This window comes from Candidatus Zixiibacteriota bacterium, assembly GCA_019038695.1.
Taxonomy (GTDB): domain Bacteria; phylum Zixibacteria; class MSB-5A5; order GN15; family FEB-12; genus B120-G9.
On sequence record JAHOYZ010000012.1, the window covers coordinates 57672 to 115342 of the forward strand.

General features: G+C 51.7%; 50 protein-coding genes, 2 tRNA genes and 1 other RNA gene (2 of these 53 cut by a window edge). 23 read left to right on the top strand and 30 right to left on the bottom strand.

Annotation, left to right across the window (positions count from 1 at the left end):
• The 6 genes from KOO62_05520 to KOO62_05545 all read left to right on the top strand — a co-directional run.
• Positions 1-236: the 3' end of a penicillin acylase family protein gene (locus KOO62_05520; GenBank protein MBU8933448.1), read on the top strand. 2137 nt of this gene lie to the left of the window's left edge; only the last 236 of its 2373 coding nucleotides appear in the window; its start codon lies off the left edge, out of view; the stop codon is at positions 234-236.
• A gap of 109 nt (positions 237-345) precedes the next feature.
• A complete protein-coding gene (locus KOO62_05525; GenBank protein ID MBU8933449.1) occupies positions 346-2040 on the top strand; it encodes a protein kinase in 1695 nt (564 codons plus the stop codon).
• 77 nt (positions 2041-2117) lie between these two features.
• Positions 2118-3173 (top strand): hypothetical protein, encoded by a 1056-nt coding sequence (locus tag KOO62_05530; protein MBU8933450.1) that lies wholly within the window; start codon positions 2118-2120, stop codon positions 3171-3173.
• A gap of 40 nt (positions 3174-3213) precedes the next feature.
• Complete coding sequence (locus KOO62_05535; GenBank protein ID MBU8933451.1) at positions 3214-4515, top strand: tetratricopeptide repeat protein; 1302 nt, start codon at positions 3214-3216, stop codon at positions 4513-4515.
• On the top strand, positions 4505-5635 hold the full coding sequence (locus tag KOO62_05540; GenBank protein ID MBU8933452.1) for a hypothetical protein: 1131 nt from the start codon (positions 4505-4507) through the stop codon (positions 5633-5635). The genes KOO62_05535 and KOO62_05540 overlap by 11 nt, the downstream gene beginning before the upstream one ends.
• Before the next feature lie 12 nt (positions 5636-5647).
• Positions 5648-6505 carry a hypothetical protein gene (locus tag KOO62_05545; GenBank protein ID MBU8933453.1) on the top strand — a complete coding sequence of 286 codons (858 nt, stop codon included), beginning with the start codon at positions 5648-5650 and terminating at the stop codon, positions 6503-6505.
• A gap of 196 nt (positions 6506-6701) precedes the next feature.
• Here the strand turns inward: KOO62_05545 and KOO62_05550 are convergent, their stop codons facing one another.
• The 8 genes from KOO62_05550 to KOO62_05585 form a co-directional block, all read right to left on the bottom strand.
• Complete coding sequence (locus KOO62_05550; protein ID MBU8933454.1) at positions 6702-9272, bottom strand: hypothetical protein; 2571 nt, start codon at positions 9270-9272, stop codon at positions 6702-6704.
• Positions 9273-9299: 27 nt separating this feature from the next.
• Positions 9300-10163 carry a hypothetical protein gene (locus KOO62_05555; protein ID MBU8933455.1) on the bottom strand — a complete coding sequence of 288 codons (864 nt, stop codon included), beginning with the start codon at positions 10161-10163 and terminating at the stop codon, positions 9300-9302.
• A gap of 42 nt (positions 10164-10205) precedes the next feature.
• Positions 10206-10769, bottom strand: a complete 564-nt coding sequence (locus KOO62_05560; protein MBU8933456.1) for a DUF4402 domain-containing protein — start codon at positions 10767-10769, stop codon at positions 10206-10208.
• A gap of 92 nt (positions 10770-10861) precedes the next feature.
• Positions 10862-11428, bottom strand: a complete 567-nt coding sequence (locus KOO62_05565; GenBank protein MBU8933457.1) for a hypothetical protein — start codon at positions 11426-11428, stop codon at positions 10862-10864.
• Positions 11429-11717: 289 nt separating this feature from the next.
• Positions 11718-12302 carry a hypothetical protein gene (locus KOO62_05570; GenBank protein ID MBU8933458.1) on the bottom strand — a complete coding sequence of 195 codons (585 nt, stop codon included), beginning with the start codon at positions 12300-12302 and terminating at the stop codon, positions 11718-11720.
• Between the two features lie 175 nt (positions 12303-12477).
• Complete coding sequence (locus KOO62_05575; GenBank protein ID MBU8933459.1) at positions 12478-12918, bottom strand: hypothetical protein; 441 nt, start codon at positions 12916-12918, stop codon at positions 12478-12480.
• Positions 12919-13030: 112 nt separating this feature from the next.
• Positions 13031-13447, bottom strand: coding sequence for a hypothetical protein (locus KOO62_05580; GenBank protein ID MBU8933460.1), 417 nt, complete (start codon positions 13445-13447; stop codon positions 13031-13033).
• A gap of 292 nt (positions 13448-13739) precedes the next feature.
• Positions 13740-14264 carry a hypothetical protein gene (locus tag KOO62_05585; protein MBU8933461.1) on the bottom strand — a complete coding sequence of 175 codons (525 nt, stop codon included), beginning with the start codon at positions 14262-14264 and terminating at the stop codon, positions 13740-13742.
• Positions 14265-14647: 383 nt separating this feature from the next.
• On the opposite strand from KOO62_05585, the gene KOO62_05590 reads away from it, so the two are divergent.
• Complete coding sequence (locus KOO62_05590) at positions 14648-15247, top strand: CDP-alcohol phosphatidyltransferase family protein (protein MBU8933462.1); 600 nt, start codon at positions 14648-14650, stop codon at positions 15245-15247.
• 9 nt (positions 15248-15256) lie between these two features.
• Here KOO62_05590 and KOO62_05595 read toward each other — a convergent pair whose 3' ends face one another.
• Together KOO62_05595 and KOO62_05600 are read right to left on the bottom strand one after the other, a co-directional pair.
• Positions 15257-17620, bottom strand: coding sequence for a TolC family protein (locus KOO62_05595; protein ID MBU8933463.1), 2364 nt, complete (start codon positions 17618-17620; stop codon positions 15257-15259).
• A gap of 707 nt (positions 17621-18327) precedes the next feature.
• A complete protein-coding gene (locus tag KOO62_05600) occupies positions 18328-20673 on the bottom strand; it encodes a thrombospondin type 3 repeat-containing protein (protein ID MBU8933464.1) in 2346 nt (781 codons plus the stop codon).
• Positions 20674-20874: 201 nt separating this feature from the next.
• Between KOO62_05600 and KOO62_05605 the strand changes: the two genes are divergently transcribed.
• The 13 genes from KOO62_05605 (at position 20875) to KOO62_05665 (ending at position 33039) form a co-directional block, all read left to right on the top strand.
• Positions 20875-21600 (top strand): hypothetical protein, encoded by a 726-nt coding sequence (locus KOO62_05605; GenBank protein ID MBU8933465.1) that lies wholly within the window; start codon positions 20875-20877, stop codon positions 21598-21600.
• A gap of 142 nt (positions 21601-21742) precedes the next feature.
• Positions 21743-21816: transfer RNA gene (locus KOO62_05610), tRNA-Ile, on the top strand.
• Positions 21817-21842: 26 nt separating this feature from the next.
• Positions 21843-21916, top strand: a tRNA-Val gene (locus KOO62_05615).
• Positions 21917-22109: 193 nt separating this feature from the next.
• The gene (locus KOO62_05620) at positions 22110-22826 is read left to right on the top strand and encodes a hypothetical protein (protein ID MBU8933466.1); all 717 of its coding nucleotides are present in this window, start codon (positions 22110-22112) and stop codon (positions 22824-22826) included.
• Between the two features lie 44 nt (positions 22827-22870).
• Complete coding sequence (guaB, locus tag KOO62_05625) at positions 22871-24337, top strand: IMP dehydrogenase (protein ID MBU8933467.1); 1467 nt, start codon at positions 22871-22873, stop codon at positions 24335-24337.
• Positions 24338-24398: 61 nt separating this feature from the next.
• Positions 24399-24767: RNase P RNA component class A (gene rnpB, locus KOO62_05630), an RNA gene on the top strand.
• A 27-nt stretch (positions 24768-24794) separates the two neighbouring features.
• A complete protein-coding gene (gene recJ, locus KOO62_05635) occupies positions 24795-26534 on the top strand; it encodes a single-stranded-DNA-specific exonuclease RecJ (protein ID MBU8933468.1) in 1740 nt (579 codons plus the stop codon).
• A 14-nt stretch (positions 26535-26548) separates the two neighbouring features.
• A complete protein-coding gene (meaB, locus tag KOO62_05640) occupies positions 26549-27496 on the top strand; it encodes a methylmalonyl Co-A mutase-associated GTPase MeaB (protein ID MBU8933469.1) in 948 nt (315 codons plus the stop codon).
• A gap of 116 nt (positions 27497-27612) precedes the next feature.
• Positions 27613-29310: a methylmalonyl-CoA mutase family protein gene (locus KOO62_05645; protein MBU8933470.1), complete on the top strand. Its 1698-nt coding sequence runs from the start codon at positions 27613-27615 to the stop codon at positions 29308-29310.
• A gap of 48 nt (positions 29311-29358) precedes the next feature.
• Positions 29359-29781: a cobalamin B12-binding domain-containing protein gene (locus KOO62_05650; protein MBU8933471.1), complete on the top strand. Its 423-nt coding sequence runs from the start codon at positions 29359-29361 to the stop codon at positions 29779-29781.
• Positions 29782-30240: 459 nt separating this feature from the next.
• A complete protein-coding gene (gene hisC, locus KOO62_05655; GenBank protein MBU8933472.1) occupies positions 30241-31368 on the top strand; it encodes a histidinol-phosphate transaminase in 1128 nt (375 codons plus the stop codon).
• Between the two features lie 105 nt (positions 31369-31473).
• Positions 31474-32592, top strand: a complete 1119-nt coding sequence (locus KOO62_05660) for an acyl-CoA dehydrogenase family protein (protein ID MBU8933473.1) — start codon at positions 31474-31476, stop codon at positions 32590-32592.
• Positions 32593-32610: 18 nt separating this feature from the next.
• The gene (locus KOO62_05665; GenBank protein ID MBU8933474.1) at positions 32611-33039 is read left to right on the top strand and encodes a PaaI family thioesterase; all 429 of its coding nucleotides are present in this window, start codon (positions 32611-32613) and stop codon (positions 33037-33039) included.
• Positions 33040-33047: 8 nt separating this feature from the next.
• On the opposite strand, the gene KOO62_05670 is transcribed toward KOO62_05665, so the two are convergent.
• The 3 genes from KOO62_05670 to KOO62_05680 form a co-directional block, all read right to left on the bottom strand.
• The gene (locus KOO62_05670; protein MBU8933475.1) at positions 33048-33854 is read right to left on the bottom strand and encodes an EF2563 family selenium-dependent molybdenum hydroxylase system protein; all 807 of its coding nucleotides are present in this window, start codon (positions 33852-33854) and stop codon (positions 33048-33050) included.
• A gap of 8 nt (positions 33855-33862) precedes the next feature.
• The gene (locus KOO62_05675) at positions 33863-34633 is read right to left on the bottom strand and encodes an XdhC/CoxI family protein (GenBank protein ID MBU8933476.1); all 771 of its coding nucleotides are present in this window, start codon (positions 34631-34633) and stop codon (positions 33863-33865) included.
• Positions 34634-34701: 68 nt separating this feature from the next.
• Positions 34702-35385 carry a nucleotidyltransferase family protein gene (locus tag KOO62_05680; GenBank protein ID MBU8933477.1) on the bottom strand — a complete coding sequence of 228 codons (684 nt, stop codon included), beginning with the start codon at positions 35383-35385 and terminating at the stop codon, positions 34702-34704.
• 258 nt (positions 35386-35643) lie between these two features.
• Here KOO62_05680 and KOO62_05685 point away from each other — a divergent pair, with 258 nt between their 5' ends.
• From KOO62_05685 to KOO62_05695, 3 genes are read left to right on the top strand one after another with little or no spacing between them, the layout of a single operon-like run.
• The gene (locus KOO62_05685; GenBank protein ID MBU8933478.1) at positions 35644-36393 is read left to right on the top strand and encodes an SDR family oxidoreductase; all 750 of its coding nucleotides are present in this window, start codon (positions 35644-35646) and stop codon (positions 36391-36393) included.
• A gap of 11 nt (positions 36394-36404) precedes the next feature.
• A complete protein-coding gene (locus KOO62_05690; protein MBU8933479.1) occupies positions 36405-37559 on the top strand; it encodes a thiolase domain-containing protein in 1155 nt (384 codons plus the stop codon).
• Positions 37560-37563: 4 nt separating this feature from the next.
• A complete protein-coding gene (locus tag KOO62_05695; protein ID MBU8933480.1) occupies positions 37564-38004 on the top strand; it encodes a Zn-ribbon domain-containing OB-fold protein in 441 nt (146 codons plus the stop codon).
• Between the two features lie 113 nt (positions 38005-38117).
• Here the strand turns inward: KOO62_05695 and KOO62_05700 are convergent, their stop codons facing one another.
• The 17 genes from KOO62_05700 to bzdN form a co-directional block, all read right to left on the bottom strand.
• Positions 38118-38894, bottom strand: coding sequence for an enoyl-CoA hydratase/isomerase family protein (locus KOO62_05700; protein ID MBU8933481.1), 777 nt, complete (start codon positions 38892-38894; stop codon positions 38118-38120).
• A 5-nt stretch (positions 38895-38899) separates the two neighbouring features.
• Positions 38900-39985 (bottom strand): 6-oxocyclohex-1-ene-1-carbonyl-CoA hydratase, encoded by a 1086-nt coding sequence (oah, locus tag KOO62_05705; GenBank protein ID MBU8933482.1) that lies wholly within the window; start codon positions 39983-39985, stop codon positions 38900-38902.
• 71 nt (positions 39986-40056) lie between these two features.
• Positions 40057-41121: a 6-hydroxycyclohex-1-ene-1-carbonyl-CoA dehydrogenase gene (gene had, locus KOO62_05710; protein MBU8933483.1), complete on the bottom strand. Its 1065-nt coding sequence runs from the start codon at positions 41119-41121 to the stop codon at positions 40057-40059.
• A 56-nt stretch (positions 41122-41177) separates the two neighbouring features.
• Positions 41178-42131, bottom strand: coding sequence for a ketopantoate reductase family protein (locus KOO62_05715; GenBank protein ID MBU8933484.1), 954 nt, complete (start codon positions 42129-42131; stop codon positions 41178-41180).
• 36 nt (positions 42132-42167) lie between these two features.
• Positions 42168-43586, bottom strand: a complete 1419-nt coding sequence (locus KOO62_05720; protein ID MBU8933485.1) for a sodium:solute symporter family protein — start codon at positions 43584-43586, stop codon at positions 42168-42170.
• Between the two features lie 40 nt (positions 43587-43626).
• Complete coding sequence (locus KOO62_05725) at positions 43627-45717, bottom strand: acetate--CoA ligase family protein (protein MBU8933486.1); 2091 nt, start codon at positions 45715-45717, stop codon at positions 43627-43629.
• Positions 45710-46501 carry an ATPase gene (locus KOO62_05730; protein ID MBU8933487.1) on the bottom strand — a complete coding sequence of 264 codons (792 nt, stop codon included), beginning with the start codon at positions 46499-46501 and terminating at the stop codon, positions 45710-45712. The genes KOO62_05725 and KOO62_05730 overlap by 8 nt, the downstream gene beginning before the upstream one ends.
• Before the next feature lie 37 nt (positions 46502-46538).
• Positions 46539-47783 carry a 2-hydroxyacyl-CoA dehydratase family protein gene (locus KOO62_05735; GenBank protein ID MBU8933488.1) on the bottom strand — a complete coding sequence of 415 codons (1245 nt, stop codon included), beginning with the start codon at positions 47781-47783 and terminating at the stop codon, positions 46539-46541.
• Between the two features lie 58 nt (positions 47784-47841).
• Positions 47842-49929: a hypothetical protein gene (locus KOO62_05740; protein ID MBU8933489.1), complete on the bottom strand. Its 2088-nt coding sequence runs from the start codon at positions 49927-49929 to the stop codon at positions 47842-47844.
• A 2-nt stretch (positions 49930-49931) separates the two neighbouring features.
• The gene (locus KOO62_05745; protein MBU8933490.1) at positions 49932-51140 is read right to left on the bottom strand and encodes a hypothetical protein; all 1209 of its coding nucleotides are present in this window, start codon (positions 51138-51140) and stop codon (positions 49932-49934) included.
• Positions 51141-51467: 327 nt separating this feature from the next.
• Complete coding sequence (locus tag KOO62_05750) at positions 51468-51698, bottom strand: hypothetical protein (protein ID MBU8933491.1); 231 nt, start codon at positions 51696-51698, stop codon at positions 51468-51470.
• A gap of 66 nt (positions 51699-51764) precedes the next feature.
• Positions 51765-54305 carry an FAD-dependent oxidoreductase gene (locus tag KOO62_05755; GenBank protein MBU8933492.1) on the bottom strand — a complete coding sequence of 847 codons (2541 nt, stop codon included), beginning with the start codon at positions 54303-54305 and terminating at the stop codon, positions 51765-51767.
• A 2-nt stretch (positions 54306-54307) separates the two neighbouring features.
• Entirely contained in the window at positions 54308-54589 is a 282-nt protein-coding gene (locus tag KOO62_05760) for a 4Fe-4S dicluster domain-containing protein (protein ID MBU8933493.1), read from the bottom strand.
• On the bottom strand, positions 54586-55473 hold the full coding sequence (bzdQ, locus tag KOO62_05765; protein MBU8933494.1) for a benzoyl-CoA reductase, bzd-type, subunit Q: 888 nt from the start codon (positions 55471-55473) through the stop codon (positions 54586-54588). The genes KOO62_05760 and bzdQ overlap by 4 nt, the downstream gene beginning before the upstream one ends.
• Positions 55473-56246, bottom strand: a complete 774-nt coding sequence (locus KOO62_05770) for a CoA activase (protein ID MBU8933495.1) — start codon at positions 56244-56246, stop codon at positions 55473-55475. The genes bzdQ and KOO62_05770 overlap by 1 nt, the downstream gene beginning before the upstream one ends.
• Positions 56247-56309: 63 nt before the next feature.
• Positions 56310-57626 (bottom strand): benzoyl-CoA reductase, bzd-type, subunit O, encoded by a 1317-nt coding sequence (bzdO, locus tag KOO62_05775; protein MBU8933496.1) that lies wholly within the window; start codon positions 57624-57626, stop codon positions 56310-56312.
• Between the two features lie 23 nt (positions 57627-57649).
• Positions 57650-57671, bottom strand: the 3' end of a protein-coding gene (gene bzdN / locus KOO62_05780) for a benzoyl-CoA reductase, bzd-type, subunit N (GenBank protein ID MBU8933497.1). Its footprint extends 1115 nt past the window's final position; only the last 22 of its 1137 coding nucleotides appear in the window; its start codon lies off the right edge, out of view; it ends in the stop codon at positions 57650-57652.

A 57671-nucleotide genomic window follows, 5' to 3' on the forward strand; every position in this document is an offset into this window, starting at 1 on the left:
GTAACTACCGTTCGGTCGTGGCACCGAGTTGGCGCATGGTGATTGATTTCGCAAACACGGATTCCGTGACAATCGTTCTGCCGGCGGGGAATTCAGGTAATCCGGTCAGCTCCCATTTCTTCGACTTCAATGAGCTATGGCAGCGAGGCGATTACTGGGTGGTCCCGTTTAGCCGGGCGCAGGTTCAAGCGCAGGCGGCCAGTGTTATGGTTCTGCGGCCGCCTTCATCGGAATAGCCAAGTAGCGACTATCTTCAGTTTCGACAGGCATCTGTTTAGAACCTACCACCCATTCCTCGCTAATTGTTGTTGAACAACAGCCCAACACACCCTATTATTTGTACCTATGGTTGATGAACGGATAGGTAACTACAAGGTCCTTGAGCAGAAGGGTGCCGGAGGTATGGCTAAGGTTTACCTGGCCGTGCACAAGGATGTCCCCAATCTCAAGGTTATACTCAAGGTTCTCAGTGATCCGAATCTGGTGGAGCGGTTTCGTGGGGAAGCGGGGAATCTGGCTCTGCTTGACGGTCATCCCAATATCTGTCGCATCAAGGATTTTTTCACGCACGGTGAAGATACCATTATCGCGATGGAATACATCGAAGGGGCGGCACTGGATGAAATTCACCTGGCCGGTTCTCAGATGCGGGTGGCGGAAGCAATCCGGATAACAATCGAAGTGTTGGATATCCTTGGTTTTGCCCATCAAAAAGGTGTCTACCACCGCGACATCAAGCCCGGCAACATCATGCTGGAGAAATCGGGCCAGCCCAAAATTATCGACTTTGGCATTGCTAAGGGCGAGACCGACCCCAATCTCACTGCGGCTGGTACTGCCTGTGGTACGCCGACTTACATGTCCCCTGAGCAGTTCACGCCAACCGAGAATACTAACTATGCGCTGGTCGATATCTACGCCGTCGGTACGACTCTTTTCTGGTTGCTAACTGGGGATGTTCCGTTCAAAGGGGACAATGAGTTTGTAATCCGTGATGCCAAGATGTTTAACGATCCTCCGTCCCCGAGATCATTGAACTCCGAGATACCCAAATCGCTGGAAAAGATCATTCTCAGAGCACTGGCCAAAGATCCCAAAAAACGCTACGGTTCTACTGAGGCGATGCGGGACGCTCTTATTAATTGCGATGATGGGGAGATCACAGAGAAATCGACCCGTGAAGATGCTACTATGGCGATGTCTACTGGACCATCGATCAGTCGTCACGAGCGGAATTGGAAGCTGATAACAGGGGCTGTAGCTGCTTGCGTGGTGGTTGTGATAGTCGCTGTCTGGTTGTTTTTTCCCACAACATCGGAGGAACAACCAGTAGGATGGGCCGAAATTGATATTTCTCCTTCAGCTGATTCGGTGTTGTTCGATGACAGTCTATTGGCACTAAAAGCACCTTCGGTCACAATCGAAGCTGTCCCCGGACAGTATTCACTTCGTCTGATTAGATCCGGTGCGACTAACTCTCCCATTGAAGAAATGATCACTCTCTCTGCCAACCAAGTCACAGAGCTTAACTACGAGTTTACGCTTGCTGAGACATCCGCCTTGGCAATAGGCACGGTGCGTATCGATGTCTCACCGGCCGCGGATTCAATCTTCTTAGATGATAATCTGATAGCTCGTGGAAAAACTACGGTGTCAGTGGAAGGAACGGCTGGAGAGCATCGTCTCCGTCTTGTTAAGGCTAAGGCGACCAACTCGCCAATTGTGAGGACCGTGATCATTGCAGCCGATCAGACAGAACGTATTCAGTATCGTTTCAATATGCCGGTTGTAAGAGACGTATCGCCCCCCCCATCTCCACCACCCTCTTCTATCCTGGGAACGGTTATTGTTGCTTCGCGTCCCCGCGGCGCGAGTATAACCCTTGACGGAGCCAAACAGAACAAGGAGACTCCGTTTACGTTCAACATGAAGGCCGGATTGCACATAATCAAATTGGAATATGGTTCGCAAGTACGGGTAGATACTGTTGATGTTGTGGTGGCTGACACTCATCGAGTCGTCGTAGATTTTGACAATTAGGGCTTTCGTCAGCCTGTCGGTCATGTTATGTTTTTATTGAGTAAACTCTAGGACAGATTTTGGCATAAGGAGAAATCATGAAACAGGAACGGTCTCTAACCACGTTTTTGTGTGTGACATGCCTGGTGGTCTCGCTGATTGGAGCAGCGGCACCATCGATCACAGCACAAGAGTCTGAGCCGATTGCTACCCAGTTGGCTAAAGCTATGGACATGTACACTGTCGGCGAGATCAACAAAGGTCTCAAAATTACGCAGGACCTGCTCAGCCAGGACAATCTTACTTCCGTAGATAGCATTGCAGTCTTTGAAGTTATGAGTCTGCTGACCTATTCCAAAGGTGTAGACTATATGAATCTCGCTGCGGACTATCTTAAGAAGATTTCTGCTATCGGTCCCTGTTTGATTCGTCTTCCACGGGAAATATGGCCCTCGGAATTGCGTGATGTTTGGAACTCCCTACAATATGGCAGCGCCAGTTTTGTCTGCGCTCAGGACGGCGGGAGCGATGTGAAATCGATTGCCTTCATGGAATTCGACAACAATTCGGTCGGCAAGTATCAGGAGAATCTCGGTCCTCTGGCCAAGGGTTTGGCCGAGCTGTTTGCGCATTACTTCCGCAACATCAGCTCCTTCACCGTGATCGAGCGAGACAAGATCAATTTTGTGCTCAAGGAACTTGAGCTCCAGAAATCAGGCGCGGTGGATCGCTCCACGGCGGTCAAGGTGGGTAAGATTATCGGCGCTCAATACATGGTGTTCGGTAGCATCATGCAACTCGACGACAAAAACTCTATTACACTGGTGCGAGTAGTCAATGTCGAGACATCAGAGATCATTGAAAGCCTCGACAGAGAAGGTAAGCCTCAATTCGTAAAGGCTGTCCGGGAGATGGTCGAGGAGTTGTCGAATAAGCTCGACGTCCAGCTGAGCGATGAGATTAAGCAGTTGATCCAGGAAGGTGGTACCGACTCTGACAACGCCGCTACCCTGTATTCCAAGGGGCTTGAGTACATGGATAAGTATGAATACGAAAGTGCCTACGAGTATTTCAAACAGGCGTATGAGATGGACAACGGCTTTGCCGAAGCCAAGAGGAAAATGGACCTGTATCGGCCATTGATCAAAGGTTGATCTGGTTAGGTTGAATTTCTTACGGTAGGGAGTTGTATTGATGTATATCAAAACGTTGATCCTGTTACTACTGGTTGTACTCGCTGTTGGGTGCTCGCAGAGTTTCTATTCTCAGGGGAGAAAACACCTGGATAGTAATAGATATAGTCAGGCGATAGACGCGTTCTACAGTGAAATCGGTAAGCACCCGTCAAGCATGTACGCCTGGCGGGAATTGGGCGTCGCATTTTACAAGAAGGGTGAGTACACTCAGGCGGAGGAAGCTCTCAAACAAGCCGCTGCTATCGAGCCGGATAGTCGGACTCACCTGTTCCTGGGGTTGGTTTATGAGGCTCAGGAGTTGTGGGATCATGCTCTCGACGCTTACGCCGCCTCGCTCAGCTTGAAGCCAGACGGGAAGACCGCCGTGATGACCCGCGCCCATATCGACCTTCTTATGAGCAAGAGGATAGCCAGGGAAGTGGCTGCGGCTATTGAGAACGAGGCTTCGATTGATGTGGAGGATATTCCTACACACACAATTGCGGTCTCTGATTTCGATGGTTCTCTTCTGCCCACCGAGACGATGCCACTGGCACGCGGTCTGGCCGAGTTTGTCTCTATTGATCTGGCCAAAGTGCGATCCCTGGCCGTAGTCGAGCGCCAGAAGATCAGTGCTATTATGGACGAGCTGAAACTGAGCACGACTGGTTATGTCGATTCTGCCACAGTACCGCGTGTAGGTAAATTACTGGGAGCCCATAAACTGGTCACAGGCTCTGTCCTGAATATTGGTGATGAGGGCTTACGCCTTGACGGAACAGTAGTGAAGACGGCGACCGGTTCACAGTTAGCTGGCGCGGCCACCGAAGGAGAACTGCAGAAGCTCTTCCAGATGGAGAAGGATTTCGTATTCTCAATTATTGCTCAGCTTGGTATCACTCTTAGTCGTGCAGAACGGGACGACATTGAGGAGGTCCCGACCGAATCGTATCTTGCGTTCCTGGCGTATAGCCGGGGGCTCGAATACCAGTCTATGGGTATGCATGACGCCGCGCGTCAGGAGTTTGATAATGCCCTTGAATACGATGCCGGATTTGAGGAGGCTGGTATCCAGTCTGAAAGTGAGGCCGCTGCCGCTGATGTCGGCTCGTTTGGTAATACCTATGACTGGCTGGCCGGTACTTCACCGGATGGTGATGACATGGGAACTACCGATAGCGGTATCGACGATTATCTCGCCAGTCAACCGGACATGATGGGTGCTACTGAAGGGTCGGCTTATGAAATTGTTGCGGAATCCGAGCCTCTACCAGGTGGTACCGGGACAGTCATTGTGGAGGGGAATCTTGATGCGCAATAAACTATTAATACTGACGGCAAGCCTGATGATCGTATTGGGCGGCTTGACATCGGCCTATGGTCAAATACGATACGGGCAACCCGCATCAGGGCGGGTCGGATTTGTTTATAGCAACTGGAAGGTCGAATCCAAGGTCGATTCCAATGGAACGGAAACGACCGTCAATCAATTGTCTTTCCCGGTTGTTGGTTTCCTTCCTCTGCAGGACAATCTCGAAATGCGTTTGTTTGTGGCCGGTGCCTCGAACAGTATCGATGGCGACTATGGTGACGTCTCCTTCTTCGGGCTGGGAGATATGCGACTCCAGATTAACAAATCACTGTCGGATGACCAGTGGTTGATATCAGCCGGAGTGAATCTACCCACCGGCAAGAAGAGTCTTGATTCTGATGGCCGCCAGATTCTGTCGATGCTATCGAAGAACTACCTCAGTTTTCCGGTTCGACGGATGGGGACGGGATTTGGGTTTAACCTCTTGCTGGCTACCGCGCGTGCTTCGGGTACTCTCAAGTACGGAGCCGGGATTATGTACCAGTTTAATGGCACCTATGAGCCTTACGAGGGAACAGACAATTATGATCCCGGCGATAAGGTTAGCATTAATGCCGGTGTTGATCTGGTCTCAGGACCGACTGTGTTTTCGGCTGATGTCATTTATGCGCTGTACACTGCGGACAAGTTTGACGGCAACAAGAACTTCCGTCAGAGCCCGGTGCTGGATTTGCGACTTGGTTTGAACCGTCAAGCCGGTAGCACGATTCTGAAGTTCCGAACTCGATACGCCAAACGCGGCAACAATGAGATCTATAGCGGCGACGGACAGGACGTAGCCCAGTCATTGCGGCTCTTCGGTAATGAAATACTCGTGGCCGGCAATGTGTCATTCCTGGTGGGGGAGGGGTTGCGACTTATCCCACTCGCCGAACTGCGGCTCATTTCCGAGAATGAGGACGACTTCGGCAATGCATCGATCATTGGTTTCGGGAGTAATTTTGAATACCAAATGGCTCAAGACACTAAGATGACGCTAGGTGGCAAGATGTACACTGGCAGTGCCGATGGTGGTGACCTGGATTTGTCAGGAATGCAACTGTCGATCGGCCTGGCAGCGTCATTTTAAGGGGATGCAGCTATGAACAACAGCAAGGTCAAATTACTAATACTCTGTGTGTCGGTCCTGAGTATGCTCTGTGCGGCTGGGTTTTTGCTTAGTTGCTCCGATAACCCGGTTGATTCGATTACCAGGGACAACCAACTGGCTATGAACCTTTCCATCGCTTCCTCACCGGAACTGATGGAGATGGTCAACAACTTTGTTGTCCATGTCTCGGGCGACGGCTTTGAGACATTCTCGCAATCTCTGGACATCGAAGACGGCTACGTGCGAGGCACGATTAACTCTGTTCCGGCCGGAGACGCCATTACGTTCACGGTCCAGGCGCTGGACGGTTCGCTACTAATCTATGAGGGTACGGATACCATTCCGGTTCAACCCGACACGGTTAATAATGTAAATGTTGTCCTGATTCCAGTCGTTTCAATGGTCAAGCTCTCGCCGCGTTATCTGGAGGTCGGAACTAACCAGGAAAGTTCGTTTGAATTGAAAGTGTATGGAATTCGTAATCTGTCGCAGCTTTCATTCCGGCTCCACTGGGATTTCCCGGCGCTGATTCGTTTCTCAACTGAGGTGTCCGGGATCCTGTCCAATCGGGTGCTGGTTTTCGACACTCTTGGGGGAGCGGTTGCGCCGCCGTACTACTATGCCTGCGCTTTTCTGAACACCGAACAGGCCAATCGCATTGTTGATGCCAACGGCAATGCCACCTTGGGAACGGTCAGTTTCACCAGCCCTACGCCTGAAATATTGCCGGTCACGATGGTGATCACGATGGACTCGTTGGCGATGTATGACACGGCCGGTGATCCGATTGTCGTCGACACAATCTACGGCGACCAGGCGACGGTGGTGGTGGATTCAGCTATGCCGTGATCCCAGATTTATGCAGTGACTGACATTGTTGGTATGGTAATGGCCCCGCAGGTCAAGCTGACCATCGGCTTGACATTGAGAGAATATGTCATCGCGAATCCGCTGTAGCGGATGTGGCGATCTCAATTCGGCGAACATTCATTGCTGGGATTGCCACGTCGTTCTAGACGGACTCCTCGCAATGACCCGCTGCAACCTATTTCGCAGAAATCACGAAATTGAGATTACTCACGATAGCACCGTTCTCAACTGCCTCCATCTCAAAATTGATTCCTTCCGGTTCGCATTTGTACCCCAGGCGGTCAAGCTGTTCGGAATCAATGTAGGCGCGGTAATTGCCGGGGATGAGACCCAGATAGAAAAACTCCCCGTTGCTGAATGTCATTACCTCGGTCACGATTTCCAGATCAAGATTATAGAATACGACTGTCAATCCACCCTGGGGAGTCAGGCCATCAACTATCTTTCGATGAACAAATCCTGAAGCTTCTCCGGCCATCACAATCGGTACGTCGATAGCTGTCACCACGTTGGGGTTGAACGCGACACGGTAATTCTCATAAAGTGGTTTGAGCATCGGGTCATCCAGGCTGAGCGGATCGATACTGACCAGATGCTCGGCGTACGGGTTCAGGCCATCGTAGTAGTACATCCTGTTGCTTCCGCGTGGTCTTTCTCTACCGCCGCGAATACGGGCTCGAAGTCCCTCTACAATGCGCTCATTCTTGTCAAGCATGCCGTTGTGGTTGTCGTCCATAAAGGGACGTACGACCATAGCTGAGCGTCCGACACCGTAGTAACGATCCAGCATGAACCGTCCTCCGGTCTGATCGTAGCGCACGGATCCTTGCTGAACCTGGGTGATATTGGTAGCGCGGCTGGTCGTAGCCACACGGGTTGTAAACGATGCGAAGTTGGTGAAAATATTAAGCGACACGCGGAACATATCGCTATTGGAATGCATCTCGCGTTCATAGGAGAACGAAATCTGTCCGGTGCGGAATAGCCGTCGGCTATAAAAAATAGCCACTGAAGCCACACGGCGTTTACTGTGGTCGTAGACGACTCTAAACTGCGGACGCAGCCAGCGAGAGAAAGAAACCGAAGCGAACAATTCGCTTAGAAAGCTGGTTCCGGAGAAATTGATGTAACGGCTGATGTTGTACTTGCCGAGGTAGTAAAGGTTGACCTTACGGAGTGAAGCTGTGCCGCCGAAATTGATCGTAATCAAATCACGTAAAGGATACCGGTCCCAGGTGGCGTAGGAACGAAGGCTAATCGGTCGGCCTGCTACTCGCATGGGGGCTGTCACAGAGAGAGCGTAGCTGTCGTGTTTGCCAGGACCGGTGCGATATTGACTCCGGCGATAACTGGTAAGACTGCCGTCAATACTAACCAGCGACGGTTGACTGAAATTCATAGCCACTTGCGAGGCATAGCCCGGTGCATGACCGGCGTTAGCTGTCAGGTTACCGGCCAGTTGTACCGTAGCCTCACCTGCCACAGAGACTGGTTCGGCGTCAGCGCGATCAAGTGGAATATCAGTTAGTAGCCCCACCGTCACCCGGTTGGAGACACCATAATATGTCGCCACCTGCGTGTATTTGGAATTCAATAACTGGTTCTGAGCGGCACCCACCGCGATAGCATACTCTATAGAGTTGCGTGGAACGAGATTGTACGGAATGTGGATGTACTGCTCCTCGGTGCGTATCTCACCCGACGGGCCATACAGCTTGAGGGTGACGATAGAAGAACCATAGTTGGCATCTACAAAAAACTCGTATTCCCCGGACGGGCCGGTGTGCGTAAAATCTACCAGCGTGCGATCAATGTACAGCTCAACTTCCCAACCTTCACCCGGTCGACCGGCGATGCGAGTGGTCCTGAAAAACTTCCTCTGTACCTGCGGCCGGTTGGTGATCATCCCCCCCCGTATGGTTCGCGACAGGATGCCCCCCGTGTAAACATCGCCGATTTCCCCCTGGATGAGATACGGGCTGTAGTCGAAGAAATAATGCCAGTGCAGTTTGAGTTGATCCTCGCTCATCCCGGTACGTGTATTCCCGGCTCCCGACACGCTCAGATCTCCGCCCAGCAGCATGCTCCCCAGGTTGAATCCAAAGTGGTTAACCTTGCTACCGACCGGATTGGCGGCCAGGCTCCAGTCGAGAATACATCCCCCAAGAAGCTGACGGCGATATGGTACCCATTTTACCCTCCCCAGCTCTTTCTCTTTTTGCTGAAGACGCTTCTGCGCCATCGCACGTTTCAATTTCTGGTAAGCAGGGTAATCTTCATCAAGGGGCAGGACAACGCGCAAGTCGGCGAAAATAAATGTCACCGGCAGTCCCAACAACGGTCCGAAGAGACTTTCTCGGAGAAATAGATCGGTGGTAGTCAGAAGGAAATCAGACGGGTGCAGGGGAGTGTCGCGTCCATGCAATCGCACTGTCAGCTTATCAAGATCAATGCGAAACTTGTTCTTGTTGGAGATGACATAACCACTGAAACGGCGCTTGTCCATTTCCGGTTTGATGTTGAGGTCCAGAAGGTCAAAAATGCCCATCACTGGCAGGAATACATCCTTGCCGTCATACTGGGCAAAAATATCAGCATTGATCAAACGGCGAACCTGGAAATTAATTGGAATTTCCTCAAACACCTGTGCAGTGTCAGCGGCCTTTGAAATACTCGTTCCTAGCGGACTCATAGCCAGGATTGCAGCCGTGACCAGACCGATCAATGTCAATCTCATGATATTCATAGCGCGTTATCGGAAATTCCCCAGGTGCTATTCGACAGCCACTAGTTGGGAAATTTTGTTACCTTTGATCATGTCCTCGGGGGGGACGTCGTTGCGCCCGTCGGGTGTAATCTCCAGATCAACCCGGAGGGGCTTCTTGAACTCCTGATCGGGAGCGATCCCGAGTTCAATCCGGCGTCGAAGCCGATCGTAAACCGCTAGATTGGTGCTATTAATGCTCATCTCCTGGCCGTCAGCATCAATCAAACGGGTCTTGATTACGCCCATGTATGATGTGTTACCCAGGCTGGACATGTCGACAAGTACGTGAACCTTGTTGTCCGCTTGTACCGCCCGAGCACTTAGCAGATCCAGGCTCGAGACAAGGTCGCCGGTGCGATACTTGACCATGATAGCCATCTGCATGATCATGTTCAGAGAGGTACTGATCTGTCCTTCGACGTCCGTGGCTGGTAGTACAGTTTCACCCTCTTTCGACGACACCACAATTCGCGCCCAGTATTCACCGTCAACCAATCCCTGTGGTGGTCGGGCTACCAGTCGCACTGTCTGGGAACCCTGGGCAGGTACCATCACTTTTCGTGGAAACGCCCTGATCCAGTCCATAGCTGACTTGGAATCACTTACCGACGAATCGGCCAGTGAGATGGCTATGTTGCCCAGACTGTCGGACATGGGCAGACCATAGGAAATGCGAATCGTTACCTCTGTAGGAGCATCAGAGGGATTCTTGACGATTATTCGATCCGTTCTTTTCTGGTCGGACATGAATACTACCGTCGGAGCCACCATTACTCCTGCGGCTGCCTTTACAGCCAGAAGGAAAAAGCAACCAAGCACCAGGGCTAGCCGGAAGCCCGTTGTTGTCCAGGGGAAACGTTTGTTCATCATAATATCTCCATAAAGTCATCTACTAATCATGTCAACTCAAGTTCAGCTGCCGTCGTAACTGACACTGATCACAATATCCGCCGAATAACTTCCCGCCCCTTGTTGAACACTTGGGATCACCTTGCCTCCAAGATACACTTTCGTATTGCCGTTGGTCGCCCCGATATTGGCAGTTGGCAGAGAGTACGGATTGACCCCAACCCAGGCGCCACCGCCCGGTGTATCGGGTGTGCCGGCCAGAGAGTCGATAGTGCAATCCGAACTGCTGAAAATAATCGGCATGTGAGCACCGGTCGCAGTGTACAGATATTCGGGCAGGATGAACTGAACCGATATACCTGCTCCATCCTCGCCGCTGATAGTGAATACAGCCGCCGAAGTGTCCGAACCGGTAGCGGTACGGTTGACTTTGACGGGTACGCCTTGCATTACATTGCCGAACTTCAACTGCGTATCCGCTGAGATCGAAATTGGTGTCACCATCGTGGCCGAAGCTGAGGAGGTTCCAACGGCTTGTGCCAGAAGGGACGGTCCTACAAGGAGACTCGTAACCAGCACTGTGGCAAGTAGTCCTATTTCCGATTTTTGCCATGAACAGCAATCCATGCTGATCTTTCTCCGGTGTGATTCCATTTTCCTCGCAAGCCTCACCTAAGCCTAAGGCCGTGTCTCCCGGCCGGGCAACAAACATTTTATCTTTACGTTCCATTGTATGTGACGGTCAGAATGATATCGCCGCTGTAGCTTCCCGATCTCTGGTAAATCGATGGGATGACCTGTCCACCCAGATAGATGCTGGTACCGGCTGTGCCTACCGTAGCCGCCGCAGGCAGACTGCGAGGGTCAGTATTCTGCCAGCCTTTTGTGCCTGCCATTCCGGCCGGATTATCGGCGCCGGTGGTGTCAACCGAGCAGTCGGTAGCGGAGAAAGTCATTATCATCCGATCGCTTCCGTCCGAAAGTACCAGATACTCCGGCAACTGAAAATACATCGTGATCGGCGAGTCCTTCTGACCGGTGACCTTGAAAATGCCCGCATCTGTAGAGCTATTAGCCACCGTCTTGGGGACTCCCTGAAAGACATCACCGAAAACGAGCGAAGCGCTGGATGCTACGGTCAGGGCTGATAGAACGGTGGCAGTAGCGGTTCCAATAGCCACTTCCTGTGTATAGACGGACGTCGTAGCTACAAGAAGCACCGCAACCACAACCAAGGCCAGGGCAGCGAATCCTATTCGGCGTTGTTCAAACCTGATCTTATCCATAATCAGTCCATTGTTCAAAAAAGGAACACGCGGATCCTTCACATATATTGATCGTCAGCCTGTGCAGAAATTTAACAGCAAAAGATGATAAAAATTGCGGTATTCGTTGCGTTCTGAAACAGTGTCAGGATCAGGTTGCGGGTTTGATCAAGAGGATTGTTTCATCATGAAAGGGGTTGAGTTAGTTTAAGTAGAGGCAGCGATGTCGAATAATGAAGGTAATTTGCCCTCCACAAAAAAAAGGGAGAGCCTTGAAGGCTCTCCCTTTAAATTCGTCGGACTACAAATATCAGTTGCCGTTGTACGACACGCTCAGGACGATGTCGCCGCTGTAGGTGCCGGAGGGCTGATACATTGATGGGATTACTTTACCACCCAGGAAGACGGACGTAATAACTGTCGGGCCCTCAGTTCCACCGATGACCAGGGCAGCTGGGAATGAGCGTGGATCCTCATCAACCCAACCGTCGCCTACAACCACCGTCAGCGGGGTTTTTGAGTTGGTTGTGTCGATGGCCATATCGGTGCTGCTGAATGTGATATTCATCTGTGCACCAGCGGAGCTGGACAAGTACTCCGGTAGCATAAACTGGGCTGTAACGCCCGCGCCCGCTTCACCGGTGATAGTGAAGATAGCGGCTGTGGTGTCGCCACCGGTAGCGGTTCTTGCTACCGTTTTGGGGACACCGGGGAATATATCGCCGAATTCCAAGTTTGTGCCAGCCGCTAAAACGATAGCACTCAAGACCGTTCCGTCAGCGGTGCCGGTAACGGCTTGCTGTGCCGAGCCGGTGCTCGCACTCACAAGTACCATTAGACCGATCGCGATGGCCAGAACTCCGGGATGCAGGAAGCGAAATCTACTGAGGTTCATGTCATCCTCCAGGATTGTTTATACATTCAATAACTTTTTTTTACGACTCTGATTGTCTTGTTGTATCCTTTAGTCGCCACAAGTGAGCAATCCGATTACCCCTAATGGGCAACAAATCACCACCAATGAGTAAGTTGATTGAATTTTGAACAACCCTAACCACCAGGGCAAACAGCTAAAACCCGGTGTATTGCACAGTCAGAACGATGTCAGCTGTGTAGGAGCCAGCAGGTTGCCTCAAACCAGGGACAGCTTTGCCTCCCAGCCAGACGGTAAGACCCGCTGACCCTAAGTCGTATGTAAGTGTCTGCCACGGATTTAGATCGTCAAAGCTGGGGCTGGCCTGATTGGGGGAGGGGAAGGAATCAATGGCACAGCCGTCGGAGAAGAAGATTAGCTGGATCGTGTTGGCACCGGATGAAAGGTAGGTCGGCAGGCTGAAATCAAGCGTTACTTCAGACCCGGCATCGCCGCCAACGGTGAATTCGGCGGCATCGGTGGAACTTTTGTCGATTGTCTTGGGGATACCGGGGAACATAGTGCCGAAGGTCAGGTCACTGCTGCCCGAAACAGACTCATCAGCCGCAAAGACAAAGGTAGGTAAAATCAGGGTCAACAAAGCGATAAGTAATGTGCATCTTGATAGCGACAAAACGTTACCAGAATTAGGGTTACTTACTATGGTAGAAAACTATCATGGTCACCGATCGTCAACAACAATCCCGCCGTCAGTCGTGGGGGAAAACTACCGTCAGAGTGCAGGTTTCTGTCGCGCCAGAAAGATTAATGATCATGGAATCGAGAGGCATGAGCAAAGCAGAGCCGGTCACATATCCCCGGGTGGGATGGATACGATAGGGACTAATGGATTGTTCAAATATACCGCCGTCGGTCTTGAACACCACCTGTGCTGCTGCAGATCTGGGCATACGCAACATCAGGAGCGGCTTTGTATTGGTTGATATTTCGGTCGTCGAGGGGTTGGTCATCCAAAGTGTTCCGGCCGGACTGTTCACGGTGGCACGGGCGGAAATACGAGCAGTGGCCGATTTGTTATCAGCCGCCAATACTATGTCTGAATGGAAAACAACAGGTTTTGTCAGGACATAGATTACACAATAACAGAAAACGACAAAAGTTCTCATGGCGGTCCCAGATGCAGTCAGGTTGGTACTGCATCAAGATACCGCCCAAGGCGATTTTGTCAAGAGCCCTTAGGGGCTTGCTGATAAAGTCATTGTGAGGAGTGAAAACCTTCAAGTCTGAAAGACATGGCAATCTCATATCGCGAATGTTTGCAGGGATAAGATCCCCACGACTGGTAAGGCCGGCTTCGTGATGACAAATGGAACGGTTTTTCTTACAGGCCCTTAAGCCGGGATCAGTCTCGGGTGTTACGTTGATTGCTCGACGTATCTGTAGTTCTGTCCGGTTCGATCAGTTCCCCGTCAGAGTTACTATAATCTCAACATCTGCCGAGTAGTTGCCTCCGCTCTGTCCGACCGAAGGGATTGTTTGGCCACCAATCCAGACGGTCATACTGCCGTCAATGGCCGACAGGTCAACCAGGTTGGTATTGAGTGGGTTCAGGTTACCAGCCGGGGCCGCCTGTCCACCACCAGTGCCGTCCTCGTAGGAACCGTCAGTACCCAAGAATGTTATGGGCATAGCCGCCGTTGCAGAGTGCAATGAATCCGGAAGCGTAAAGGTAATCTGTACTTCCGCGGCCGATGGTCCGGTAATACTCCATTCGCCGGCAGTACCAACATCGGTCTTAGCCACTGTTTCCGGCGTTCCAGGAGTAACATTGCCGAAATCGAGATCGTTGGTGCCGGTTACGGTCAGAGCAGAAATCACAGTAGCCAGGGCTTGAACTGTGGCACTTTCCTGAGCCTGTAGTCCTGGCGCTGCAACTCCTAATACCAGCGCCAAGCAGACTGTAATGATCCTTATCCTAAACATTATATTCACTCCCTGTAAAACATTAGTTTCTCTTGAAACACTGTTTAAGCAACGCCAATGCCATCCTGCGAAACGTACCCTATCATGTTGTGATGTCATATGTTACGATACTTGCGGTAATGTTGCTAAAGGCGTCGACAGGATGGCAATGTGTGGGGATAATCCCATAGGAGGATTGGTGAATACCTCTTTTGATGCCAACTGCTTATGCTGTGTCCGGAACCTGAGAGGTAGTCATTGCTGCTCAATGACCTTGCCTGGGTGGGCAGACTTATGTAGGTTATGATGATAACTGGAACGAAATCAGACAATCGCCTTGTCGTCAGGTAACTATGTTCCGTTCGGCTATTTTGCAACCGGCTAATTTGTTGAGTCTTTCAAGGGTGTTACTGACACCTCTGGTGGGTTACTTCCTTTGGAAAGGGGATTCCCAGTCCACCCATATCTGTGCTCTGCTTCTGATTGTGGCCGGAATAACTGATGGTCTTGATGGTTATGTAGCAAGGAAGCTTGGGCAGGTCAGTGACTTTGGCAAAACCCTTGATCCACTGGCGGACAAACTGATGGCCATCGTCCTGATCGGATTATTGATTATGTTTCGAGATTTCCCATGGTGGCTGGCTGGGGTTGTGGTAGGACGTGACTTATTGATACTTCTGGCAGGTCTGACTCTCATGCGGGGCGAGAAGATCGTGGTGCCGTCGAACTGGGCTGGTAAGTATGCCTTTGTTGCCATTATCTTCCTGATAGGTAGCTATATCTATCGCTTCCCGACAGGGATCACCGTCCTGACCTGGATGACCATTGTTCTGGTTGCAATTTCGAGTTTGCTCTATGCCCGCCTGTTCCTGCGGCTCAGAGGTGGACAGAAGTTGCAAATACAACCTGATCGACCAATGTGGAAGGGGTTACGTACAACTTTCAACATCTCTTTCCTGATAGTCTACTTCTACGGTTTCTTCAGATTTATGGGCTGGGTGTAGATAGTTTCGCTACTCCCTAAGCACTTGCTCCAATTCGTGGCGGAACAGGGTGTGGAAAGTATGACCTTCTTCCTGAGCGGACCACCCCACGGCGTGGATTAATTCGGCCATGATCTGGAGGTACTGTCCCCGAGTCGTGATTGAGTTGATTTCAGTGTCAAGGGCGTGACGATATGCCTCCAGCATCCCGGCGATCTCGATGCGCCCCGACTCATAATCATCTGAAGTAAGGCCAAGATTCTGTACGGCCAGTTCGCGAGATCGATGGCTACGGGGAAGAGCTCTTGCGGTTGAGATCAACTGTCCGACCAGCGAATGTATCTTACCTGTCAATTCCAGCATAGCGCCATCGGCCTGAAACTCCATCTCGCTCAATTCTGCTTTAAGTCTCGACCGTCTGTGAATCCGGCCAGTTCCTTCAAACAAAGGCAGCGTCAAGGTGCCGAAAACCGACCAGGTGCCGTGGTGTTCCGAAGATAAATCGGGAGTATCTTCCAATTGATCAGTGAGACTCAAGGTTGCTCTCAGTTCCAGATTGGGAAGGTATCGGCTTCGGTTCAGGGCCAATCGTGATTCCTGGATACTCATTTGCGCCAGATAGGTCTGCAGAACCGGATGATGGCTTCGTGCAGTATTGACCAGGGATTGCTGAAACTGCGATAGCTTGCCCGGTATGTTCAGTAGCCCTTCAAAGAGATCACGGTCGCGGTAAATCTTCTCGTCTGCCACGACAGCCGTATCGAGCCGCAGGGACTGATCGAGAGGTAGATTAAATAGTACGCTTAACATGATACCGGCTGTCTTCTTCTGTGTCTCCGCAGCCAGAGTACGGACGATTGCCTTTTGTCGCTCATCCTTCCAGCGGATGAAATCTCCTAGTTTTGTCTCATCCTCCCGGTGGAATCTGATAGCGGTGAGCTCAAGGTTGTGCTCGACTACCTGGCGATAGCGAAGCTGAATCCGGTAAAGGTCCTCGGCCTGCAAAAGTGCTACATATGCCTCGACGACTGCTTGTTCGAGATCGAGACGAAGTCGACGACGATCAATCTCGGAGAGGTCCTTTTCCTGTGAGGCGAGTTTGATCGCTTTGATTCGTTCCCAGGAGAAAATGGTCTGGCTGAGACTGAGATCAGCGCCATACTGCGTACGACTCAGAGGTTCGACGGTGTTGGCGACAGTATTGCGATCCAGCCGACCTGCCTTAGCTGTCAAGTCGATCTGCGGTAGATAGGCGGCCAACGTTTCACGAGACGCGTGAGCAGCACCGGTTACGCCATCTGAGGTTGCGAGGTAATTTGGGTTGCCACTCAGAACGCGGCTGATAGCTGTCATTAGATCGTAAAACTCAGCCTCCTCCGGTGTGGGTGCGGGAAGGATGTCAGCTTCTTCGCGAACCATACTCGGGATATTAATCCCGCAGAGATGAGCGGTTTCTTCGTTTATTGCCAGCGCAGTGCCGCTACGAAATACTACCGGCAGGTCGGCCGGCGTTTCTCCTCTGGCAATTCTGATTGCTTTGAGGGCATTGAAACGTGCTTCAGAGACAACACCGTAGGCGGAGGCAGTCGCAAAAGCGCCATGATCTATCAACAGTTTGCCCTCCCAGGTAAAGGCCGGAGTCCCGGCATTGGAGAGCCGACCAAGGAAGGCAGGTATTTTTGTATTATCCATACCCCATAAGGGACCGAGGTAAACAGCATCGACATCGTCGGGAAGCCCGTTGAGAGCTTTGAAGTAGGCATAGGTGCCATTGTTGTCGTAACCCTCGGTCGTAACCATCTCAAAACCCATCTGTTGTCCGAGCCTTTCGACCCGGTTGGTAACCGCAACCTGTTCGGCACTGTCGGTCGGGAAGAAGAGCAGGCCGAGTTTTTTCAGGGGCACCAACCGAGCCAGCATGACAATGTCACTCTCGATCTTGTCGGGTTGGAAATGAACTGTCAGGTTATCAACCACAGGACGCCCATCGGCACCAACGAAACCGGCTGCTCTCGGGTCGAGTTGTCTCATGGCCAGGATGGGGCCGGCGTAACCGGCCGTCAGCAAATCCTCGACTACCCAGGGGCCGATCGTCACCATCAGGTCGATTCCCTTTGTGGCCGACAGATTTCTCGCCAGTGTTTGACAGCTGTCCCTTTTCCAGTCGCCATTACCATATCCGTGAGGCACAAACAGTATCTCTATGTGTTCGGGAGACAGTATCCGTAGTTGACGCTCGAATTCCTGACGTAACAATTCGTGAACCGGATGCAACCCGGTCTCAAAGTACCCGACTCGAAAACGAACCGGCGTCTCCGTCTCGGCAGACAGGGTTGATCCCAGTAGAATTGTACAGGCCAGACCAATCAACAGAAAACTGCAAAGTCGCACCATGCGGTTTGTCTCCTACACATCCAAGAGGTTCTTTGGGAGGATGATACACAAAACGAGAGCACGGTTGAAGTTCTTTTTTTGTGTGGAGTATTCCCCACCCGGACGTCACCCTTCGACTTCGCTCAGGATGACATCCTACGAATGCAAGTTCTTATGTAGGGAGAAACCCCTCTTAGCGGTTCCGCCATCTCGAATTGTTAGGACCGCAAGGGGTCCTGACCTACAAATGCGGAATCTTTGTTATTCCCGTGAAAACGGGAATCCAGTCTTCTCTTCTCAAAATGGCTTTGTTTGGTAATACGCACTTTGCGTTTTTATCATAATCCCATGTCATCAATAGCGTAAGGCGAATTCTCTTATAGTTTCAAGCGGTGAAATTGTAGAGATTTTGGAGCACTTTTTGTATTCCTTTTGGATATGAATTGGGGTTCGTTGGTTTTGTGACTGTCTCATAATAAAGGGATGGGGAAGAAATAACAGCGGTGATGTTGTTGGGAAAGTGGTGGGGGCATTCCCGTGGGCGGCAGACGCCTACGGGAAAGACTGGATACCGGATCAAGTCCGGCATGACGATGGTTGCGGCAGACGCCTTCGGGAAAGACTGGATGCCGGATCAAGTCCGGTATGACGATGGTTGCTGCAGACGCCCTAAACAGGTGATACCTGTCGTCTGCCCCATTAGGTGTCCCACGAAATCATCCCAATCCCTACGGGCACGCTACCGGGGCGGGTCCTCCCGTGAACAAGTACGAAACCAGATAGGTCAGGTCGCCAATATTGATCTCGCCATTGCCGTCTATATCAGTCTCTTTTTCGCATTCTGACGGTGGACCACCAGTGAATAAGTACGCTACAAGGTAAGTCAGATCAGCGATGTTGATTTCATCGGGCAATACGTAGTCGACATTGCCACGCAGGCCGATGCAGCAGCATACATCTCCAATTCCATCGCCATTTGTATCGATCTGATCCGGATTGGGATCGTCCGGACAGTTGTCACATGCATCGCCGAACGTGTCGCCATCTACGTCAGACTGATTAGTATTGACTGAATCGGGGCAGTTATCACAGGCATCGCCAACCCCATCCAAGTCGATATCTTCCTGACCAATGTTCGCTTGCAACGGGCAATTGTCACACAGGTCGCCAACCGTGTCGCTGTCTGTGTCGATTTGGTCCGGGTTAGTTGTTGACGGGCAGTTATCAACCGAACAGATATTGCCAGGATAGCCAGGGTCGCCGTAGCCATCACCGTCAGAGTCCACACACTGCAAGGCAGTAAAGATCCTAATGAGGGAGTAATCTGACGAGTCACTTGTTGATAATTTGAACGCCTTGACGCGCCAGTAATACGTCTCGTCAGCTATAAGCGGGCTTCCAGATTGTAACAAGCTGCTGGAATCTGCTTCACCAACAAAGACAAGTGCAGTAAAAAGTGAATCCTCGGCTACTTCTACTCGGTAGTGATCGTCGTCAAGTTTCCATGCTGTAGACCAGTTGAATCGTGGGAACTCAGAGGGAACTGAGTCACCGTTTAGTGGACTGATCAACCGCGGCTGAAGAAGTGGTAATATCCAGTTCGCGCCGTAGATACTTGGCCTGCCTATTCTGGTATCGGTCCAGACGGCATTGATATGATCCTTGAATATGGTACAGCCGATATAATCCGACAGCCCACCGCCACCGGCGGGGGAAGTCGCAATATCAGATTCGTTCCCCGAGTGTTCGATTCCGAAAGCGAAGTCCTCTTTTGTTACAAATAGACTGGGATCAACAGAAGTGTCGGAAATGCGATGATTGGTGCTGAATGTTTGTCCTCCGTCGAACGAATAGGCGGCGAAGAGATCAAACTTCGTATGATTGGCGGTATCAGTCCGTTGGTCATAGAATATAATTGCAAGGTTACCTTCTTCATTACAAACCAGCCAGGGGTGAAACTGATCGTACATCGCCCCCGGACCTGTCAAGTCGTCATTGACGAAAACCTTCTCTGACCATGTTTGCCCATTGTCCGTGGAACGAACGAACTCAATGTTGTAATCGTAATATGTGCTGTTGGTGACGTCCTTGGAAGCAAAAGCAACATAAATATAACCATCATAAGGACCACCACTGATATCGGCCGTCGCAGTGGGTCCGGTAAACACTCCTACATTACCGTCGATGATGCCAAATTCGCCGTCGGACAGGGCGATTGCTTCGGGGCTGTTAAACGTTTGTCCTCCATCTGTTGACTTGGCAACCATCTCCGCTTCGTGGAACGGTTCGTAGATATATCCATTACCGAAAATATAGACTGAACCGTCGCTGCCGACTATCGGTTGCGCAAAGCCTATGTAGGTGTCCAGGGAGACCGTATCAAAGCTGGCGCCACCGTCGACCGAACGAGCGAAAATGGTCCGTGAACCTCCACCCTGCAGGTCAGACCGAAACCAGGCGAGGTATATGTTCCCGTGATTTGAACCGCCGGTCCTGTCGACAGTCATCAATGGCTTGTCTTCGAAGTAGTTCCCGATTGTATCAACAACGGTCACCGGACCGGTCCAGCTGTAGCCCTGGTCTATAGATTTGATCAAAGTGATGTGGGAGGAATCACGCCGACCTGCCTGGGCTGAGGTAGAATCGGCGTCAAGGTAGCTGATATAGAAGTTGCCCTCAGCATCTACAGCCATGGCCGGGTTGGACTGCCATTCAAAAACCTGGAAATCAGTCCTTATCAGCGAATCAGTCCATGTGTTGCCGCCATCGGTTGAGCGACCTATGCCAATCTGTCGGTATCCCAGCCGGAAGTCGCGCCAAACAGCTATGACAATGTTGCTATCGGTGGGGCAGACCTCTATTTGCTGTTCATTCTGATATACCGTTGAGGGTGTGGACACCGGGTAGTTTGCCGGTGTTATCGGCTCCATATCTCCACTCACCGCGGCATTAATACTCTGCTGAATCGTGGGCTGTTCTGACGGGACGTGAATCGTGACCGCATTGGCCACCAGAGATGAAACAACCAGGAATATCATTGCGAGCAGAACTGATATTATACGGGTGTTGCGCATGGCGAACACCTCCAGCGTGTTTGGTTTGTTCAAATGACTACTTGATTAATATATCCCCGTTTTGTCGTTTTGTCAATGCGTTGATTGGCAACGCGGTCCTTGCTCGTCGTCTCGAATTGGCAGAACCACTAAGGGAGGTATCCTACGAAGACTGACAATATAGGCAATTGCGTCAGGATCGTAAGGGATCCTGATCTGCAAATGTTACTACTCAATCGGCTGGACATTGACAGCGTGGCTCGTTTGTGTTATCTCTACCAAATGCGTATCCACATCGTTCAGAAAGATACCAGCAAGCTGGATCACACGGCGTATATCCAGAACGCAGAGAAGTCCGGGGCTGACCTCGTCTGTTTCGCCGAACTTAGCACCAGCGGAATTCTGTACCAGCAAGAGCCCGTCAAGCCGCTTGAGACTGTACTGAAGAGTCTCAAGGACCATCAAACGAGTATCATGCTCGGTTTACCGTATCAGGTGGATGAGACGCTGTACAATTGCTATATGTATTACGATCGGGGTCAGCACCAGATGTATCGTAAGATCAACCTCTTTTGCCCTATGAATGAAGACAAAATATATCAAGCAGGGGACATGCCAGGCCTGTTCAAAACGCGCCATGGTCTCTTGGGGGTGGCGATCTGCTTCGATCTCCGCTTTCCTGATCTTTTTAAGCAACTAGTGTCGATTGGAGCTGAGATTATCTTTGTGCCAGCCGCTTTCCCACAGGTGCGGATTGAGGATTGGAAACGCCTTCTGGTCCAGATGGCAGTTGAAAACAAAGTCCCTGTGGTCGGTGTAAACTCAGTGGGCCGTGACAGTTGCAACGAATTCGGGGGTGCTTCGATGGCGGTTGATGCTACCGGTAATGTGCTGGTCTCGGCAAATGAGACCGAAGAAACTGTGCTTGAAGTTGAGATTGATCTGTAAAAAGATAGCTTTGTGTGTATATAAAGACGAAGATTTGCAGATAATCGAAGGCCGGAGAACTTCTGGGCGAATTAAAATGTTACAATAATAAGACTTGACGAAATGTCGAATAGAAGATAAGTTGTCAGGCTCAAGTACAATTGGGCCCTTAGCTCAGTTGGTTAGAGCAGCTGACTCATAATCAGCGGGTCGCAGGTTCGAGTCCTGCAGGGCCCAGTGATGATGACGGTGAGGACCAGTGAGGGCAATTAGCTCAGTTGGTTAGAGCGTTCGGTTCACATCCGAGAGGTCACTGGTTCGAATCCAGTATTGCCCATTTTGTGTAGGCGTTTATGGTCTTTGGAAAGATTCGAAAAACACTCTGGCTCTCCGTTAGCCTTTGCCCAGAAGAGGCTATGCGGAGTGCAATAAAAGTAACGAGAAACGCATTCTCCCGGTACTAACGGGGAATGCGTTTTCTGCTTTAGGTGATGATGATGAAGGTTGTTGCAGCAAAGGAGGAGACCCGGATGCAGAGCGATATCGAGCTGTTGCTGAAACTACAGGTAATTGATTATGACCTCGGCGAACTGGAGCGCTCCAAGGAGTATCTGCCCGACATGATGGGCAATCTCGACCACGAAGTTAAGGACGTTCAGATGAAGCTTGAGGAGACATCGGCGACACTCGAAGAATCAAAGCTAGCTCAGAAGAATCTGGAGTTAGAGGCTAAGACCAAAGAGGCCGAGCTCCAGAAATACCAGCAGCAAATGATGACGATCAAGACGAACAAGGAATACGATGCGCTGGTGTCTCAGATAGATTCCGTCAAAGCGACGATCTCAACAGCTGAACATGAATTGCTCGAAACGATGGAACGAGTTGAAAGACTCACCGCTGAGCTTCCTGAAATCAAAGAGAAACATGAGCAGATCGGGGAGAACAACGCCCGTCAGCTGAAAATCCTTCAGGAAAAGATAGATTCCATCGGCGACACAGTGGCCTCGAAAGAGCAGGAGCGATCAGTTATCCTCAAGCAAATTCCCCGCCCGATCATGTCGATATACCAGCGTGTGAGTAAGGGCAAAGGTGGTACAGTAGTGGTTTCCGTAAGACGGCGTTCCTGTAGCTCTTGCAACAAAGCCCTGACACCCAAGAAAGTCCAGGAAATCCGTCGCGGCGACCGTATCAACACTTGTGATAGTTGTGGACGAATGCTTTATTGGGATGATGATATTTCGAATTGAGGGTTTCGAGTGAATCGAATCCCGGAAGTCTGTGGATGTAGTCAATGACTCGTATATTGGATGACATTGCCCTGACCTTTGACGATGTGCTGCTGGTGCCGGCTCATTCGAGCGTGTTACCGCGCGAGACCGACATCACTACCAGCATCGCTCCCAACCTCAATCTTAAAATTCCTCTGGTGGCGTCGGCTATGGACACCGTCTGCGAATCAAGGCTGGCTATTGCGCTGGCCCGGCAGGGAGGGATAGGCGTTATTCACAAGAACATGTCGCCCAAAGTTCAGGCCGATGAAGTCGACAAGGTCAAACGTTCCGAGTCGGGTATGATCGTCGATCCCATAACATTATCTCCTACTGACACCGTTGGAGAGGCCCTAAAGGTTATGAGCCGTTTCTCTATTTCAGGTATTCCCATTACAATGCAGGGAAAGCTCGCAGGCATTCTGACTAACAGGGATCTTCGCTTTCACAAGGATACAGCGGTTCCAATATCGGAAGTCATGACTTCAGAGAACCTGGTCACGGTCAAAGAAGGCACAGATATGGATACCGCCCAGGGAATACTGCATAAGCACCGTATTGAGAAGCTATTGATTGTCGATGATGACTACATGCTCAAGGGCATGATCACCGTCAAGGATATCATGAAGAAGATTCAGTATCCGAACGCAGCCAAGGACGATCAGGGTCGGTTGAGGGTGGCTGGCGCTATTGGTGTCGGCGAAGACCTTGAGGAGCGGGCCGGTGCGTTGGTATGGGCCGGGGTGGATATGCTAGTGATTGACAGTTCCCACGGACACAGCCAGGGTGTGCTCGACGGAGTTACAGCCATAAAAAAGAAATATCCTTCACTACCCCTGATGGCCGGAAATGTAGCCACCGCCGACGGTACACGGGCGCTCATTGATGCCGGGTGCGACTGTGTCAAAGTAGGAATTGGTCCCGGATCAATATGTACTACACGCATTGTCACCGGGGCCGGAGTACCGCAGATTGCAGCCATAATATGCGCGGTTGAGGCCGCCCTTAAAAGCGGTACGCCGGTAGTGGCGGACGGTGGCATTCGCTTCAGTGGCGATATTGTCAAGTCGCTGGCGTGTGGAGCCAGTGCTGTAATGGTCGGATCGCTGTTTGCCGGAGTCGAAGAATCTCCGGGCGAAACGGTCCTGTTTGAAGGCCGTTCGTTCAAGGTATACCGGGGTATGGGTTCCTTAGGGGCAATGAAGCAGGGCAGTCACGACCGCTATTTTCAGCGAAAACAGGAAGAAGCGGCCAAGTTTGTCCCGGAGGGAATAGAAGGACGCGTACCATACAAAGGAATGCTGGAGGACACCGTCTATCAACTGGTCGGTGGTCTGCGCTCCGGGATGGGAATCTGTGGGGCAGCGACCTTGGCGGAGCTTAGCGAGAAATCTGAAATGGTGCGCATTACTGCCGCCGGAATGGTGGAGTCGCATCCGCACTCGGTCCCAATTACTAAAGAAGCACCCAACTACCGCAGGATGTACTGAGGTCGTCGGTGCTGAAATTAACTAGAATGTTGTTGTGTTGTTATTATAATCAAGGACTTGGGAAGTAGGAGAAACAGTCGCGCCCTGAATGAAAATTTAAGGTGAGGAAAGTCCGAGCTCCAAAGAATCGAGGCGCCCGGTAATACCGGGGCGGAGTGATCCGACGGAAAGTGCCGCAGAAACTATACCGCCCGCCATTGGTGGGTAAGGGTGAAAACGTGGTGTAAGAGACCACGGCGGCACTCAGTAATGAGTGCCGTGGGTAAACCCCGCCTGGAGCAAGGCCAAATAGGGGAAGAGGGGTTGATTCGCCCCGTTATCATTCCCGGGTGGGCCGCACAGAGCGACCGGGCAACCGGACCGCCAAGATAAATGACTGTTGGCTCGCCATCGGCGAGTTACAGAACTCGGCTTATTTCCTGCTTGTCAAGTCCTCCTCAGAATAGAGGAGACCAAAATGGTTCTGATCCGCAGATCTATGCCACTCAAATGGGTGGTTGCTGAAGATCGAGATCCCCAGCTTGTTCAAGATCTGGTGTCGGCGACAGAATTACCCGCCAACGTGGTCAAGATACTTATCAGTCGAGAAATGAATGATCCTGTGGCGATCAAGCGCTTCCTTGATCCTGACCTGACTGATCTTGTAGATCCCTTCTCGCTGGTAGGTATGAAGGACGGAATCGAACGCGTCACCGAGGCCCTATTCAATAATGAGAAGATTACAATCTACGGGGACTACGATGTCGATGGCATTACCGCTACATCACTGCTGTATATGGTCATCAACAAGCTTGGTGGTCAGGTCGATTTCCATTTGCCCAATCGTCTGACTGAAGGATATGGCTTGTCCAAAGAAGGTATCGATAAAGCCAAAGAGCGGGGAGTCTCGCTCATCATTACGGTCGATACCGGTATTACGGCAGTGGTGGAAATTGGTTATGCCAAATCGGTCGGAATTGATGTCATCGTCACCGACCACCACGAACCGGGTGCCGATACGCCAGAAGCGTACACCATAATCAATCCCAAGCAAGCTGATTGTAATTACAAGACCGAACTGTCCGGGGTGGGTGTGGCGTTCAAGTTTGCTCAGGCTCTTTACAGTTCGCTCAATCAGGACGAGCGTGATCTCTGGGAACATCTCGATCTGGTAGCTCTTGGAACTGCGGCTGATATTGTTCCTCTGGTAAATGAAAACCGCACTCTAACCAAGTTCGGTATCAGGCAGATTGCCCGAACCACAAAGCCGGGTCTTAAATCGCTAACTTTTATCTCCGGTCTGATGGGTAAAGACATAAGTACGGGCCAGGTAGTTTTCGTTCTGGCTCCGCGAATCAATGCTCTTGGTCGCCTGGGTGATGCAAGTGAGGCAATTCGTTTGTTATCCACTCGTGACGAACGGGTAGCTGCGGAGATTGCTCGTAAGCTCGACAGCGAGAATCGCCGACGAAAGGACATCGACGAGAAGACACTCAATGAGGCTCTCGCTCAAATGGAAGAATTGGTCGAAATCGGTACCGATCGAGCAATTGTACTGGCCGGTGATGACTGGCACCAGGGAGTTATTGGAATCGTGGCAAGTCGTCTTGTAGAACGTTACTACCTGCCAACGGTAATGATCTCAGTGGTGAACGGTGAAGGCAAAGGTTCGGCCCGATCCATTCCTGGTTTCCATCTCTGTGAGGCTCTCAAGGAATGCGAGCACCTTCTCATCCGATATGGCGGACACAAATACGCAGCCGGGTTATCGATTGCTCCTGAGAATGTTGAGGAGTTCCGCATCAAATTTGTAGAGGTTTCTAACCGCATTCTCTCCGAGGAAGATATTGTTCCTAAGTTTCACATTGACCTCGAGATCGAACTTACTGATATCGACGATGATTTCATGACCAACATTGAGTCCTTTGCACCTTTTGGTCCTCAGAACATGCGACCGGTATTTCTGACCCGTAATTGTGAGGTCTCCGCCCAGCCTTATGTAGTCGGTAACAATCATCTCAAGATGCGGATACGCAAGGGGGATGCGGAGTTTGACGTTATCGGTTTTGGATTCGGTGATACTGTCCGTTTGATTTCTTCGAGAGGCTGTCTGGTTGATGTTGTGTATGTGGTCGAGTACAACACCTACCGCAATGTCACCCGGAAGCAGATTCGGCTCAAAGATATTCGTCTCACAGCCGGTACTGCCACTGTCTGATGTGAGGGCTGACTATGGCCGTGATCGACAAATTTCAGGCCGGTGATATTCGAGCCTTGTCCCGGATTGTCTCGTTTGTCGAAGACCGTTGTACTGGATATCGTGATCTACTGACCCGACTGTACAAATCGGTCGGACACTCTCTGCGCATAGGTATAACCGGCCCTCCCGGAGCCGGCAAATCAACTCTCGTCAATTGTTTGATCCACGAATTCCTCAAGGATAATGAGAGAGTAGGAGTTATCGCCGTAGATCCGAGCTCACCGTTCACAGGTGGAGCGCTTTTGGGTGATCGGGTCCGGATGAACGATTTCCCGCCTGACGGCCACGTGTATTTCCGTTCCATGGCTACCCGTGGTGTCTCCGGCGGACTAACGGCCGCTACGCACAATGTGACGGTTGTCTATGATGCTTTCGGTTTCGACATTACTCTTATCGAGACGGTTGGTGTGGGACAGGTGGAGCTTGATATTGTTGATACCTGCGATGTGGTGGTAGTCGTCGTGGTGCCGGAATCGGGCGACGCGGTTCAGACTATGAAAGCCGGCCTGACGGAAATCGCCGACATCTTTTGTGTCAACAAGGCCGACCGACCGGGAGCCGAACGGATTACCTCCGAGTTGCGCCAGGCCATGCAGCTCCGCAAGACAGAGGATGGCGCCTGGAGAGTACCGGTTATTCCAACCGAGGCCGTTACTCGGAAAAATGTCGACAAACTGGTCGTCAAGATTCACGATTTTATTGAGGATGCCCGGTCCAAAGGCCGCTTTGAATCGCACCGCCGTGAGCAGATAAAAAAACAAATTGTAAGCGTGCTGCAAAACCGTTTCCAACGAGATTTTGTCGATCTTTTGGCGCACGAAGTACAATTTGATCAGATCGTGGATGAAATTGCGCGTGGCCAGACCGACCCATACGCGGTTGGCGAGCGGCTTTATCGCCGATTCTCATCCAGGACGTGAGTTCTATCCTCTCACCGCTCCGATTTCATTTTTCTACCCATTTTCCAACCTTACTTGCGCTCGGATAATAGCTTAGTTATCTTATGCTACTAATTGTGAGATGGAGTACATAACATATGTTTGGCAAGACATTTCTGAGTAAGCTCAAAAAGCATCGCATCAGCTGGAATGAGGTGGCCGAGAAGTTCCGCAATAGGAAATCACGCCCGCGTTTTTTCACAGTGTCATCGGTTGAAATAGATGAACTATACGGCCCCGACTCGATCAAAGGAGCCGACCGCGACGAACATTTCTGGGACAGCATTGGCTTTCCGGGCGAGTTTCCATACACGCGCGGAGTACACCACACGATGTACCGAAGCCGCTTGTGGACTATGCGCCAGTTTGCCGGCATGGGTACTCCCCGGCAGACAAACGAGCGGTTCCACTATATTCTCAAACAGGGGGGCACCGGCCTCTCAACCGCCTTTGATCTGCCAACCCTGATGGGTTACGATTCCGACCACTCCCGTTCACTTGGCGAAGTCGGTAAGTGCGGCGTAGCCGTCGATACGCTGGCCGACATGGAGATCATTTTCGACGGCATTGACCTGGCGAAAGTGTCTACCTCGATGACGATCAACTCGCCTGCTTCGATGCTGCTGGCTATGTATCTGGCTGTTGCCGAAAAACAGGGCGTTCCGTTTGACAAGGTGCGAGGCACACTTCAAAACGACATTCTCAAGGAATACATCGCCCAGAAAGAGTTCATCTACCCGCCGCGACCATCTCTTAGGCTTATTACTGATATGATGGACTATTGCACGAAACATGTCCCGCAGTGGAATACGATCTCGGTCTCCGGCTACCACATTCGCGAAGCAGGTGCTACCGCCGTACAGGAACTGGCGTTTACTCTTGCTGACGGTTTCCAGTATATCGAGTCGGCTATTGAAGACGGACAGAACGTCGATGATTTTGCACCGCGCTTGTCGTTCTTTTTCAATGCTCATAGTGATTTCTTTGAAGAGATTTGTAAATACCGCGCCGCTCGTCGTATTTTTGCCAAGAGGATGCGTGACAAATATGGTGCCAAAAACCCCCGTTCGTGGTTGCTCCGTTTCCACACCCAGACAGCTGGTTGTTCATTGACTGCTCAACAGCCGGAGAACAATATCGTTCGCGTTGCTGTGCAAGCCCTCAGTGGTGTGTTGGGTGGTACGCAGTCGCTACACACTAACTCTATGGATGAAACCCTGGCGCTGCCTTCGGAAAAAGCGGTTACGATAGCATTGCGCACACAACAAATTATCGCTCACGAAACCGGCGCCGCCAATACGGTTGATCCGTTAGCCGGGTCGTATTTTGTGGAGAGCCTGACTGACCAGATGGAAGCCGAAGCTGAAAAATATTTTGACGAGATCGAGCAGCGCGGGGGAGTGTTACAGTGTATTGAAGACGGGTTTTTCCAGCAGGAAATTGCCCGTGCGGCCTATCGTCACCAGCAGGAACTGGAAAAGAAGGACCGCATTATTGTCGGTGTCAATGATTACGAAATGGAAGACGAAGAGATCGACATCCCCGTGCTCAGGATTGACAAACAGGTTGAACCGGACCAGTGTGCATTCTTGAAAAAGGTTCGGGCCGAGCGCGACGATGCCAAGTTGCAGGCAGCAATGTCGAACCTGCGCGAAGTTGCTCGTGGCGATGGTAACACGTTTGAGGCTTTGCTGGAATGCAGCCGGGCGTATGCGTCGGTGGGCGAAATGTGTGATGTTTTGCGCGAGGAATGGGGCGAATATTCGGAGACGGCGGCCGCTATGCGACCGTGTTAGGGGAGAGGGATGGTCACGATAAGAAATCCGAGGAGATAGAGACCAACAATGTCCGAACAAAAAATCAGAATACTGTTAGCAAAACCCGGCCTTGACGGTCACGACCGGGGTATCAAAGTTATCGCCGCCGCGTTTCGTGACGCCGGCATGGAAGTTATCTACACCGGCCTGCGACAAACGCCGGAGATGATTGTGGATGCCGCCGTACAGGAAGACGTCGACGCCATTGGTGTGTCGGTTTTGTCGGGAGCGCATATGACGTTGTTCCCAGCCATTCTTGAAGTTATGAAAACGAAAGACGCCGGTGATATTATTCTTTTTGGGGGTGGCATTATCCCCGACGAGGACAAGGAAGAACTCGAAAAGATGGGTATTGCCAAAGTGTTTACGCCCGGTGCGTCGACTTCGGCGGCGATCGAGTTTATTCGCAAGGCTGTAAGTGAAAAAACAACAGACGATAATATAATGTAGCTGCGGTACGGCAATGCCCTTGACGCAGATATGACTCCTCCAGGAGGGGGCGTCCGGATTCCCAGCTATTTCGGTGATAATGCCATTTTGACGCTCGCGCTGTTTGCGCTCGATCTTCATTGAGATTCGCGGGGGTGGAGCCGAATCCATCCCCACCTAACAACCGGACTGAAGTTCTTCCGGCCTCATCATGAAAGGGACTACCAGAAATTGGTTGCCAACCAGACGAGTTACCCTTAGTTTCAAGAGTTCAGTAGGTTACTTTGTTCGACCACATGCGAGCTGTGGATGTCTTGTGCACGTTTATGAACAATGGTAGTACGTGGCTTACCGATTTCAACCTCCACCACAGCAGGGGTATAGTCGATCGGAGCGCAAAGAACGAACTGTGTGCATGGTGCGGTTCAGTTCGGAAGAAGTTGACGATTCAGGTTCGCTGTTTATAGGTCCGAGGATGTTATGATTAAGATACCAGAACATGTAAGAAAGCTTCAGGCATATCAGACCGCCAAATCGATTAGGGAACTAACCCACGAGAAAAAACTAAACCGCATCGTCAGGCTGGCTTCCAATGAGAATCCGCACGGCCCTTCGCCCAAGGCGGTGGCCGCTCTGAGACAATTAGGTGCCGACCTGCACAGATACGTGGATCCCCGCTCGACCGAACTGGTGAAGGCCATCGCAGAGAGGTATGGCAGGAGTCCTTCACAGGTTATGTGCGCCCACGGATCCGATGCCCTCCTGGCGTATGTCATCAACGCCTTTACACTCGAAGGCGACGAGATTCTAACCGTCGATGCAACCTTTACCGGGATCTTCGTCAATACCAACAAACAAGGCCGGAAGGTGCGTCTCGTTCCATTAACCGACTATGTCATTGACCTAGAGGTGCTGGCCGCATCGGTATCGACCGATACCAAGATCGTCTATTTGGCTAATCCTAACAATCCGACCGGTACGATGTTTTCGCAGAGCCGGTTTGAGGCCTTCATGGACCAGGTCCCTAAGGAAGTGTTAGTCATTCTGGACGAAGCGTATTGTGCATATGCGTCCAAACATGACGGCTATCCGGATGGTTTGCAATACTCCCACGAGAACCTCATTATCGCTCGCTCGTTGTCCAAGGTCTATGGACTGGCCGGGCTGCGGATCGGATTTGCCGTGGGGCCAGAGTATCTTATTGATGCCCTCTATAAGGTAAAGCTTCCGTTCGAGCCCAATCAGCCGGCTCAGGTAGCCGCCATGGCGGCCTTGGCTGATGACGAATTCCTGCAACGAACTATTGAGGTCAATGAGCAATCACTGGCTCGATTTACGACCTGCTTTGACCGACTTGAGATTCCATATGTTAAAACGGTCGCCTGTTTTGTGTTGGTGTTGCTGCCGACAGAGGAAGTTGCGCGGCTGTTCTTTGAGCGATGTCTGGACTACGGACTTATTGTCAGACATGCCGGGTCCTTTGGCGTGGCCAATGGCATTCGCATCAGTTCCGGGAACAAAGAGGACACGGAGTTCGCGGTAGACGTGATCGAGAAAGTGTGGCAAGAGATCACTGCATCATCCTGTGTAACAGGATGCAACAAGTAAACGTGAGGGCCCGATAAGAATGATCATCATCGACCAAGGGCCAACCCATGATTCCAGTCCTGAGGGACAAAGAGATTAGAAGCAAGGAAGTTATAGGAGAAAACGGTGGTATCACTCAAACTGACTGATGAACAGCTTGAATTCGCGGCCATGGCGCGAGAATTCTGTCAGAAGCGCGTCTTCCCAGTTACCCGGAAACTCGATGAGGAAGGGATTCCCGACGACCTGCTTCAGGAGATGGCGGATCTTGGATATCTCGGATGTGCGATTCCTGAAGAATTCGGCGGAATGGGAGTCGATCAATTCTCTTTGGCCGGTATTATTGAAGAATTCGCACGTGCCAACGGCGGCCTCGCAACGCTGATTGCCGCGCACCTCAGTCTCGGCTACAAGAGCCTTGAGCTATATGGTAATGACGAACAGAAGAAGAAATACTCACCCCTGATGGCCAGTGGCGGCATTGCCTCGTTTTGTCTCACAGAGCCGAATGCCGGGACCGATGTGTCGGCCGTAAGTACCAAAGCCGAGTCCGGCCCCGACGGCTTTGTTCTTAACGGGGAAAAGATGTTCATCACATCAGCCGATATTGCTAAGTTTTTCGTCGTGATTTGCAAGACGGAGAATCGACATACGGCATTCCTGGTAGAACGTGATGCTGAAGGTCTTTCGGTCGGCCTTCCGGAGAAGAAGCTGGGGATAAGGTCATCCAAGACCTGTAGTGTTCATTTTCAAGACGTCAAAGTGTCCCCCGATGCAATGCTCGGAGAACTCGGCAAGGGACTGAGAGTTGCTTTGACCGTTCTTGATTACGGTCGACTGGGAGTTACCGCTGGAGCCCTCGGAATGGCTGAGCAAGCCTTCACCGAAGCCGTAGAATACGCTCAGAATCGTATCCAATTTGGCAAGTCGATTGCCAGCTTCCAAGCATCCCAGTTCACCTTTGCCGACGTCCGGTTGGATATCGATTGCTCTCGGCTGCTTCTGTACGACGCCCTGGCGAAGTGCCATGCAGGTGAGCGCTTCTCTACCGAAGCGGCCAAGGCCAAACTCAAAGCGTCCGAAACGTCCTGCATAGCGGCCGATGCTAATGTTCAGATGCATGGTGGTTACGGTTACACACAGGACTATAATGCAGAACGCTTGTATCGAGACGCCCGGATAACCAGGATATACGAAGGCACTTCCGAGGCTATGCGAATGATTATCGGCAGTGCGTATCGGTAAGGGCAAACGACAATCATTGTGAAGGAGATCCCTTTATACTCTGGCTGCTTTGTCTGCGGCCAGGAAAACGAGACGGGTCTCAAGGCCAGGTTTTTCTGGGACGAAGATAAGGCCGTCTGCGACATCACCGCGAATGAGGCCTTCTCCGGTTACAAGAATGTGTTTCATGGCGGCATTGTTGCCACTCTGCTCGACGAAGTTATGATAAAGTCACTTCTGGCTCAGGGGATTCTTGCCGTCACGGCCGAACTCACAGTTCAATTCCTGAAGCCAGCTAACTGTGGCGACAAACTCCACCTTGAAGGCTGGAAATCCGGCGGCAAAGGGAGTGTCTACCTGACCGAGGGGCAGGCCGTCAACCAAGATGGTGACACAGTGGCCAGGGCAACGGCCAAATACGTGAAGCCCAAAAGCGGTCTGGGCGACAGACTTCGTGAGTCACTGTAGTTGAGTCTCTATAGGCATCTAAGTTCTCGCAGGGCCTCAAGTACACCTTCGCCGATGGCGTTGGCCTTGTCAGACATTACATAGCAGTGTTCCTTCACACTACGGGGATCGATATCGCCGATCTTCTGACCTATATCTACTTCCAGGCCATCATGGATCAACCCCCGCACGACCCCGTCAATGGCGCCAACGACTGCGATCGACTTAACATAGCCGAGAACCTGACCGGACCGAACAGTGTCCGAGATTCTGCACCGAGCCACAAACGTGCCCTGGGCGGGAGAGCGCAGGACTCTCCGCCGACTATACCCGTGGACAGAAGCAGGGACACCGGAATAGACCTCGGGAGAACCGGAGTAAAGTACTCGTCCCAGGTTTGTCCCTCGGTTCGTTTCTATGGCAGCATGGCAATTATCAGAAGCAGTGAAACCCGGACCGAGACCGATCACTACGGGCGCCATTCCGAGATTAGTCTCGCTTCGCTGTTTGAGCATACGAGCGTCGATAACTACCATCGGTGCTAAAGTGGACAGTTGTTTGGCTTCCGGATCGATCAATAGAGGAACAATCCGATCATCGGTGGTTGCCTCGGCCTCTTCCACGTTACTAACGAGGACGGCAGTAACCCCCTCAATCGTTAATCTCTCCTTGAAAAACGCTTCGGCGTAACACACGTGACGCCTTACACACGAAGGAGCCGGCTTCTCCAGGGCGACCACGCTATGGCCGTCCAGTACCAGGTATTTTATGACCCCTGAGGCCATCTCTCCCGCCCCTCGGACGATTACCCTATTCTTGACGGAATGCGAAGTCACCCTGGATTTCAGTCTGTCTTGTTCTTTACGGAGATCAACTCGGCCAGTATGGAGACGGCGATTTCATAGGGGCCTTCACCCTTGATGTTCAAACCGATGGGGGCGTGCACCTGCTCCAGCCGCGCCGGATCTACACCCGATTTCTCCAGGGATGCAAACATCTTGCGAACCTTCGCCTTTGATCCAATCATGCCGATGTACGCACACTTTTCCTCAATGACCTGCGCCAGGACCGGTTCGTCGTGCTTATGGGAGCGGGTGACGATGACCACATAACAATCGCGATCAAGAGCGGGGAGATTTTCCTGGTAGTTAGAATCTGTCGTCAGGGTCGTCACAGGTTCATTGTATTTGCTCAGAATATCCGGGCGATCATCAATAACGCAAACCGAGAACTCGGAACCGGCGGCAAGTCTTACGAGTTCGTTGCAGATATGCCCCCCGCCAAAAATCAACAATCTCTTCGGTCTGGAGCTGACTTCCATGAAAACTTCCCCTTCACCTCCACATGACATTCCGGTTGCATCCTTACCCATCTGCGAAAATGCATATCGTTTCAACTCGTGGTTCACGCCCGTGTTCAACAGTCGAAGACAATCGTCAATAACCAACTTTTCAAATGTGCCGCCACCTATTGTGCCTGAGATTGTCCCATCAGGGAACACCAGCATTTTGGCTCCGGCCAATCGCGGCGACGGTCCGGCCGTCCGCACGATGGTGGCCAGCACAAAGGGCAGACCAGCCTTCTTACTATTGTGCATTTCTTCAAAGATACTCATGAACCGTAACCTGTTTTGTTTGTGTTTTGGCCGGTGCTATGATCCCGTCTGCATAGGTTGTCTTACCTCTATCTGTCAGCTCCATATTGCAGCGCCATAAGATAGTCGGATTCATCGTCAATGTCAATCTGTTGTGTCTGGTCCATCAGCTTAGCAACGTCAGCTTCGTACCGGCTGACAAGTTCATTGCCTACTCGATCACCTTCCAGCGAGAGCAGGTCATTGAACAGAGCGCTCGAGAACACGATCGGGTGACCACGGCCAGTCGGTGTATCCACGTAGAGGATGGCCGGCAGAATTTGCTTGTATTGATCAATAGCCCGGTTTATCAAGTCGGAGGTGACACCCGGTTTGTCCGCCACCATGAACAGAGCAGCGCCGGCTTCGTCCGCAATGTGGCAGATAGCTATCTTGATTGACTCTGCTCGGCCCTGAAGATAGTTAGGATTGTATATCAACCTCACTCTATCGTTCACTCTGCCAGACAACAGTTTTTCGATCTGAGTGCTCTCATATCCTGTGACAATGAGAATATTGTCGACCCTGGAATTCGACATTTGCACCAGGGTCTCTTCAATAATCGTGTGCTCCCGGTATTTCAACAAAAGCTTATTAGCCGAACCCATCCGCGAGGAAGTCCCGGCGGCGAGAATCACTCCGGTGATATTCACCTTCTTACCCCTGATGCGCGGACCATCCTGATAACCTTGTGGGGGTATGCGGTTGTGCAGTTTATGGCTTTTTGGTATCAATATATGTACTCCGGTGGAAAGGTAACAAAAGGAGGATCTATGTCAAGTTCGTCGGATCCGGCGTTATCGGAGAGTGATCTGTCTTCGGTTCCAGGGATGCGACTGTAGCCGCGCACCGATTGCCGGAGAAAACAGTTGATTCTCACGCTGTGCACCCTATCTTGCCGGCTATGTTTGTTTGAATGGGTCCCTTGTCCAAAGGTTTACTTGTGCCTGAAGAACTAGTGTTTCTTCGATATATTTAAGGAGGATAAAAGGATGGATCTTGGTCTGAAAGGTCAACGTGCAATAGTTACCGGAGGTAGTGTAGGTATTGGAACATCTATCGCATTGGAACTGGCTCGCGAGGGATGCGATGTTGCCATCAACTACCGCAAGCATGACACGGAGGCAAAAAAGGTCGCTGAGCAGATTGTCGCTATGGGTAGGAAGGGATTGGCGATTCAGGCGGACGTGTCGAATTATGATGATGCGCAAAATATGGTGAAAACCGTCACGGAGGAATTTGGCGGACTTGACATCATGATTTGCAACGCTGGCATCAACTGGGACGGTGTGATCTGGAAGATGTCCGAGAAGCAATGGGATCAGGTTATTAATGTTAACCTCAAGGGGTATTTCAATTACAACAAAGCCGCCGCACTCATCTTCAAGGATCAGAAGAGCGGAAGAATCATTAATATCTCATCCATAAACGGCCTTCGCGGTAAGTTCGCCCAGACAAACTACGCGGCTTCCAAGGGTGGCGAAATCGCCATGAGCAAATCATTAGCCAAGGAACTGGGCAAGTTCAACGTCACCGTGAACGTTGTTGCCCCCGGCATGGTGATGACCGACATGGCCAAGAACATACCCGCTGAGTTTCTCAATATGGCCATCGATGAGACTGTTCTGGGGCGAATCGCTGCTCCGGATGACGTGGCCTATTTGGTTACATTTCTGTGTTCGGACAAGGCTCGCCACATAACCGGAGAAATCTTCAAGATCGACGGCGGTCAATACATTTAGGAGGCACCAATATGGCCCGAGTGGGAATAATAGGTATAGGACACGGAGAGTTTGGACGCAGAAGTGATGCCACCGTTCAGGAGTTGGCCTTCGAGGCATACCGCGAGGCAATCCATGATGCCCAGGTGGATCCAGCTGACATCGACGGTACGGTAATCGGCTCAGTCCCCGAGTACCACAAACAACGCTCATTGCCCGGAGTTGTACAAGAATACCTGGGATTGAACCCAAAACCAACCTGGTTAACGGAAGTGGCCTGTGCCTCCGGCAGTGCCGCTATACGCACCGCCTGGATGGGTATCGGGTCCGGAGCGCACAAGATGATGGCGGTCATTGGCTGTCAGAAGATGACGGAGCTGGCCACCCCTGAGATTCTGGCCCTAATGGGGCGGGTCGGTGAGGTGCAATGGGAGTCGGTGTTCGGCACCACCTTCCCCGCCTACTACGCGTTATTTGCCCAGAGCCACATGCACGAGTTCGGCACCAAGCGCGAACAACTGCTTCAGGTAGCGGTCAAGAATCACTACTACGGCGCACGGAATCCCAACGCACTCTTTCAGAAAGAAATCACGATTGAAAAGGCTCTGGCATCGGACCCGGTATCTGATCCTTTCCAGGTCTACGATTGCTGCGCCAATGCCGATGGGGCGGCCTGTGTGATCCTTGCCTCGGAAGAAATCGCCAAGAAAGCCAAAGGGCCGGTCGTTTGGCTGGACGGTATGGCCTGTTCGACGGCCAGCATGTCAGTACTCAGGCGACCCAATCTGACAGGACTTCCTAGCGCCGAGGAAGCGTCACGGATCGCTTATGAAATGGCCGGTGTCGGCCCCAAGGACATTAAGGTTGCTGAGGTTCATGATTGTTTTACCATAGCTGAGATCATGGCGTATGAGGACCTGGGCTTCTGCGAACGAGGGGCCGGAGGTAAGTTCATCGAAGAAAAACAGTCGTACATTGGCGGATCGACCCCGGTCAACGTCGACGGTGGGCTGAAATCCAAAGGCCATCCGATCGGAGCCACCGGAGTCTCGATGACGGTGGAGATCGCCAAGCAGCTAAGAGGAGAAGCGGGAGAACGCCAGGTGCCGGACGCCGATGTCGGACTCACGCACAATGTTGGTGGCATCGGACAATATTGCTTTGTCCAAGTCCTCAGGAGGGACTGAGCTTATGTTTAAATGGTTTGGAAAAGTAAATTTCTCGCCGTACACCAAAGTTACAGATTTCGCCGACCACCTCAAGGACGGTCACCTGATGGCATCCAAGTGCAAACAGTGTGGTCAAGAGTCATTCCCGCCTAAGGCTGATTGCAGCAAGTGTCTCTCTGGTGAATTCGAGTTCACGGAATACGACGGACAAGCGACACTTCTTAGTTTCACGAAGATTCATGCCGCCCCGACCGGATTCGAGGATACCGTTCCCTACACAGTCGGAGTTGTTGATCTCAAAGATGGCGGACGTTTGCTGGCCTGGTTTGGCGAATCGATTGCCGAGAGCGACATTAAAATTGGCATGGACCTTCAAGTGGTACCTCAGATTTTCGAGGAAATAAAAGACATCAAAGTTTACTACTCGTTGGAAAAACCGGGGACAACCTGGTCCAAAGTGTAGCGACGATCTCGCCTGCACAGGCTGGCTTTGAATTCAAGAAGAGTCCTGACACTAAATAGTGCTAGGACTCTTTTCATTTCAATCAATTACAATTAAGGCTTCAAACGTTAAGACTACCGGTTCTTCCAATCCGGCTTACGCCGTTCAAGAAATGACGCGATGCCTTCATTGGCGTCGTGCGTGGCCATCAACTCATCGACATAGAGCCGTTCCTGCTCGGGAAGCTTCTCTTTTATTACCCGGTTGAACTCAAGGCGCGCGGCTCTCACGGCATATCGTAGGGAAGAGGCGCTCTTGGCGAGAATATGCTCCTCAATCCAAACCTCAATCCCGGCCAGCAGTGATTCGTGATCATCAAATACTTCTGTCAGCAATCCGGATTCATCCGCCTCCAGGGCTGAAATCATTCTGCCGGACAGCAGGATATCGTCCGCTCTTGCCTGGCCTAGTTTCATGGGCAGGAGCAATGACGCCGGGGGTGCAAAAACACCGAGTTGGATTTCCGGTTGTCCCAACTTGGCGGTTTGATCGGCAAACATGAAATTGCACATAAGGGCCAGTTCCATTCCGCCGCCCAGACATTGGCCCGAGATTATCGCGGCGGTTGGAATAGCAAGATCAGCCAAGGTATAGAACAGCTCGTGGAACTGTTTCAACATCGCCGGGGCATTCTCGCAGGTGTGTTCCGGTACGCTGGCGCCAAAGCTGAAATGTTTGCCTGCGCCCGTGAACTGCAACAACTTCACACCAGGTTGCTGACGCAAATCATCCAGCGCCTGCTGCAAATCGGTCATCATCTCTGCATCCAGGATATTCGCCTTGGGTGCGTTTAGCGTCAGTCTCATGACTTGGCCGTCATGCAGCGATTGAGTTTGTATTTTGTCACTCATAATGCTTACTTCGGCAGAATCGCATTAAGGAGTTCATCGTCCCACGCGTGTCCCTCAGACAACATTTTGCGCAGCTTAATGAAGTCCACTTCTCTGTTGCCGCGGGGTCCTTCGTTAAAGGCCCTGAAGCCGGCCTTGCCTTCGGTCATCATGTTCAGTCCGAGCCAGTCACGGTTACTCTGTTGGTTTTTGTCCCAGTGTTCCAGTTTCTTTTTTCTCAGACTATTGAGGGTCTTATTGACACAATCCGGCATCAGGTAAAGCAGCTTGGTACAGAGGTCGTTCACGCAATCATCCAGAGGCGTAAGATCAATCGCACCTTCTTTGAGTTTTCCTTTGCCCGCTTTGAGGTCATCGCCCGATTTGGTTCTGCCATAGACAATAGCCCCGGAATCATTGAGCCAGCGATCGGTGATCACCATTGGATTGCGTACGAAGTTTTCGCCCAGCTTCAGCACGGGTACTGCGTCCGTTATTAGTCCGAGGTTCTTAGCCTCGTAGGCGCTCCACATTTCACAGAGCGTACAGCTTTGCATGGCCCGTTCGATACCCACGAACAGGTGAAGAAAATCAGTACTGCCGCCGTCGGGAGCACTACCGTGCCTGGGACCGGCCTGGCCGAAGATAGCCAGATCGCTGGCGACGGTAAAGTCGCAAGCCATTCCAATTTCCTGCCCACCTGCAATACGCATTCCGTTCACGCGGCAGATGACCGGCTTGTCGCACATGAGAATGGAGGTAATCATGTCGTTGAACAACCGCATGTACTGCTTGTACTCAAGCGGCCTTCCGGAATAATACTCGGCGTATTCCTTAGTATTGCCGCCCGTGCAGAAAGCTTTGTCGCCCACCGCCGTAAACACAACATTTGCGACCGAACGATCATTGGATGCTTTCCTGAAAGCCAGGATCACTTCCTTAACCGCCGCCGTCGTATATGAATTATATTGCTGTGGATTGTTGAGACAAATCCAGGCATTGTAGAGACCGTCGACTTCTTTGCCGTCCTGGCCGAGACATGGTTTCAGATCATAGATAATTTCCGTGAAGTCTACTTCTACCAGATCATGACTGACAATATCTCTTCCCATTTCCTACTCTCCTGTTCTGTTATACTGGTCACTCGTGACCTCAAACTGTCTTTGTCATCCTTCCCTAATGATCAGGCACCTTCGGAATCCGGGATGAGAACTGATCTCTTCAACATCTTCCCTTCCAAGGTGCGCGCGAATATGTCGTTGATTTGCGATAGCGGAAATGTTTCGGTGAATGGCTTGAGTTTGAGTTTACCTTCGGCCGTCAGACTGACAACATCGGTATAGAGTTCGGGTTTGCAACCCCACGTACCGATGACCTGGCCATCAAAAGCCATAAGATTACTCAGGCGTACTTCAAGCTTGTCGAGTGTGAAACCTACAATCGACAGAGTACCGGCGATACCCATAAGAGCGTAGGCGAGTTCTTGGCCGGCTTTCGTTCCCGACATCTCATAGATCTTCCAGCCAAACGGCGAAGCACCCATCTCCTTGCAGCCGGCCTTCACGGCTTTTTTCGTTTCCCGGATGTCGAGGCCTTTGATATTCAAAGTGTTTGAGATACCCACTTCGGAAAGCTGATCCAGTTTGTCCTGCGCAATATCAAGGGCCAGAACTTTGGCCCCGAGTATCCTGGCCAGTTGAGCCGCATAGATTCCAACTCCGCCCACCCCGATGACGACGGCAAAGTCATCCTTCTTCAAATCGCTCTTGACAATAACCTGGTAAGGCGTCGATACGGCATCGGCAATAACCGAAAGTTCGGCCAGTGAAGCCTGGGCCAAAGCAGCCTCTGGTACGACTGTCAGGAATCGAGCCGGAACGACCACGTGGCTGGCGAACCCGCCATCGAAATCATTGCCGGGCATCTTCTGATTCTGACAGATGTTGCTTCTTCCATTTTTACACAGTTCGCATTCGCCGCAGGGTAGCACCGCCGGAATCAAGACCGGCTTGCCGATAAGTTCGGACGGCCCTTCCAGGACTGTCCCGCTTATTTCATGGCCTAACACAAGCGGCAACGCGTGCTTGGTGGGTACCCCATAATGCCAGAAACTCAGATCCGTGTGGCACACTCCACAACCCGCAACTTCGACCAGAGCCTCGCCCTCGCCTGCTTTCGGCAACGGCGACTCGACCCGCTCGAACGGGGCATCCTTGGCAGTCATTTGATAGGCATACATCTGTTTCATATTCTCCTCCTAAGATTGCAAGATAGTCACATCCAATTACAATGTCAAGATCAGGCTCATTGGGACGACCGTTCCAGCATGTGAACCAGAGCCGTGATGGTTTGGTTATTGGGCGTAGCAAGACCGTACTTGCGACCATACTGAGCGATTCTCCCGTTCATGTAGTCGATTTCGGTCGCCAGTCCGCCTTCCAAATCTAATGCCATCGAAGGACGATGGTCCCCACCACCCTTCAAGTAGTTCAGACAGAACTCGCCAAAACCTTTGTCGTATTTGATACCATCCGCATTGGCTACCAAAACGGACTCGTCAATGATAGCTTTCACCATCTCCACCGCCTCGGGTGTATCCATAACCTGTTTCATGGTCAGTCTCGTGATTGCACAAACAGGGGCAAGGGCGGCGTTGAGGATTGCTTTCTCCCAGGTGTAAACCCGAATGTTGTCGGGGATTTCTGTTTTCAATTCGACCGAGCTAAGCATCTCTGCGATTGTGCTCGACATAGCACTGCCCTGGGGCGTCAAGGCGGCAATGTAATTTGGAGAATTGAAGAAAATCATGTTCACCGTGTTGGGAGAACTCATCCCGCCAGCCCAGTTGACCACCATACGCAAAGTTCTGTCTTGACCGACAACATTCGCAACTTCGAGTTCATTATCCAACCCATTCTGAGCACATAAGATAAAAGCTGTTTCCGGAATAACCTTCGATAACGTCGAGACTATTTTCCCCAGGATGGGTGTCTTCACCGAGACCACGACCAAGTCGAGATCATACTCTCCTAGTTCGTCAACGGCATAACACGCTACGGCTACATCGGCGGTTTTCTGGATCTTGTTCTCGACTTGAATCCCGGATTCCTTGATCAAATCTATCTTCTTGCGATCGATGTCACACGGAACAACAAACGCTCCGGCCTCTATCAGGTGAACGGCCAGAGTGGAACCGATTGGTCCCAGGCCGACCACGCCGATGCGCAGCTGGGTATTGTTAGTTTTTCCTGCCATCATGGCCTCCCAAATCCTGTATTCTTTTCAACCGGTATATCATGAATAACCGATTGCCTGTATTCTTCTTTTATCAAACAGTAGTACGAAAGCAAATGTCAGCAGACATACTATCCAGCAGAAAAAGATCGGATGCGGCAAACCCCAGCCCGCAAAGAGGGCAGAGATTTGCGGAACAGTCAGCCAAACGACTAACGCTATCATAGCCATCACTAGCGTCCAAGTGGCATGACCGCGTCGGCAAAGACCAGGAAAGAATATTGTCATCAGAGTTACTAATGTATAGGCGGTTGTTAACGTCAAGCCTATCAGTAGGGTCTTGAGGATACCGGACACAGTCACCGCCAGAAGGTAAGTTAGAACACTCAGTACCAATATCGTGAGCCGTGAGATCATCTTCTCCCTCCGTTCGGTCATGTCAGGAGTGACAAATCGTTTGATCAAATCTCCCACTACCAGGGTAGCACTGCCGACCAATAGAGCCGACGCGGTAGAAATATCGGCGGCCCAAAGACCTGCGAGAATAATCCCGGCCACGACCGGACTCAGACTCAGGACCATACGGGGCAGCGCTTCGGTTGGGACTATTCCCGGATGAAGCACCGCCGCAGCTACACCTATTATGGCACTGATAAAGCCGACCGGCAGGATAATCAATCCGCCCAGAATGAAACCCTTTCTGGCAGCCCCTGAGTCTTTGGCGGCAAAACTTATCTGCGCAATCGATTGAACCGAGAACACCGTTGTACACATGACTACTAACCACGCGATCACAAGTCCCCAGCCAAGTCCACTGAGATCAAAGCCGGGGTGTTGCGCTGGAAGTCGCGCGACAAGTTCGCCCAGACCTCCCACTTTTTCGACCGCCATGAAGGCCCCGAGACAGACTCCTACATAGATGAGGATGACATTGATGATGTTGGTCAAACCTGCCGCCCAGAAACCGCCGATCAAAGTAATTCCCACAAAGGCGATCGCCGTGACTAACATGCCCGCCTGGAAACTGAAGACATCGGGCAACAACGACGAAAGGATCGCAGCGCCAGCAACATATTGCAGGGACGTAATGACTAGTTGCAGCACCAACTGGCCAATAACTCCGATAACTCGACCCGACACACTGTAGTGTCTCTCGAATAGCTCCGGAAGAGTACTAACCTCCAGGCGACGATAACGGCGGGCCGCAACCAAACCGACCAGAAGCGCTCCGGCGGCCCAGGCCGCGTTATACCAACCGGCAGATATGCCGGAAGTGTAAGCGCGTTCCGCTACTCCAATAGTGGAAGCACCGCCGATCGCCAGACCGGTCAGAAGCGGGGCGATCACCCAAAATGGGAGACTCCGTCCTGCCAGAAGGTAAGCGACCATTCCTCCCGCGCTCAAACGCCGTGTCCACCACGTAATCAGATACAGGAGGACTATATAAACACATACGATGCTCAGCGGAATCCAGTTCATGATCTGCTCCTGTCGTCCAGCTCAGTCCGTGGCCGTCAGCTCAGTTGCTTCCTTTCATCTTCAGTCGCGCATCCACGACCATTACGCCCGAACCTTTCTCAAGCGCGAACACAGGATTGAGATCCATCTCATCAATCTCCGGGAAGTCTTTGCACAGTTGAGACAGTCGCACCAGAACATCCGTTAACTTGTCGATGTCTACCGGTTTCTCTCCACGTGTTCCTTCGAGAATCGGATAGCCCTTGATCGATCGAATCATCTCCTGGGCATCCACGTGCGATAGCGGAGCCAGACGGAACTGAACGTCCTTCAGAATCTCTACAAAAACCCCGCCCAAACCAAACATCAACGTGGGCGGCAAGCCAACGTTTCCCTTGGCGCCCATGATGACCTCTTTGCCGGTCGTCAAAAACTCCTGCACAATAAAAGCTGGTTTCTGATTCTTGAACTTGTCCGACAACTCCCCATAGGCAGCGACAAGCGAGGCCTCATCCTGAAGGTCGAGGATCACGCCGCCTGCGTCGGTCTTGTGAACGACCTCATCAGAATCGACTTTCAAGGCCACGGGGAAGCGAAGTTCTCCAACCGCCTGCACAAGCTCGTCCTGGCTAATAACACGCGCCGATTTTGCTACCGGGATTTCATAGCATTGCAGAAGTTCGAAGACGTCCGTCTGTGACAAGAACTTGTCTTGTCCTTTGTAGCGGTTGAGGATTGTTTCCGCCTTGCACTTGTCTCTCCTGTGTTCCTTGTACTCGGGTGTTTCCTGCTGAAGGAACTGGCCGTATCGGATCATGGCCGCCAGGGCCTTTGAGGCCGCTTCCGGGAAATCAAAAACAGGCAGACCGCTTTCGCGGGCAAGCCGAACAACCTCACCGAATTTTTCTTCTATAGTCAGAATGATACTGAGAATGGGTTTCCCGGCTGTCGCGCTGATTTTTGCTAACCTCTGGGCCACTTCTTCACAGTCGACAAACGGTGGTGTTACAAAATTGAGTATGAGGGAGTCGATGTTGGGGTCTTTCAGGAGTGCCTCGACTGTGCCGCCGTACTCCTTTGCGCCGGCAGTCGCTATCACATCCACCGGATTGGAGACTATCGCCTCGGAAAAGAGAAGCTCGCCTAAGGTCTTTCCGGTCTCGGGACTCAGCTCGGCCAGCTTAAGGCCGTCTTTGATGCATTCATCGACCGCAATAATCGCCGGTCCGCCGGTGTTGGTGACTACAACGATCTTATCTGACTTTGGAATAGGTTGCGTTGATAGCGCAATGGCGGCCTCAATCATCTCCTGCTGGGAGTCGAAGCGAAGAACGCCGCTCTTCTTGAACATGACATCTGCCAGAGTATCCTGATCGATAAGGGAGCCGGTGTGCGAGGCAACGGCCTTGACACCTTCGGATGTCCTGCCTGTCTTGAGGGCCAGAATCGGTTTCTTCCGACTCACCCTGGTAGCGATCTCCAGAAAACCGGCCGGGTCTTTCAGAGTCTCGATGTGAGTCATGATGACTTTGGTCTCGTCATCCTGACCGAAGTAGTCGATGATTTCATTCATACTGACGTCAGCTTCATTTCCGAAACTGGCGTACATTCTAGTTCCCATCCCAATCTTATAGAGTTGCAGTTTCAGCGTCTCACCCACTCCACCACTCTGGGCTACGATAGAGATATTCCCCGGAATCTGGGGCACAAAGGTGAAATTCGCATAGACCGATACGGAAGGATCCGAGTTCTGGATTCCCTGGGAGTTGGGACCATAAATTCGCATTCCGTGCTTATGGGCGATTTCAACAATCTGCTTTTCGAGTTCGATCCCCTCTCCTCCAACTTCCTTGAATCCGGCAGTGTGAACAATCGCAAACTTCACACCCTTTTTTCCGCAATCCTCAAGGACGATGGGAACCAGGCTGTTCTTGATGGATATGTTTACGAGATCAACCTCATCCGGGATTTCACCCACGGAAGGGTAAGTCTTAAAACTTTTGATCACACTTGCTTTGGGGTTGATAGGATAAATGGGGCCTTTGTAATTGTGATCGACTAGGTTTTGAATAACAATATGGCCGATACTCAGAGGATTGTTTGAAGCACCGATAACCGCCACGGATCTGGGCTTGAACAAACCGTCAAGCATTGAGACCTCCTTTACCTTTACCTTCCAAAGAGAATAGAGCCGCGCCGAGAGCACCCGTCAATTGCGGGTTGGAAGGCACGAAAATCTCTTTTTGTATTCTATCTTCGAGCATCTTGACAAGAAAAGGATTGTGTTCCACAACTCCCCCGCTCATCACAACGTTTCCTGCCATTGGATCCATTTCCAGAATCCTCTTTATCACTGAACTGAATATGCCTTTGACGATGTCCTCAACGCTGACGCCTTCTCGAATGCGGGCCAGAATTTCGGTACCGGCAAACACCGTACAGTAGCTTCCGATCTGGACTCCGGCGTCTGCCTTCTCGGCTAAATCGTTGAGATTGGCCAGGGGGATTTTCAGACGATTCGCTATTTCCTCGAGAAATGCACCGGTCCCGGCGGCGCATTTTCTGTTCATTTTGAAATTGGTTCTTCTGCCTGAGTCGTCGATCTTGATAACCTTGTTGTCCTGCCCGCCAATATCAATGAGAGTGTGCGCATGGGGAAAACAATGATAGCTGCCGCCGGCATGACAACTGATCTCGGTTCTGGTTCCATCGGCTAAGGGAACATTACGTCTTCCGTAACCGGTGGCGGTGACGATAAGCGTGTCAGAAGCGCCACATCCGGCCGCTTGGCGAGCCTGCGTCAATGCTTCACTGCCTGCGACCTCAAAATCGGCTCCAGAATCGACCACTGAATAGCCGAGCACCTCTTTCCCGTCATTGATAACGACAGCCTTAGTTGCAGAGGCGCCAATATCAATTCCGACAAAGTAGTTCATCAGTTATTACTATTCACTTCCCTGGTTCGGGGGTTGCCTATCTTGCCTCAAGCTGTTCGATAAACGCCTCGATGTTTGTTTTGGCCTGCTCCTCAGAATAACAGCGCAGGTCATTCAGATCGCCGTTTATCGTAAGGGTGGGAATGCCCAGTCTTTTTTCAAGCCGTTCCGGCATTCCATAGCGGTTATTCGAGTTGTTGGGACAGGTCTTGGAATCATGGAACAGAATCCCGTCCAGCTTGTACCTGCGTACGATATCCTCGATGTATTTCTCCTTGAAGTCCTCATCCCTCACTATGAAAATCTCGGTATATGCGCGAGCCATACTCAGAAAGGGATCAGTCGGATCGAAGGCCTCAAATACCCAACTGTTGCAATAACTCGAAGCAATCACTGCCGTGTTGAAGCCGATGAAAAACTCCGACAGGTCTCGCAGTTTACCCCAGATAGGCATCCCTTCCCAATACAGACGGAATTTTTCCTCTTCAACAGCCCCCACGCCGTTCGCGACTCTATCTTCCAGTTCTTTCAGAAGCAACTCGTAGTAGTCGTTCGCGATATCCGATCCTCGCAGAACCACCGCCGGGCCCATGTGAATTGTGGCATCGAAGAAACTCATAGGGGCTGGGGAAGAGGTATTCGACTCGAGGACTGCCTTCCACAACTCGCTACACCTCTTGGACCGGGCCATAACTTCTCGCAGCTTGTCGATATCGAATTTGTTACCCGAAATCTTCTCCAGAGCAGGGATTAGATCTTTAATTTGCTGGACTATGCCCGCCAGAACGTCGTCCGAAATATCGCCTATGTTTCGGAAAGTTGAAATGCCCATCATAGGAACCTGCAACTCCCGGGAATACCACCCCATCCAATCCTGGACATCTCGGCACTGGTTCGTATTGAAGACCAACACATCAGGTTTGGGCAGGCCTTCGATTCCCTTATAAGCCATGGAGAGTGGCGTCTCTTTCCTGATGTAAGCGCCTACATCGCTGGTCAGGTAGGAACAGATGTCGGGCGAGTAGCCTACCGCATTGGCCACCGGAATACAATCGGCAGCCATTCTCGTTGCCCCCAGCATGGCCCCGTGATTTTCCGGATAGTAGACGAGAAATCCCAGGCTCAATAGAAGTTCGGCAGGTCCGACACTCGTACACCAGGCAATCTTCTGTGATCCGTCTCGGGAAACGCCGTCCAACTTATAGAAGTAGTCGGCCATTATCTTTCTCATCTGGCCGGTGGCCTGGATCTTTTTGATAGCTACTTTTTTCTCTTCAGTCATTACAACTCTCCGTATCTCTCCCTAACAAGGGTCACACGCGGTGACACTGATGTTCTCTCTAGACGTTCATGACCTTCTCACACTCCGCGCCGATCACTCCCTTTTGGCAGAAACGAGAACTCATAAAGGCAGCCGAATGTTTCGACTGCACGGTAATCGCTTCGGCCAATGGCGACCCGCATGACTCCACCACGCAATCGAATATTGCTTTGCGGGCGGCTTCGAGTGGGGGGTTGCCAGTATCGGGGAATCTTATCTCGGTCGGGATGCTTTGTAACGCCTCGGTGTTGATCATTCTTGCGGGAATGGGACCCTGGGCACCTTCGGTAACGATCTTCCAAGCCATCTGTAGTGAATCATCGTTCGATCCGGCATAATCAATCAACCAGCCAACCGCTTTTTTGGCGCTCACAAACCTTCCGGACAAAAGCATATCGATAAGTTTTGGCCAGTCGTCGGCCTGCGCCTTCCTGAACGGCCAATGACATCCTTCCATACCGGGTACTACTGGAAGAGTGACTTCCGGCATACCAAAGGCCACATCCTCGACAGCGACCAGATAGTGGCAATGCATCATCAGTTCGAGCATACCTCCGAGACATCGTTTGCCACTAATGTATCCAACCGAAACGCTGAACTCATCATTGAGACGTCGTGCCGTCGCCGACCAGGAACTCGAAACCCGCATTCCTGCCTCGGCATCTTCCAGCGCCGGGTAAAACTCACTCGTATCAGCACCGACCAGTTGGGTGGATAAGTGGAAGTCACCCGAGAGAATCACGCGTTCAATGCCTTCTGCTTTCAGCCAGTCTATAGCCCGGTTCAATTCGGCATCAACATCACTATTGTAGCTCTCACGACCGATGGTGATGACACCAACGTTGCCGTCGTGTTCCGCATTGACATAAAGCTGTTGCCAGCTGCTGTCGTCCAATGATTCGAAAACCTCGGGATACCAACAACCGGTGGCTGCCTCCGGATGCAGACGGTGGTATGACTCGACAATCTTTTTCGTCTTTTCAGCCCCTATATCCCTAATAAGAGCAATTACACCCTTGCGGAACTGAGCGCATGCTTCACCAATCATATTGATGAGCGATAGATGCGATCTGTTCTCATGAAGAAGGAGACTGGTCATCTGAATGACGGGACCAAAAATCCAACTCTCGAACTCGTCGGTCTCGGTTTCATCCAAACTCCAGTTGACAACCGGTCGGAAGTGATTCAACGGATACCAGTCCTGACCACTGGTCTTCCGATAGTCAAGTTCCGGGGTCGGCTCAAACAATGCTCCGTACTTCTGTCCCAGATCGTGTAGACACGACCAAGTCAGGAAATTGGCACCTTTGGCACCGATAGCATCGTGCGCTCGGAACGGATTTGGTCCAAGTGTTTTCCTGACCAATTTATCAATTTTCCAGAATGGCATGTTGGCCGCCCGGTGGTATCTCAGACCGGCCAGAGTCAGTCCACAGAAGAGCACATCAAGTACAAACGACCAGTTATCACTGACCGGTACAGGTATCATTCCCAGTGCCCAAAGCAACTGTGTCACGTCCGATGGCTCCGGCTCAACTATCTCCCATATCTTATTAATCTGATGTGGAAAAGCCGGATGGGCAATGCCAACACCCAACTCGGAGCTGGGGAATCCGGAGGTGACCGATCGAATCTCGATTTTCGGGAAGGTGCCACGGAATACGCCGTAGTGGGCTTTCTTAAGCTCAAGAATCTCCGGGATGGCCTCTAGGAGAAAAGCTGGTCGCATCCCTTTCATTTGGGACGGTAACTGTTTACCGTCATAGTTCATTCGAACCACGTTGGACATAATCTTGCCAGCCTGTTCGCGGCCAAAAGCAGCTTCGAGTCCCGGATATTGTGCGCCAATTCCATCGGGAGCATTGGGGAAGTCAAGCCCCACCATAGGTACATCGAATGGTTGGAGCCGGGAACCGAGTTGGACCATCTTGCCCGCCCCAACAATCCCATTTGCCCCTGATATTACCATCGCGCCGCGCTCGGAAGACTTGCCAAAAACTTTCTCGACCAGATTGTCAGGGCTGGCGGGTAACCGTCCGCCGCTAAAAATCTCGAGTGTCGTGCCCAGTCCAAGTAGCTCCAGAGTTGGTTGTCTCATATATTTCATGATTATTTACCTCCGTCCGCTACCTTGAGGATGGCCGCAATCCCAACGTCCCCGGCGGCACAGCCAAACACCAGCACATAACCGCCTCCCAATGAAACGGCTTCTTCCAACGCCTCAATCACTACCCGGGTCAGGGTCGGTCCCTGCGGATGACCCCATACCAACGGACACCCGGTGTTGTTCATTTTCCGCCAGTCATAATCCATCAATTTACCGAAAATGACGTCGTTGACCGCAAACGGATTGTGGTTCTTGACCACAACCATGTCGGCCATCGTCAAACCGGTTCGGTCGAGTAGTTTCTTAACAGCCAGCGCCGGAGCCTCGGGCATGAGACTGGGGAAGGTCCGCATTTCGGTTTTGCCAATAAACGTTATATCGATTTCCGGTCGGGGACTAAGCTCCTGTGCCTTTTCCTTAGTGGTGACCAACAGTGTGGCCATGCCGTCGGAGGCATGAGTCTGCGTCCCAGGGGTAATACACGTATCAAGTTCGCGCATCGCCCTCAGACTATCCAACGTTAGCTGGCGGACACCGGTGTCCGAATCAATCCGCCCCAGGAAACGACCCTGGATGTTCAACACATCAAGCGGAACCAGGACACCATCAAGCAATCCCTTATCCTTGGAATCGAAGTACTGTTTGTAGCGATAGAACGCCAACTCGTCTACTTCCTTGCGATCACTCTTGTGTTTTCGGGCCGCAAGGCCCGCGCAGCTTATCATAGCTTTACCAGTGGCAGGATCAAATCCAAAATTGTCCCAGACGTCGGCGAGGGCCATCGTTCGTTGGTGTGCCCGTCGCTCAGGGAAAACACCAACCGGCGAGTCGCTGGTACGGTCAAAGGTCAGAACCCCAACAACTTCGTTGGATCCCCCCTGCACCTCAGCCGCAGCCGCAATAACGGCTTGCAATCCCGTAGCGCACGCCTGCTCCATGTGGTAGCCGGCGATGCGATGATTCATACAGCTCGCCACTACCGGAGCCGTCCAAAATTTCCAATGCCAGGGAATAGTCGATCCGATTATCAGATACTCAAGCGCACTGATAGGGACTTTTCTTAGTCCCATAATCCTGCTCATTGCCTCACCGGCAAACTGACCGATATTCACTTCTGCCAGAGCGGACATTTGCCATGCGGGAAAGTAGCTGGCACCCCAGGTGCCATACGGAATCCTGGCATCGGCAAACATCGGAACTTCTTTTTCCATTAGTGCTCCCTCAGAACTTTTAACATACTTTGATGGAACTCTATATCTATGGGAGTCAAAGCTGTAGACCTTCGCGCACGAAGAATGTTGGGAGGTCTGACGGTCATGAGCTTAACTACCCTTCATATCCTTGAACAATCGGCTCGAATCTTTGCGATTCACCGCTCGAATCGAGCATCTTCCATGCCTTCCTCAATCTCTCCTGAACCAATAGTTTAGCTAAAACGTGGTCTGATGACAAGTGGTTTTGAACGTATTCACTGAACCTGCTATTCGTTAGAGATGAAAGTGTGATGGCGCGGACCAACTGTTCTGGCCATCCCCAATTCATTCGTCAATCGTTTGGCCTGGTCGGGTGAAAATCATCACCGTCTTGTCGCTGGCATCATCAAAGCAGACGGAACAGTCATTTCCGCCAAGCTCCTTAATCGGGACCGTCTTGATCTCGAATCCCAATTCACGGTAGGTCTCAATGGCCTCATCCAGGCGCGTACCCGAAGCCGTGAAGAGCTGAGTCCAGCCCTCGGATTCTAGTCTTTTGGCGAGGTCGTCTACCATTCAAAACACCTATCCATTGGATCATTCGACATCAAATGTAACGAACCTGGGTGACAGACAGATGCCCTAGAACAAATCATCAAGGTCATCATCGTCACCACCACCGGGCAACTCTCCGTGGGCCTGAAGATACTGCTGCATTAGTTCGCTTTCGCGTTTGGTATACATCGGCTCTTCTTCCCACACGAACCAAACCGCTTTACCCGACTCGTGGAGACAGCCCTTCAGGTCCTGACGGAGATTCATCGTTCCGGTGATGCGAAGAACCTTCTTATCGGCATCAAGAAGCTGGAACACGCCTTCCTTTTCCGGGACAGAATCCACTGCCTCGTTATTGAAGGGTTGCCATTGCTCCGGCGGCAAAGTGATTGGTGTGATTCCCTGCCTGATGTAACACCGCAGGCAACGCTGAGCCTCCGATCTGGCCGCTGACTCAGAGAGGGTCGCAGTTATGACGCCAAAGTCTGATTTCCGCTCTTGAGGATTGGCAACCTCACTATTCTGACGCGATTGACCAAACTGATCGCCAGAGATGTCCGATTCCATAAAGCTGGTCTCTGCTTTGGCAGCGTCGATGAGCCCTGTTCCACCAAGATACTTGTCGATCGCTTCGGCTGCTTTTCTGCCTTCGGCTATGGCGTCGATCACGGACGAAGGACCGCGAGTAACATCACCGGCCGCGAAAACCGACTCGGGACCGGCCGCCATTTCGTCTTCAATCTTGATAGTGTTTCCCGGACCGGTTGAGATACCGTCGCAATTCTGCAGAAAGTCAGCATCGGTCGCCTGCCCAATGGCTACAATGACAGCCTCGGCCGCAACTGTTTCGGTCTGGCTTTCATCAAATTGTGGTGCGAAACGACCCTGGGGATCAAAAACACTAACGCACTTCTTCAACTCGATACCAGACAATCTGCCGTCGGTTGAAACAAATCGAACCGGTCCCCATGATGGATGAATCTCCACGCCCTCATCTTCTGCCTGGGCAACTTCCCAGTCGTGGGCGGGCATTGTGTCGCGCGGTTCGAGACAGATCAATTGAACAGAGTCAGCACCCAGGCGGACCGCCGTCATGGCGGCATCGATAGCCACATTTCCCCCGCCGATCACTGCCACCTGACCCTTAAGACGGGGCGTTCGCGACTTCGTAGCTGACTTCAGAAACTCAAGGGCCGGATAAACTCCATCCAAATCGGTGTTCTTGATGGGTAAGCTATGGCTTTCAGAAACCCCAATCGCGAGAAGTATAGCATCGAAGCCCTGAGATTTCAGTTCGTCCATCGGGCTCTCGCTCTCGAAATGATGGTCCATACGAAGGCCAACGCCAAGAGTCTTGAGCACTTCAAACTCGCGATCCAAAACATCCTTCGGTAAGCGGTAATCAGGTATGCCATAACGCAGCATACCCCCCGGTTTGCTTTCGCGGTCGAACAACTCCACATTATGCCCTGCCCGACTTAGATAAAAGGCAGCCGTTGACCCGGCCGGACCAGACCCGACAATGGCAACTCTCTTTCCGGTGTCAGACTTCTTTGTGACGCGATCCTGATCCAATACGAGTTCAGCATCGGCAGCGTAACGTTTCAGTTCACAAATTGCTACCGGCTGGTCTACTCCCCCCCGTCGACAGGCATCCTCGCAGGGGTGAAAACAGACATAGCCCAGAATGCCTGGAAATGGCACTCGCTCTCGAATCGTTCTCAGGGCTTGTTTATCCTGCCCCGCCGCGATGGCGGCTATATAACGTGGGATATCTATACCAGCCGGGCAATGGTCCACACAAGGCAACGGGGAATCACAACGGACTATCTCGGCCCCATCTTGGTCCAGCAGAGCGCCGGTCGGACAGACCTCCACGCAGGCACCACAAAATCGACACTGGGCTTCTTTGAGACCGGAAGCGGTCAGGGTTCCAACCCGAGCGCGGCCATCTTTCCAGGTCGCCCCAAGGATGTCCAGCCCCTGGACTTCGTGACAGACGCGAACACAACGCAAACAACCAATGCAAAGATTGTAGTCTCGGTCAAAGAGAGGATCATTGGTGGTCTTCCGGCTCGCAGCCAGTGGCGACGGAACATATCGGGGGGTATTGCCGGGAATGCCAATGTAATCGCTGACCTTCTCCAATTCGCAGTTACCCAGCAAAGTACAACAACGTTCCTCGACCGGCACATTTGAGGAGCAGTCGGTTCGGCTGCAGCCTTCTTTTTGAGCACAGGTCAGGCAAGCGTGGGGATGATCCGCCAATAGTCGGCTCAACGCCTGCTGGCGTTTCCCAATCACAATCTCGGAGTTGGTGCTTACGACAAGTCCACTCTCGGCAGGAGTCATGCAGGAATTAACAAGCTCAGCCTGGCCCTCGATTTCGACCAGGCAGAGACCGCAGTGAGCTTCTTCGCCGGCAGAACTCCCAGCTTTTTCACCAGAGACCGTGTTTTCTATCTGCTGAACAGTATCCGACCAGGTAACTTCCATACAGGGAGGCAAGTCGGGATGAAAACACATTCGAGGAATGTAAGTACCGGCCGCATCGGCAGCTTCAAGAATAGAACTTCCCTTCGGGCACTCGACCGACTGTCCGTCAATTGTGAAAGTCAGCTTGTCCACGACTACCAGGAATGAGTGACAGCACCGGGACCGCAAGCCTCTACGCAGGGGAGGGGCGGTCGATCCGACATTGGTTTGCAAGCACCACAGTCGTACTTTATTTTTTTGCGATGATCTTCCTTGATGGCGGCAACTTCATCGTCGTAGTCGTCAGTGATTATCTCGAACAAACCGGCTGGGCAGGCGGCCACACAAGGGTGATCCTCACACTCAATGCAGAGATCGGTGTCAATCGTTATGTAGAACTCGCCGCTGCCATCCATATATCCGTAGTTGGCTTTCACTGGGCGACCTTCTTGCGTTTTTTCTCAACCAGGGCTTTGGCAAAAAGAGCTGCGCCCAGCGCGCCGGCGATCTGGGTATCATAGTTGGATTTGAGCGCCGTCAGCTTCAACTCTCTTTCCAAGCGTGTCACCACACCGACGTTCTTGGCAATGCCACCGGTGATGGCAAAATCCTCCTCCACCCCAACCCGCTCCAGAAGCGAAACAACCCGGTGGGCCATAGCTGAGCAGTAGGCGGCCAAGACTCGTTTTTTTGACCAACCTTCTCTCAGCAGTGAAGACGCCTCAGATTTGGCAAAGACCACACAAGTCGATGAAACAGGCGGGGGTTCTTCGTCAACCTGCAAAGACAGCTCGCCGACATCCTCGATAGAGATCGCCAGCATATCGGCAAATACTTCCATGCCACGGCCGGTGCCGGCCGCACACTTGTCGTTCATTAGGAAATTCCTGACCTTGCCTTTTTCGTCGCAGAGAATGACCTTGCAGTCTTGCCCCCCCATATCAAGAATTGTCCGGACCGTCGAACCATACATCATATTGCCACCGCGAGCATGGCAGGCAATTTCAGTGATCGCACGATCAGCGAAGGGTACATTAACTCGGCCATAACCTGTGCCGACTGTGTAGTGGAGGTCGTCCAGAGTGAGGCCGGTGTTCTCCATCGCCCACTTCATAGCATTGCGTGCACTGTCGGGGCTGTCGGAGCCTGTGCGCATACTGGAATAGGCATAGAGTTGGCCGTCAACCATGATCACCGCCTGAGAGCTGACCGAACCTACATCCACTCCCGCCGAAATAGTATCTGCCCCCTTGGGATTAATAGTCTCATCGTGCCAATTGTATTCTTTCCAGCGCCAGAATTCCTGGGTTGCTTCAGTCATTATTTGTTCCTTTCTCCGGCAACCAATGCCGCTCCCAAGGCCCCGGTGTATTCCGGATCGGCAGGGATAAAGACTTCGGATTCCAAGCCACGATTCAGGGCATCGACAAAGCCGGGATTGTAGGCCAGTCCGCCCACCAGGGCGATAGCTTCCTCAATGCCGACGCGACGGATCATCGAAACAATGCGACTGGCAATAGCATCATGGACTGCCTTCGCAATGTCGGGCTTTGGCGTTTTAGCGTGCACCAGCGAGACCACCTCGCTCTCGGCAAACACGGCACATTGGGCATTCATGGGGATTGACTTATCGGACTGAAGCGAGATCTTTCCAAACTCCTCCAGCGATACTTCCAGAGCGCGAGCCATCGCCTCGGCAAAGGCACCCGCCCCGGCAGCACATTTTTCATTGACTGCAAAATCGAGAACTTTGCCACTGCCGTCGACCTTGATCCCGCGTCCTTCTTCGGCACCGATGTCAATCACCGTGCGTACCTCCGGACGAAGACTGGCCATTCCTTTGGCAGCCGCGCCGACATCGGTTATGTCGGAATTTGCCCCTGGGGCTGCTTTCCGTCCTGCCCCGGTGGCAGTTATATGATCTATTGAGGAGACGTTGATTCCAGACGCCTGGGCGGCCGCCTCCAGGCACCTTGCCGCAGCGGCAGTCGGCTCAAAACCGGTGCCTTCACTGGCCTTACCGACGACGGCGTCATCTTTGACAATGACTACCTTCACAAACTTGGAGCCCATATCCATTCCAGCGGTAATCATCTTACCTCCTATGTACAAAAAACCTATTTCAACACTTCAAGTGATCCCCGGCGGCAAGCTCAACTACGCCTTACCGACCGGAGTTTCCAATATTTCCATGTCCAGAGTTTCCATGAACGAGTCAATCCTGGTCATCACTCGTTTCTCATCAAACTCACGTTCGTCCCCCATGTTGCCTTCAAAAGTCATGACCGGAATCCCGGCTTTGGCGATTCCGAGCCTATTCTCCATTATGCCGCACGACAGTCCCTCACAGCCACGGTTGAGATGCAACATGACCCCATCGAGTTGCCATTGTTTGGCGATCTGAAGCATCATCTCAGTCTTGAGATTGGGATCATAGAAATGCTGCCATTCCGGTTTGGAGAGATTCCAGTCGGCCAGTACTCTTAAGGCCTGATCACGAGTTGTGATCGATTCGCCTTTCTGCATCGGGGTCGTTCTTGGCCCCCAGGTTCCGTCCGGCTTGGTTTCCCAGATGCCGATCAGTCCAAACGTATACAATGAACCGACCGAGATCGCGCCGAATTGCTCAAGGTAGCGGAAGACTTCTAGAAATCCCCAGGGTGGTTGGGTGTCCGACATCAGTCGGCATCTTTCATTGGGAAGGGCAGCGATATGATTATCAACTCGATACTTGACTTCGTCGCGCAATTCTTCATAGAAGTCGGCCATCTCTCCAGAGTGTTTGGCCAAAGTGCCATGCACATACAGCGAATACATTGTCTTCTCGTCAAGTGGTGCGGGGCGGTTCATGTTAAGACAGCAGATTTCAGCCCAGGTCGATGTTGACCGTACTTCGTTCTCAACGGCCTCAATCAGAAGTTCGTCCTGATACTTTCGACCGGTGATTTTCTCCAGCCACTCGATCGACTCATGCATCTGGTTGACCACAAACATCAAACGGTTTTCATCGAGATCCTTGTAAGGGCCGACCGAGACATCAATACAGAAATACGGAATGTCCTTGTATTCGGCTACATGCTGATACCACTTACCATGGCTGCAGCAGATGTGATCCTGGAAACAAAAATCTGGTTTGGGATACTCACCACCGAAGGCATATTTGTTAAGATACATCGAGCCCCAGTAGTTGCGCATATAGCTGCACAGATCACGGGCCCAACCCTTAGCCTCGGCCGCTTCCAGACACTCCATTGACAGCTTCTTGTCAAAGGCAATTGAAGCACCATACGGCTCCCCGGTGATATTGTAGACATCGCGTCCCAACCCGGCCGGGATGGCATCGAACGCCCACGCCCCGCCGGTCCAGCGTAACCCTTTCTTGTCGTGTGCTTCCTGATAGTCCAGGTAATATTTCTGCCGCAGCTCTTTGGCTTTAGGCCAACATTTCAATGGTTCAGTTTTATACTCAGGCATTTGTTCTCCTTGCCACAATTAACCTAAAACAGTTCTTCGACACCG

Bases quoted from the DNA above. Each gene is read 5' to 3' on its own strand.
- KOO62_05525 (MBU8933449.1), top strand. From the start codon at position 346: ATGGTTGATGAACGGATAGGTAACTACAAGGTCCTTGAGCAGAAGGGT.
- KOO62_05530 (MBU8933450.1), top strand. From the start codon at position 2,118: ATGAAACAGGAACGGTCTCTAACCACGTTTTTGTGTGTGACATGCCTG.
- KOO62_05535 (MBU8933451.1), top strand. From the start codon at position 3,214: ATGTATATCAAAACGTTGATCCTGTTACTACTGGTTGTACTCGCTGTT.
- KOO62_05540 (MBU8933452.1), top strand. From the start codon at position 4,505: ATGCGCAATAAACTATTAATACTGACGGCAAGCCTGATGATCGTATTG.
- KOO62_05545 (MBU8933453.1), top strand. From the start codon at position 5,648: ATGAACAACAGCAAGGTCAAATTACTAATACTCTGTGTGTCGGTCCTG.
- KOO62_05550 (MBU8933454.1), bottom strand. From the start codon at position 9,272: ATGAATATCATGAGATTGACATTGATCGGTCTGGTCACGGCTGCAATC.
- KOO62_05555 (MBU8933455.1), bottom strand. From the start codon at position 10,163: ATGATGAACAAACGTTTCCCCTGGACAACAACGGGCTTCCGGCTAGCC.
- KOO62_05560 (MBU8933456.1), bottom strand. From the start codon at position 10,769: ATGGATTGCTGTTCATGGCAAAAATCGGAAATAGGACTACTTGCCACA.
- KOO62_05565 (MBU8933457.1), bottom strand. From the start codon at position 11,428: ATGGATAAGATCAGGTTTGAACAACGCCGAATAGGATTCGCTGCCCTG.
- KOO62_05570 (MBU8933458.1), bottom strand. From the start codon at position 12,302: ATGAACCTCAGTAGATTTCGCTTCCTGCATCCCGGAGTTCTGGCCATC.
- KOO62_05580 (MBU8933460.1), bottom strand. From the start codon at position 13,447: ATGAGAACTTTTGTCGTTTTCTGTTATTGTGTAATCTATGTCCTGACA.
- KOO62_05585 (MBU8933461.1), bottom strand. From the start codon at position 14,264: ATGTTTAGGATAAGGATCATTACAGTCTGCTTGGCGCTGGTATTAGGA.
- KOO62_05595 (MBU8933463.1), bottom strand. From the start codon at position 17,620: ATGGTGCGACTTTGCAGTTTTCTGTTGATTGGTCTGGCCTGTACAATT.
- KOO62_05600 (MBU8933464.1), bottom strand. From the start codon at position 20,673: ATGCGCAACACCCGTATAATATCAGTTCTGCTCGCAATGATATTCCTG.
- KOO62_05605 (MBU8933465.1), top strand. From the start codon at position 20,875: ATGTTACTACTCAATCGGCTGGACATTGACAGCGTGGCTCGTTTGTGT.
- KOO62_05620 (MBU8933466.1), top strand. From the start codon at position 22,110: ATGCAGAGCGATATCGAGCTGTTGCTGAAACTACAGGTAATTGATTAT.
- guaB (MBU8933467.1), top strand. From the start codon at position 22,871: ATGACTCGTATATTGGATGACATTGCCCTGACCTTTGACGATGTGCTG.
- recJ (MBU8933468.1), top strand. From the start codon at position 24,795: ATGGTTCTGATCCGCAGATCTATGCCACTCAAATGGGTGGTTGCTGAA.
- meaB (MBU8933469.1), top strand. From the start codon at position 26,549: ATGGCCGTGATCGACAAATTTCAGGCCGGTGATATTCGAGCCTTGTCC.
- KOO62_05645 (MBU8933470.1), top strand. From the start codon at position 27,613: ATGTTTGGCAAGACATTTCTGAGTAAGCTCAAAAAGCATCGCATCAGC.
- KOO62_05650 (MBU8933471.1), top strand. From the start codon at position 29,359: ATGTCCGAACAAAAAATCAGAATACTGTTAGCAAAACCCGGCCTTGAC.
- hisC (MBU8933472.1), top strand. From the start codon at position 30,241: ATGATTAAGATACCAGAACATGTAAGAAAGCTTCAGGCATATCAGACC.
- KOO62_05675 (MBU8933476.1), bottom strand. From the start codon at position 34,633: ATGAGTATCTTTGAAGAAATGCACAATAGTAAGAAGGCTGGTCTGCCC.
- KOO62_05685 (MBU8933478.1), top strand. From the start codon at position 35,644: ATGGATCTTGGTCTGAAAGGTCAACGTGCAATAGTTACCGGAGGTAGT.
- KOO62_05690 (MBU8933479.1), top strand. From the start codon at position 36,405: ATGGCCCGAGTGGGAATAATAGGTATAGGACACGGAGAGTTTGGACGC.
- KOO62_05695 (MBU8933480.1), top strand. From the start codon at position 37,564: ATGTTTAAATGGTTTGGAAAAGTAAATTTCTCGCCGTACACCAAAGTT.
- KOO62_05700 (MBU8933481.1), bottom strand. From the start codon at position 38,894: ATGAGTGACAAAATACAAACTCAATCGCTGCATGACGGCCAAGTCATG.
- oah (MBU8933482.1), bottom strand. From the start codon at position 39,985: ATGGGAAGAGATATTGTCAGTCATGATCTGGTAGAAGTAGACTTCACG.
- had (MBU8933483.1), bottom strand. From the start codon at position 41,121: ATGAAACAGATGTATGCCTATCAAATGACTGCCAAGGATGCCCCGTTC.
- KOO62_05715 (MBU8933484.1), bottom strand. From the start codon at position 42,131: ATGATGGCAGGAAAAACTAACAATACCCAGCTGCGCATCGGCGTGGTC.
- KOO62_05720 (MBU8933485.1), bottom strand. From the start codon at position 43,586: ATGAACTGGATTCCGCTGAGCATCGTATGTGTTTATATAGTCCTCCTG.
- KOO62_05725 (MBU8933486.1), bottom strand. From the start codon at position 45,717: ATGCTTGACGGTTTGTTCAAGCCCAGATCCGTGGCGGTTATCGGTGCT.
- KOO62_05730 (MBU8933487.1), bottom strand. From the start codon at position 46,501: ATGAACTACTTTGTCGGAATTGATATTGGCGCCTCTGCAACTAAGGCT.
- KOO62_05735 (MBU8933488.1), bottom strand. From the start codon at position 47,783: ATGACTGAAGAGAAAAAAGTAGCTATCAAAAAGATCCAGGCCACCGGC.
- KOO62_05740 (MBU8933489.1), bottom strand. From the start codon at position 49,929: ATGAAATATATGAGACAACCAACTCTGGAGCTACTTGGACTGGGCACG.
- KOO62_05745 (MBU8933490.1), bottom strand. From the start codon at position 51,140: ATGGAAAAAGAAGTTCCGATGTTTGCCGATGCCAGGATTCCGTATGGC.
- KOO62_05750 (MBU8933491.1), bottom strand. From the start codon at position 51,698: ATGGTAGACGACCTCGCCAAAAGACTAGAATCCGAGGGCTGGACTCAG.
- bzdQ (MBU8933494.1), bottom strand. From the start codon at position 55,473: ATGACTGAAGCAACCCAGGAATTCTGGCGCTGGAAAGAATACAATTGG.
- KOO62_05770 (MBU8933495.1), bottom strand. From the start codon at position 56,246: ATGATTACCGCTGGAATGGATATGGGCTCCAAGTTTGTGAAGGTAGTC.
- bzdO (MBU8933496.1), bottom strand. From the start codon at position 57,626: ATGCCTGAGTATAAAACTGAACCATTGAAATGTTGGCCTAAAGCCAAA.